The organism is Buttiauxella izardii (genome assembly GCF_003601925.1).
Lineage (GTDB): Bacteria > Pseudomonadota > Gammaproteobacteria > Enterobacterales > Enterobacteriaceae > Buttiauxella > Buttiauxella izardii.
Genome location: NZ_QZWH01000022.1, coordinates 1 through 57,671, shown reverse-complemented (window position 1 = coordinate 57,671; position 57,671 = coordinate 1). Strand labels below are relative to the sequence as shown.

Here is a 57,671-nt window from a genome sequence, read left to right as displayed (position 1 = left end):
TTTTCTTCGCGGCCGACTAGCTCGCGGGCTTCGCTGCCGCCGAGTTCACGCAGGCGAGCCAGAACGTTTTGCACCAGAATATCTGGCGCTGACGCCCCTGCTGTCACACCCACACATTCGGCACCGGTTACCCACTCTTCCTGGATATCCGCCGCATCATCAATCAGATATGCGGATTTGCCCATGCGCTGGGCAAGCTCTGCCAGGCGGTTGGAGTTAGACGAGTTTTTCGAGCCAACGACCAACACCACATCCGCTTCGTCAGCCAGTGCTCGCACCGCTTCCTGACGGTTGGTGGTGGCGTAGCAAATGTCGTCTTTACGCGGGCCGATGATTTTCGGGAAACGTTTACGCAGCGCGTCAATCACGTCAGAGGTGTCATCAACCGAGAGCGTGGTTTGCGTCATAAACGAAAGTTTGCCTTCGTTTTTGACGTCCAACTTGCTGACATCTTCCGGTGATTCAACCAGATACATGCCACCTTTCGGGTTGCTGTACTGGCCCATGGTGCCTTCCACTTCCGGGTGGCCTGCGTGGCCAATCAGAATGGATTCTTCACCACGGCGGCTGGCACGAGCCACTTCCATATGCACTTTGGTAACCAGCGGGCACGTTGCATCAAACACCGTTAAATCACGGCCTTTGGCTTCGTTACGCACCGCCTGGGAAACCCCGTGTGCGGAGAAAATCAGGATTGCGCCGTCTGGCACTTCGCTGATTTGCTCGATGAAAATCGCCCCGCGTTCGCGCAGGCTATCGACCACGTAGCGGTTATGCACCACTTCGTGACGGACGTAAATCGGTGCGCCGTAAATCGCCAGCGCGTTTTCAACAATGCTGATAGCGCGGTCGACCCCGGCACAAAAGCCGCGTGGGTTAGCCAACAGGATCTGCATTCAACGCCTCCAGTACCGGGTCAATTTCCAGTACTTCGATATCAAAATGAATGGTTTGCCCGGCGAGTGGGTGGTTAAAGTCAACGGTGATGGAATCGCCGTTAACTTCACGCACAACACCTGGCATCTCGCTGCCATCCATTGCAGTGAACAGCATAATGGCACCCGGAACCGGTTCGCCCGCGTCGATAAATTCACGGCGCGAGAAATACTGGATCATGTCCGGGCTTGGAATACCAAACGCGGATTCCGGTGCCAGAGAGAACGCTTTTTTGTCCCCTGCTTTTAAGCCGACTAGCTGGTCTTCCATGCCTGGCGACAGTGTTTCGTCGCCCAGCGTGAAGAGTGCCGGTTTGCCGTTATTGCGGGTCGACTCGGCGGTGGAGCCATCTTCAAGTTTCAGCGTGAAATGCACCAAAACTCTGCTATTGGCTTGGATAGACTCAGCCATGGGTTACCCTTTTTCTTTTGCGGGCTTGTCGGAGGAGACAAAGAATCCCTCCAGCACAATCAGCGCCGCACCGATACAGATTGCCGTATCGGCCAGGTTAAACGTGGCGAAGTGCCAGTCGCCGACATAGAAATCAATCATGTCGACCACGAAGCCGTGCCATAAACGGTCGAACAGGTTGCCGAGCGCGCCGCCAATGATTAAAGCATAGGCGATGTTATGCAGCTTCTGCGTGGCTTTAGCGCGGTACATCAGCACCGCCAGAATCACACAGATACCGATGGCGATACCCGCGAAGAACCAGCGCTGCCAGCCGCCTTTATCCGCCAGGAAACTGAACGCGGCACCATAGTTACGGGCGTAGTGCAGATTCAGCGACGGGAACAGGGATACGGTGTCCCCCAGCATGAAATGCTGGAGGATCAGGTATTTGCTGCCCAAGTCGACAATCAGAACCACCACTACAAGCCACAGCCAGCGCAGGCCGGTCGAACTTATCGATTTACTCATCAGGCAAATTTACGCTTTTCGCCGTCACCGGCTACGTTGGTGACACAGCGGCCGCAGATTTCTGCGTGTTCCGCTACCTGACCGACGTCGGTGGTGTAATGCCAGCAACGCGGGCACTTCTCACCGTCGGCTTTACGCAAGGCGACTTTCAATCCTTTCAGGATTTCGCTCTGTTGAGCGTCTTCGCCAGCCTGCGCATAATCGGCAACTTCAGCACCGGAGGTCAACAGGACAAATCGTAATTCCTCGCCCAGGCTGTTGAGCTTAGAAGCCAGATCGCTGTCGGCGTACAGAGTGACTGCCGCTTCCAGTGAACCGCCCACACGCTTGTCAGCACGCGCTTGTTCGATGACTTTGTTCACTTCGCCACGCACGGTTAACAGGGTGTCCCAGTAATCGTTGTTCATGGTTTCGCTGTCAGCCAGGCCGAACAGACCTTCGTACCACTCGCCAGTAAACACGTACTTCTCGCGGTCACCTGGCAGGTAAGCCCAGATTTCGTCAGCGGTGAAGGACATGATTGGTGCCATCCAGCGAACCAGCGCTTCTGCGATGTGGAACAGCGCGGTCTGGCAGCTACGACGCGCAATGCCATCGGACTTCGCGGTGTACTGACGGTCTTTGATGATGTCGAGATAGAACGAGCCCATTTCGATGGAGCAGAAACGCATCAGGCGTTGCACCACTTCGTGGAAATCGTAGTTCTCATACGCTGCAAGGATATCGGCCTGTGCTTCTTGCGCACAGCCAACTGCCCAACGGTCCAGTTTCACCATCTCTTCCGGGCTGACCATATCGGTTTCTGGGTTGAAGCCGTTCAGGTTCGCCAGCAGGAAGCGCGCGGTGTTACGGATACGACGATAAGCATCAGCAGCACGTTTCAGGATTTCGTCAGAAACTGCCATTTCGCCGGTGTAATCGGTCGATGCCACCCACAGACGCAGGATGTCCGCACCCAGTTTGTTCATCACGTCTTGCGGAGAAACGGTGTTACCGATGGATTTGGACATTTTGCGGCCCTGACCATCAACGGTGAAGCCGTGAGTCAGTACCTGGCGGTAAGGCGCTTTGCCTTTCATCGCCGTCGAAATCATCAGTGAAGACATGAACCAGCCGCGGTGCTGATCCGAACCTTCCAGATACATGTCTGCCGCGTGGCCGCTGAATTCAGGGCGCACATCAACAACAGAAGAGTGCGTTGAACCTGAGTCAAACCACACGTCTAAAGTGTCTGGCACTTTGGTGTAGTTGTCAGCGTCGTCGCCCATGATGTCGCGCGGGTCGAGATCCCACCACGCCTGAATACCATCTTGCTCAACGCGTTTAGCAACTTCTTCCATCAGCTCCAGCGTGCGCGGGTGCAGCTCTTCAGTGTCTTTGTGCACGAACATGGACATTGGCACGCCCCATGTACGCTGACGCGAGATACACCAGTCCGGACGGTTCGCTACCATCGATTCGATACGCGCCTGGCCCCAGTCAGGGATCCACTGCACGCCTTTGATCTCTTTCAGAGACTGCGCGCGCAGTCCTTTTTGATCCATGCTGATGAACCACTGCGGAGTAGCACGGAAGATGATTGGCGTTTTGTGACGCCAGCAGTGCGGGTAGCTGTGCAGCAGTTTTTCAACGTGCAGCAGAACGCCTTTATCACGCAGAATGTTAACGATGAGATCGTTCGCTTTGAATACCTGAACGCCGTCCAGACCTTCGTAAGTCCCAGGCAGGTAGCAACCGTCCGGGCCAACGGGGTTGGCGATTTCAAGATTGTATTTCTGGCTGATGACGTAGTCGTCAGGGCCGTGGCCGCCTGCGGTGTGAACCGCACCGGTACCGGCTTCCAGCGTAACGTGGTCGCCAAGAATAGCTGGCACGTCGAAATCTAAGAATGGGTGCTTGTAGCGAGTCAACTCAAGGTCAGCACCTTTGGCTTCGCCAAGCACTGTCCACTCGGTGATGCCCGCGCTCTTCATTACGCCTTCGAGCAAGTCTTTAGCCACGATCAGCGCCTGGCCATCAACCTGAACCAACACGTATTCGAATTCGGCATTCAGAGAAACGGCGCGGTTTGCTGGCAAAGTCCACGGCGTGGTGGTCCAGATAACCATGGAAACTGGGCCGTTAACTTGTGTTGCGCCAAACTTCGCTTTGACCACGTCAGCATCAACGGCTTTAAAGTTCACGAAGATGGATGGTGACGTTTTGTCGTAGTACTCAACTTCTGCTTCAGCCAGTGCTGAACGGCAGTCCACGCACCAGTGCACAGGCTTAGCGCCTTTATGCAGGTGGCCATTACCGACAATTTTACCCAGCGCGCGGATGATGTTCGCTTCGGTTTTGAAATCCATGGTCAGGTACGGACGTGACCAGTCGCCCAACACACCCAGACGGATGAAGTCTTCACGCTGCCCGTCAACCTGCTCTGCCGCATATTTACGGCAAGCTGCACGGAATTCTGCCGCAGACACTTTCTCACCCGGCTTGCCGATGAGTTGCTCTACTTTCAGCTCGATTGGCAGACCGTGGCAGTCCCAACCTGGAACATACGGTGAGTCAAAACCGCTCAGCCCTTTGGACTTCACGATAATGTCTTTCAGAATCTTGTTTACTGAGTGACCAATGTGAATGCTGCCGTTCGCGTATGGAGGGCCATCATGCAGAATGAAGGATTTTTTGCCTTTCTTTGCATTACGGATGATGCCGTACAGGTCATCATCATTCCAGCGAGCCAGCATGCCCGGTTCACGTTTAGCGAGATCGCCACGCATCGGGAACCCTGTTTCCGGTAAGTTCAGGGTAGATTTAAAGTCACTCATTAGATTCTCGGTTCCGTATTTCGGTTTTGAGGAAAGCCAGCTCAGGTATTAGACCCAAAAAATTCGCGGGCGGTTACCACATCTTTGGCGATTTGCGCTTTCAATTCATCAAGCGAAGCAAACCGTTGTTCATTTCGTATTTTCTTGCGCAGCACCACATCTATATGGTGCCCATATAAGTCCATTGCAACGTCCAGCAGATGGACTTCTAACTGTTGGCGAATCCCCGCAACAGTAGGACGCGTGCCAATGTTGGCAACGCCTGGCAGGGGTTTGTCACCCAGGCCTGCGACTTCTACCGCAAACACCCCTTTTACCGGGGAAACCTGGCGACGCAGCGGTAAATTCGCCGTTGGGAAACCAATGGTTCTCCCAAGTTCATCACCGTGGACAACGCGCCCGGAGATGATAAACGGATGGCCCAGTAAACTTTCGGCCAGCGCTAAGTCGTCATCAGCCAAAGCCTGACGCACCGCAGTGCTGCTAATGCGCACGCCGCCTTCGCAGAAAGTTTGCGTACTGGTGACGTCAAAGCCATATTCCAGACCCGCCTTCTGTAATAACAAGAAATCCCCCTGGCGACCAGCACCAAAGCGGAAATCATCACCCACCGCGAGGAATTTTACCCCGAGGCGGTCAACCAGCAGATCGCTGACGAAGTTCTGCGCCGTGAGCGCAGCAAAACGGCGATCAAATCGCACGCACAATACGTAGTCCACTCCACACTCGGCCAGATAACGCAGCTTTTCGCGCAGACGTGTCAGACGCGCTGGGGCTTTATCACCCGCAAACAGCTCAAGCGGTTGTGGCTCGAAAATCATGACCATCACCGGCAGATTGCGCGCACGTCCTTCTGCACACAGCCCTTTCAACAGGGACTTGTGGCCTCGATGAACACCGTCGAAATTACCAATGGTGAGAACACAACCGTGGTGGTTCTGGCGTAAATTATGTATGCCGCGTATCAGCTTCATGGCTGGCTCAAGACAGTGGAAATCGGCGGATTATATCAATTACCACGGTGAAGGTTAACCAGCGATTGCCCCCTTTGACATAAAGCGTTAAGGATTTCATCGCGCTGGGGTCAGGATTCTATGCAGATGCGCATCACTGGACGATTTTTGTTGCTAAAGGCTGTATTCATGGCGGTGAAGCTGGTAGAATCCGCGCCATCACAACGTAAGAGGCACCGGAAATTTAACGGCGCTTATTTGCACAAATCCATTGACAAAAGAAGGCTAAGAGGGCATATTCCTCGGCCTTTGAATTGTCCACATAGATCATATTTGGGAGTTGGACCTTGGCTAATATCAAATCAGCTAAGAAACGTGCTGTACAGTCTGAAAAGGCTCGTAAGCACAACGCAAGCCGTCGCTCTATGATGCGTACTTTCATCAAGAAAGTATACGCAGCGATTGAAACTGGCGACAAAGCTGCTGCACAGAAAGCATTTAACGAAATGCAACCAATCGTGGATCGTCAGGCTAGCAAAGGTCTGATCCACAAAAACAAAGCTGCGCGTCATAAGGCTAACCTTGTAGCGCAAATCAACAAACTGGCTTAATCGCCAACTTGTTGTTAGCTTGAAAAAAAACCGGCTTCTGCCGGTTTTTTTATATCTAAAATTTGAGCTTCTGAATCAGGCTTCTTTGAACAGAGCCGAATAGTCACGGTTACACACGCGCTGCACCGCCGGATGCTGAATCATACGTTCGGCAAATATCGCGTGATACTCTTCCATCACGTTCTCAATGCGCCCGATTTCAACAATATTCTCATCGTTGTAAGTGTCTTCGCCATAAAGCGTCGGTGCGACGAATATCGCATTATGTGCCGCGCCAAAAGCTTTCATCAGTGCCGCATCATCAAACTCACCGAGAATCTCAACGTTCAGCCCCTGTCCATGAATCCAGTTAAGGATTTTGCGCCCTAACATTGAACGACGACCTGGAATCAGTAAGCGTCGGGTTTCCAGACAGGCCGGGAATGGCAAATCAGGCACCGGATTCTGGCTCCAGAAGCTAATCCCGCATTCGCCGATTTTCACCGAGAACAGCCCTTCTTGCTGAGTCGAATCAATCGGGCAATCAGAGATAATCATATCCAGCTTATGTTGGCTCAATTGTTCGAGCAGCATTTCGTGTGTCGATTCAAAGCAGCGCAGATGGATTTGCTCATCTTCAACAACGGCTGCATCGAGCACACCGCTGACCAGACGTTTTGATAACGCATCCGCAATTCCGACATCAAACAGCAGGCTCGATTCTTTGCGGTAGTTGACGATATCCAGCATCTCCTGGCTTAACGTGAACATGCGGTCCGCATAACGAAATACCAGTTGGCCCAGCTCAGAAGGCACCAGACCACGCCCCTGGCGACGGAAGAGTTTCCCTTGCAGGCGCTCTTCTAATGCTTTGATTTGGCCGGTAATAGTTTGCGGTGTCAGATACAGAGCTTCTGCGGCACCGACCACCGAACCTTCTTTGCAGACGTGCCAGAAATAGTAGAGATGGTTGTAATTGATGTGTGACATGTGTTGTTCTCTCCCTGATAAACAATCCATTGATTAACGGCTCCAGAGGAGCCGTTAATGGAATATTAATGATGCTTTAACTGTGGGCTGAAACGGCTTCTCAGCATGCAATAACCCACCACCGCAGAAAGCAGTGACCCCAACAGTATACCCAGTTTCGCCCAGGTAATAAGTGCCGGGTCCGCGCCGTCAAACGCCAGAGAAGCGATGAAAATCGACATCGTAAAGCCGATGCCACACAGCACGCCCACCGCCATAATTTCCTTGCACGTTGTCCCTTCAGGCAAGGTTGCTAGTTTAAATTTCAAGGCAGCCCAGCAGAACAGGCTAATACCCAGTGGCTTACCGATAAACAGGCCCGCCATAATCCCCATCGGCAACAGCGAAGTTAAACCAGCAAACGTCACGCCGCTTAACGACACGCCCGCATTGGCAAAAGCGAACAATGGCAGAATCAGGAACGCGACCCAAGGGTGAAGCACATGCTCCAGTTCTTTTGCCGGGGAACGACCGTCTTTCTCTTTAAGCGGGATCAGGAAACCGATGATCACGCCAGCAAGCGTGGCGTGGACACCCGATTTCAGTACCGCAGTCCACAACACGACCCCCACCAGAATATACAACCCGGTGCGGCGAACGTTGCAGATATTCAGTAATGCCAGAACAGCGATGGCACCCGCCGCAACAGCCAGCGACAGAATGGAAAGGTCACTGGTGTAGAACAAGGCGATGATCACAATCGCGCCCAGGTCATCAATAATCGCCAGCGCCATCAGGAACACTTTCAGCGCGACCGGAACCCGGTTGCCCAACAAGGCCAGAATACCCAGTGCGAAAGCGATATCCGTCGCCGCTGGAATCGCCCAACCTTCACGGGTAATTGGGTCCTGGAAGTTAAACAGCAAATAGATTGCCGCCGGTACAACCATGCCGCCCAACGCTGCAATCACAGGGAACGAGGCCTGACGCATGCTGGCAAGCGAGCCGCTCACCATTTCACGTTTTACTTCCAGGCCAATCATCAGGAAGAAGATGGCCATCAGTGCATCGTTCACCCACAACAGCAGGTTTTTACTGATATCCAGAGAACCGATACGCACTTCGACCGGCGTGTTCAAAAACGATTGATACAACTCACTGGTGGAACCCAGGTTAGCAAGAACCATTGCCAGCACAGCGGCAAGGATTAAAAAGATGCCGCTTGAGGCATCGCTATGGAAAAAGTGTTTTAGTTTTTTTGTCATTCTGTCATCCCGGTTTTTCGACTGCCTTAAATCATTTAGGGCATTAATATGTATTAAGCATAGCCTGTCTAACACATCGAGAAAAGTAGATTATATAGCATCAAACAATCGGAAATAACGAAACGTATCACTTGCAGAATTAATACGTTTTTAGGGAATAAAAAAGCCTGAATCAAAAACAAACGATTCAGGCTTTTGTACTGCTAAAGGGAAATTGCGTTTAGCGAGTCAAATCATCAAAGAACTTTTTTACGCCGTCAAAGAAACTCTTTGAACGCGGACTGTTCTTTTCACCGCTTGGCCCACCAAAGCTTTCAGCCAAATCACGCAGCAGCTGCTTCTGCTTTTCGTTCAGGCTGACTGGCGTTTCCACCACCACACGGCATAGCAGGTCGCCCTGAGCACCACCACGTACGGATTTCACCCCTCTGCCACGCATTCTGAACAATTTGCCCGTTTGCGTTTCGCCAGGCACTTTCAGGTTCACACGACCATCAAGCGTTGGGACTTCAATTTCACCGCCGAGCGCTGCCATCGCGAAGTTAATTGGCACTTCGCAATACAGGTTGTTGCCTTCACGCTCGAAGATCGGGTGCTGTTTAACCTGAACCTGAACGTACAAATCACCTGATGGTGCGCCATGCTCGCCCGCTTCGCCTTCGCCTGCAAGACGAATACGGTCGCCGGTATCAACGCCTGCCGGGATTTTTACCGACAACGTTTTAGTTTTCTCTACACGGCCATGGCCATGACAGGTGTTGCACGGATCTTTAATAATCGAACCGCGACCCTGGCAGTGTGGACAGCTTTGCTGCACCGTGAAGAAGCCCTGACGCATTTGCACCTGGCCTTGTCCATGACAAGTCGGGCAAGTTTGTGGCTTGGAGCCTGCTTTCGCGCCGCTACCGTGACAAACGCCACACTCTTCAAGCGTTGGGATACGGATCTCTTTGGTGACGCCACGAACCGCTTCTTCCAGCGTTAAGTCCATGTTGTAACGCAAATCGGACCCGCGGGAAGCACGCTGACGGCGGCCACCACCGAAGATGTCACCGAATACGTCGCCAAAGATATCGCCAAAGTCAGCACCGCCACCGCCAAATCCGCCGTGACCGCCACCGCCCATCCCGCCTTGCTCAAACGCGGCATGACCATATTGGTCGTATGCGGCACGTTTTTGGTCGTCGGTCAGGATTTCGTAGGCTTCTTTGATTTCTTTAAATTTGCCTTCGGCTTCTTTGTCACCCTGATTACGATCCGGGTGGAACTTCATTGCCAGGCGTTTATAGGCTTTCTTGATTTCACGCTCTTCCGCGTTTTTCGGAACGCCTAAAACCTCGTAATAGTCTCTCTTCGCCATCTTTTTTGTCTGCCCCTAACATGCGGGCACGGGCGCAGAGGAAAACCTCGACGCCCGTGCCAGTTACCAACCGCTCAAAGGGCGATTATTTTTTGTCTTTAACTTCTTCGAACTCAGCGTCAACAACATCGTCGTCTTTGCCAGCAGATTTGCCAGCATCAGTCGCGTTGCCAGCTTGCTGTTCAGCATGCTGTGCCTGAGCCAGTTCCATCAGTTTCTGAGAAACTTGCGCCAGCTCCTGCATTTTCGCTTCGATGTCAGCTTTGTCTTCGCCTTTCAGAGAAGTTTCCAGCGCTGTCAGCGCAGACTCGATTGCAGTTTTGTCATCAGCTGGCAGTTTGTCGCCTGCTTCTTCAACCTGCTTGCGAGTGCTGTGCATCAAATGGTCGCCCTGGTTGCGAGTCTGAACCAGTTCTTCGAACTTACGGTCAGCTTCGGCGTTAGCTTCTGCATCGCGAACCATTTTCTGGATCTCTTCTTCGTTCAGACCAGAAGAAGCCTTGATGGTGATCTTCTGCTCTTTACCGCTGTTTTTGTCTTTCGCGGAAACGTGCAAGATACCATCAGCATCGATATCGAAGGTGACTTCAACTTGCGGCATGCCGCGCGGTGCTGGGCTGATACCATCCAGGTTGAACTGACCCAGAGATTTGTTATCAGCTGCACGTTTACGCTCACCCTGGATAACATGGATAGTTACCGCAGACTGGTTATCTTCAGCAGTTGAGAACACCTGGCTATGTTTAGTCGGGATAGTGGTGTTTTTGTTAATCAGTGAAGTCATCACACCGCCCATGGTTTCGATACCCAGAGACAGCGGGGTAACGTCCAGCAGCAGTACGTCAGTCACATCACCAGCAAGCACACCACCCTGAACAGCAGCACCGATTGCAACCGCTTCGTCCGGGTTCACGTCTTTACGTGGTTCTTTACCGAAGAACTCAGTCACTTTCTTCTGAACCATTGGCATACGAGTCTGACCACCAACCAGGATAACGTCCTGGATATCAGATACAGACAGGCCAGCATCTTGCAGTGCAACTTTCAGCGGCTCGATAGAACGGTTGACCAGGTCTTCGACCAGGGATTCCAGTTTTGCACGAGTCACTTTGATGTTCATGTGTTTTGGACCGGTCGCGTCTGCTGTAATGTACGGCAGGTTCACGTCGGTCTGCTGAGCAGAAGACAGCTCAATTTTCGCTTTTTCAGCAGCTTCTTTCAGACGCTGCATAGCCAGTGGATCGTTACGTAGATCGATACCTTGATCTTTCTTGAACTCTTCCACTAAGTAGTTGATCAGACGGCTATCGAAGTCTTCACCACCGAGGTGGGTATCACCGTTGGTTGCCAGAACTTCGAAGGTTTTTTCGCCATCAACTTCGTCGATTTCGATAATAGAGATATCGAAAGTACCACCACCCAAGTCGTAAACCGCGATAGTACGGTTGCCAACTTCTTTATCCAGACCGTAGGCCAGAGCCGCTGCGGTTGGTTCGTTGATGATACGTTTTACTTCCAGACCTGCGATACGGCCAGCATCTTTAGTTGCCTGACGCTGTGCATCGTTGAAGTATGCAGGAACGGTGATAACAGCTTCAGTTACTGGTTCGCCCAGGTAATCTTCAGCGGTTTTCTTCATTTTCTTCAACACTTCAGCAGAGATCTGCGGAGGTGCCATTTTCTGACCTTTAACGTCAATCCACGCATCGCCGTTGTCGGCTGCAATGATTTTGTACGGCATGATAGCTTCATCACGCTGCACTTCTTCGTCCTGGAAGCGACGGCCAATCAGGCGTTTGATCGCGAACAATGTGTTCTGCGGGTTAGTCACTGCCTGACGTTTAGCCGGCTGACCAACCAGAATCTCACCATCCTGCGTATAAGCAATGATTGAAGGAGTGGTGCGATCACCCTCGGCGTTTTCAAGAACGCGAGCGGTAGTACCATCCATAATTGCTATACAAGAGTTGGTTGTACCCAAGTCGATGCCAATAATTTTACCCATCTAAACGTCTCCACTTAAAATTTGTTCGTCATATGGTCGTGAACCTGTTATGCGGGCAAACAAGAGTCTTTCAACTGCCCAAACACGATTTTTTACAGGCTCAACAACTGCGGTTGCATACAAGATGGGGTCGCTCGGCTCGTCATCAAGGGGCAAGGCAAAAAAAATTTTCATCTTCACACCTGTTTAGATCATAGACTCGAACCCCTCACCTGATTATGATGCCGCGCCCCGCTGCCCTTTCGCAGTTGTGTGGCGACTACATATATTCATTTTCAGACGAATTTTAGAGGAACTATGGGCAACACTAAGTTGGCTAATCCAGCTCCCCTGGGCTTGATGGGCTTCGGCATGACCACCATTCTGCTCAACTTGCATAACACCGGCATCTTCCCTTTTGATGTCAACATCCTTGCAATGGGCATTTTCTACGGTGGTATCGCACAAATTTTTGCCGGCCTGTTGGAATTTAAGAAAGGTAATACTTTCGGCCTGACAGCATTCACTTCTTATGGCTCTTTCTGGCTGACTCTTGTCGCCATTCTGATCATGCCTAAGATGGGTCTTGCAGATGCAGCAAACGCACACTTCCTCGGCGCGTATCTCGGTCTGTGGGGCGTCTTCACACTGTTCATGTTCTTCGGCACCCTGGCTTCTGCGCCACGTATGCTGCAGTTCGTGTTTGCAAGCCTGACCGTACTGTTTGCCCTGCTGGCTATCGGCCACCTGGCTGACAACGAAGGCATCGTTCGCATCGCGGGCTGGATTGGTCTGGTTTGTGGCGCAAGCGCCATTTACCTGGCAATGGGCGAAGTGATCAACGAGCAGTTTGGCCGTACCGTGCTGCCGATTGGTGAAAAACACTAATTCCCGCAGTCACTGTAGATAGAAACAAAAACGCGGAGCCTGGCTCCGCGTTTTTTTATGAGTGTTGCAACGGCCTTTCAACCATTTTACTTTCCGGCGTTAAGTCGTTTCGCAACCAAATCCCCAGCCCTAAACCCACCATCGCTAACGCCAGCACATACCACGCCGGCCCCATCGGTGATATTGCCGATAACATCGTCACAAATATCGGCGTCAGGCCACCGAAAATAGCGTACGACATATTGTAAGAGAACGAGATGCCGGTAAACCGCACTTCCGCCGGGAACGCTCTGACCATCACATACGGCACCGCGCCCACCACGCCAACGCTTAAACCGACCAGACCATATAAGAAGAACAGATATTCAGGATGGCTGGCCGTCAGGTGATAGAACATCCAGCTACAGACCGCCAGCATCAAGCTGCCGACAATAAAGGTTTTACTGGCACCAATACGGTCGATGACCAACCCCGCCACAATACAGCCAATGCACAGCATAACGATGGCGATACTGTTTGCCTGAAGCGTCAAAGCTGGCGCGAAGCCCAACTGTTTTTGCAGCCAGGTTGGTGCCATCAAAATCACCACCACAATTCCCGCCGACAGCAACCACGTCAGCAGCATGGAAACCACCACGGCTTTTTTATGGTTCACGACCACAGATTTCAACGGCATCTCTTCGGCGAGTGCTTTGCGTTGCTGCATCTCAATAAAAATTGGCGTCTCTTGCAGCCAACGGCGCAGATACATCGCCACCAGGCCGAAAATACCGCCGAGGAAGAACGGAATACGCCAGCCGCCGTTGTGAATCGCTTCTTGCGTCATTGAAGTATTGATAATGGTGGCGACCACGGAACCCAGCAAAATACCCGCGGTTAAGCCCGCCGTTAACGTGCCGCACGCGATGCCAATACGTTTATAAGGAACATGTTCCGCCACGAACACCCACGCGCCGGGCACTTCCCCACCGATTGCCGCGCCCTGAAGCACGCGCATCAAAAGGAGTAATACGGGGGCTGCGATACCCAACGTTTCGTAAGTCGGCAACATACCAATTGCCAGCGTCGGCAACGCCATTAGCAAAATGCTCAGGGTGAACATTTTCTTGCGCCCAACCAAATCGCCGAAGTGCGCCATGATAATGCCGCCCAGCGGACGCGCCAGATAACCCGCCGCAAAGATGCCGAAGGTTTGTAGCTGGCGTAGCCATTCGGGAATATCCGCAGGGAAAAAGAGTGCGCCGACGACGGTGGCGAAGAACACGAAGATGATGAAGTCGTAAAATTCGAGCGCGCCACCCAGAGCGGCGAGGGTCAGGGTTTTGTAATCCTGACGATTCAGAGGTCTTGTGCGTTGTGTAGAATTTAATTGTTGTGACATAAGAACCTGCGTATTCAATAGAGTGTGGTTTTTAGTTTCCATTTTGCTGTAAAGCAAAACTTACTATAACCAACCCTCATTCACATACCAGAGTCACTACATCTTATGTCACAAACAATCTATCTTTAGGCGTTTATATCGCGAATCGCACTCTTGGGGCGAAAAGCTGCTACTACAGTGCTATCAGTTTCGATATAAGGGCCATCAAGCAACTGTATACAATACGGTACACTTGCAAAAATACCTGGCACCACCACTTTGCCATCCGCATCTTTCACGCCTTCAAGCGTTTCCTGAATGGATTTCGGCTGCCCCGGCAAATTCAGGATTAGCGCCTGCTTGCGGATAACGCCCACCTGGCGGGAAAGAATCGCCGTCGGCACAAACTGCAGGCTTATCTGGCGCATTTGCTCGCCAAAACCAGGCATTACGCGATCGGCAATCGCCAGTGTTGCATCAGGTGTCACATCACGTCGCGCCGGGCCAGTGCCGCCGGTAGTCAAAACCAGATGACACGCCATTTCATCCACCAGCTCGCACAGCGCTTGTTCAATCAGCGGCTGCTCGTCAGGGATTAAGCGCGTTTCAATCTGAAAAGGAGTGGTTAAGGTTTTCTCCAGCCAGTCAACCAGCGCCGGAATGCCTTTATCTTGATAGACACCGCTTGAAGCGCGGTCAGAGATGGAAACTAAGCCAATGCGTAAGGTATTCATATCATTCCTGGACAGTCAAAACTTTACGGAATGATACACGGCGAAAGGCGTTGCAGACAGGGTGAAACACTAAAAAGCGCGACCGGAAAGCTCCGGCCACGCTAATAAATGATTACAGCAGGTCGCCGATCATTTTTTCCAGTTTTTCCTGGTCGATTGCAAACTTACGGATGCCATCCGCCAGTTTATCAACGGCCATTGGATCCTGGTTGTGGCTCCACAGGAACTGGGATTCAGTCATACGCTCTGGACGCGCTTTCACTTCGCCGGTGTAAGACAGTTTACGCTCAACAGCGCCTTCGCTTTCTGCCAGCTCTTTGAGCAGCGCAGGAGCGATAGTCAGACGGTCACAACCAGCCAGTTCGATGATTTCGCCCAGGTTACGGAAGCTTGCGCCCATCACCACGGTTTCATAGCCGTGTTGCTTGTAGTACTGGTAGATTTCAGAAACAGAAACCACACCTGGATCTTCCTGCGGTGCGTACTCTTTCTTATCAGTATTGGCTTTGTACCAGTCGAGGATACGGCCTACGAATGGAGAAATCAGGAACACGCCCGCTTCTGCACAAGCACGAGCCTGAGCGAAGGAGAACAGCAGAGTCAGGTTACAGTTGATGCCTTCTTGCTCTAACTGCTCAGCAGCACGAATGCCCTGCCAGGTAGAAGCCAGTTTGATCAGGATACGGTCATTGCTGATGCCCGCATCGTTATACATTTTGATCAGACGTTTTGCTTTAGTGATGCTGGCATCGGTGTCATAAGACAGACGCGCATCCACTTCAGTAGAGATACGACCTGGGATCAGTTTCAGGATTTCCAGACCAATATTCACCGCCAACTTGTCAGTCGCATCCACAACTTGTTGTGCATGGTCGCTGCTCTGCTCACGCGCCCAGGCAATCGCATCATCAATCAGTTTGCGGTATTCAGGAATTTGCGCAGCGTTCAGAATCAGAGATGGGTTGGTGGTCGCATCTTGCGGTTGATACAGCTTCATTGCCGCAATATCCCCGGTGTCCGCAACAACTGTGGTTAGCTGACGCAGGGAGGTCAATTTATCCGTCATGATAGTTTCTCGTTTGGTAGAACTTGTTAGGGGGATGTAACCGGTCTGGCTTGATGATATCACGACGCAATTCAGGTGCAACCGCAGTGATACATCGGTAATAACTGAACGCGAAACTGATATATTCTATGTATTATTCGCCTGCAATCTAAAGGAGCATGCGCGCAAGCTGCGCATTAGCTGTGCACGTACTGCATGCAAACGAGGGATGTTAATGGCAGATTTTTTTCTGTTTATCAATGAGATACTTTGGGGCTCCGTCCTCATTTATTTATTAGTCGGCGCGGGCCTGTGGTTCACCTGGCGCTGCGGCTTTGTGCAATTCCGCTACCTGACCCAAATTCGCAGCATCATTTTGTCGAACAAAAGCGGCGATTCTTCCGGACTTTCCTCATTTCAGGCGCTGTGTACTAGCCTTGCCGCTCGTGTCGGCAGCGGTAATCTTTCCGGCGTCGCACTCGCCCTGACACTCGGCGGCCCCGGCGCGATTTTTTGGATGTGGGTCGTGGCGATGCTTGGCATGGCGACATCCTTTGCCGAATGCACCCTCGCCCAGCTTTATAAAACGCGCGACGATGAAGGTAATTATCGCGGCGGCCCGGCCTGGTACATGGAGCGCGGGCTGGGAATGCGCTGGATGGGCGTGATGTTCTCCATTTTCCTGATGATCGCTTTCGGTTTGATTTTCAACGCAGTACAGGCCAATTCTATCGCCAACGCGGTAAACCATGCTTTTGGCATCCCTAAAACCTGGATTGGCATCGGGCTAGTCGTTTTAACGGCGGGCGTTATCTGGGGCGGCATGCGCGGCACCGCGCGTATTGCGCAATGGCTGGTGCCATTTATGGCGTTTATCTGGGTGTTGATGAGCCTGGTGGTGATGGCAATGAACATCGAGCGATTGCCAGAAGTGGTTTCGCTGGTGTTCAAAAGTGCATTTGGCTGGCAAGAAGCGGCATCAGGCGCAATAGGGTTCACCATCAGCCAGGCGATTACCACCGGTTTTCAGCGCGGCATGTTCTCCAACGAAGCGGGTATGGGATCTTCACCGAACGCGGCGGCGGCTGCAGCGGCATGGCCTCCACACCCTGCGTCGCAAGGGTTGGTGCAGATGTTCGGCGTACTGATCGACACCATTATTATTTGCACTGCCACCGCTGGCATCATTCTGTTTTCTGGGATTCTCGATACCGCCAATCCCAGCATGAATGGCATTACGCTGGTACAGCAAGCGCTGAGCAGCATGGTTGGCTCGTGGGGAACCGGCTTTATCGCGTTTATCGTGATGCTTTTTGCCTTCACGTCGATTGTCGCCAACTATGCGTATGCGGAAAATAATCTTTTCTTTTTGCAGCAAAAAAGCCCCTTTGCGACGGTTTTATTCCGCTGCCTGGCGCTGATGATGGTGATGTTTGGCACCCTTTCGCCGCTGACGCTGGTCTGGCAAATGGCGGACACGGCGATGGCGTTTATGGCGGTGACGAATCTCACGGCGATTCTGCTGCTTTCGCCGATTGCACGCGATCTCAGTAAGGATTACCTGCGCCAGCTGAAGCTGGGCGAGACGCCAGTATTCGACCCAAACCGTTTTCCCGAGATTAAAAGCCAGCTGGCACCGGGTATTTGGGACAATCCCAAGCCGCCTGAAACCAAACGCTAATCGCAGCCATTGGCAGATACTTTCGGTAAATTTGTTAAAGTAGGCGGTAAAAGTGAGCAAGGAACAAATATGCTAATTCTAATTTCACCTGCAAAAACCCTGGATTATCAAAGCGATTTGCCGACCGATCGTTACACGCAACCGGAGCTGCTGGATTATTCACAGCAGCTGATTGCTGTCGCACGCAAACTCAGCGCCCCGCAAATTTCGTCGCTGATGCATATCAGCGACAAACTGGCGTCGCTCAACGAAACCCGTTTTCATGAATGGCAGCCGGATTTCACGCCACAAAATGCGCGTCAGGCGATTCTGGCATTCAAAGGCGATGTGTATACCGGTTTGCAGGCCGAAGAGTTTAGCGATGCGGATTTCGATTTCGCGCAGCAGCATTTACGTATGCTTTCTGGCTTGTATGGCGTGTTACGTCCGCTGGATTTGATGCAGCCGTATCGTCTGGAAATGGGCATTAAACTTGAGAACCCGAAGGGCAAAGATCTGTATCAGTTCTGGGGTGACACCATCACCGAGAAACTGAACCAGGCCCTGGCGGCTCAGGGCGACAACATCGTGGTGAATCTGGCTTCCGATGAATATTACAAATCGGTCAAACCGAAAAAACTTAATGCTGAGATCATTAAGCCCGTTTTCCTCGACGAGAAGAACGGCAAGTTTAAAGTCATCAGCTTCTACGCCAAGAAAGCGCGTGGGCTGATGAGCCGTTACATCATTGAAAATCGCCTGACTAAAGCTGAGCAACTGACCGGTTTTAATACCGACGGCTACTTTTTCGATGAAGCCGCATCCGGCAAACATGAACTGGTGTTCAAGCGCCACGAACAGTAAAACAAAACGCCAGCGCAATGCTGGCGTTTTCGTTTAGTGATGTTTGTTTTGGCCGTAGTGATTGCCATTATCGTGATGGTCTTTGTCTTTGCCCTTGCCTTTATCATGGTGATCATCATGATGATCGTGCGGATGCCATCTGTTATCGCGCCATTCGTAGTGATCATTCCACCAGCCATGGTCGCGCCAGTTACCGCCATCCCAATAGTTGCCGTGATTATCCTGATCGCCAATCTGCAATTTCACTGCCGGAACGAGCGTAATTTCTGAAGCTTGCGCAGCTAACGGAGCGATGACCAGCATCGATAACGCGAGAATAATTGGTTTCAACATAAGTAACTCCTTACTGCATTCATGCCCCAAATGGGTCGTTGAAGAGAGAATAGGCCGAATGACACAAGGTTGTTATTCTCCGCAATCCTAATCTCTAAGCGCCCGCATTTAATGGGAATTCCTACATTTTCCCTCCTTGTTTCCTGCACATTTCCTCCATGATTCAGTGATAAAAAAACCACTCCGAAGAGTGGTTTCTTAAAGTGTAGCAACGATTACGCTTTCGCCATCATCAATGCACGCAGCGCCGCGAAATCGGCTGGCAGATTGTGAGAAAGCAGCGGCAAATCAGCGCGTTCCGCAAGCTCAGCAGGAAGCGGCAGCGTTTCGCCGAGGATCTCTTCCACGCTTTCTTTAAACTTCGCCGGATGCGCCGTTCCGAGGAACAAGCCGTATTCGCCCGGTTGGAGCTGGTCACGCAGCGCGCGGTAAGCAATCGCCGCGTGAGGTTCAGAAACGTAGCCCACCGCTTTCAACTCTTTCATGGTCGCTTTAGTGGTTTCGTCCGTCACGGTCGCGTAACCGAGATCGGTCAAGCGCCAGATCTTACGGCGGAACAACTCTTCCACGCGCGGCCAGTTGTTTGGCTGGCTGACATCCATCGCGTTAGACAGCGTCGCCACGGTGGTTTTCGGTGCCCACTCGCCGTTGGTCAGGAAACGTGGAACGGTGTCGTTGGCGTTGGTCGCGGCGATAAAACGCTTAATCGGTAAGCCAAGAGATTTTGCCAGCAGACCGGCAGTCAAATCGCCAAAGTTGCCGCTTGGCACCGAGACCACCAACTGATTGCGCGCTTCTTGTGGCAGTTGTGCCACCGCTTCAAAGTAGTAGCAAATCTGCGCCAGCAAACGGCTAATGTTGATGGAGTTGGCGGAGTTTAAGCCCAGCGCCACTTTCAGCTCTTCGTCATCAAACGCTTGTTTCACCAGCGCCTGACAGGCATCGAAATCGCCGTCGATTGCCACAGTTTCAATGTTGCCGCCGAGTGTGCAGAACAGTTTTTCCTGCAGCGGGCTGATTTTGCCGCGCGGGTACAGAATCACCACGCGCACGTTTTTCAGTCCGTAGAACGCGTGGGCTACCGCCGCACCGGTGTCACCGGATGTCGCAGTCAGAATCGTTACCGGTTTGTCGCCACTGATATGCGTCAGCATCTGCGCCATAAAACGACCGCCGAAATCTTTAAACGCCAGCGTCGGGCCGTGGAACAGCTCAAGGCAGCCGATATCTGGTTCAACATTTTTCACTGGCGCGGGGAAAGCAAACGCCGCGCGCACGCGCTCTTCCAGTAATTCTTGCGGGATCTCATCACCGATAAACGCAGACAAAATCTTGCTGCTGCGGGAAACGAAATCCATCTTCAACATTTCGTCGATTTCGGTCAGTTCAAATTCCGGCAAATCGTGTGGAAAAAACAGCCCCTGCTGTTTACCCAACCCCTGCACAATCGCCTGGGCAAAAGTGACCTGCTCGTTATGATCTTTAAGGTTATACAGTTTCATGCGTTATCCCAGAACTCGTGCGCCCGCCGTGTCCAGACGGCAAATATGTACAAAACCTTCCTGGTTCTGCAAATAGTGTTGGCTGAGCCAGTCAGCCACGCGATGTGCGGTATCAGTGTTATCGCACAGTGCAAAAAGAGTGGGGCCGGAGCCCGAAATACCACTCGCCACCGCACCAATATCCGCTGCGGCCTGGCGTGCTTCGTTAAAGCGCGGCAGCAGTTTTGCGCGGTAAGGCTCGGCAATCACATCACGCATCAGTTTTGCCGCAAGCTGTGGCTGGCGGGTGTGGCACGCGTGAATAAAGCCCGCCAGATGGCGACCGTGGCTGATGCAATCCTGGCGACGATATTGCGCCGGGAGAATTGCGCGGGCTTCGGCGGTCGAGACTTTAATTCCCGGATACGCCAGCACCCAAAGCCATTCATCAAAGCCCGGTACAGACTGGCTGATGATGCCATTTTCTTCAATCATCAATTGCATACCGCCAAGGAAGCACGGCGCAACGTTGTCATAGTGAACGCTGCCCGAAATGCGCCCTTCCAGCTCACCCATCAGGCTCAGCAAGCGGGTATCGCTAAGTGGTTTGCCGCAATATTCGTTCATCGCCATTAAGCCTGCGACCACTGAACACGCGCTGGAACCCAGACCAGAACCAATCGGCATGCTTTTTTCCAGCGTCATCGCTACCGGAATGTTTTTGCCGATTTCCTGGCAGAAACGCTCCCAGCACTGGTACACGATATTTTCACGCGGCTCGTCAGGTAACTTGCTGGCGAAGCGTCCAATGTTTTTTAAACTGAATGTGTCTGCCGCTTCGACAGTCACGTAATCGCCAAGCAGCGAACCATCAATCGGCGAAACTGCCGCGCCCAGCACATCAAACCCGACGCTCATATTGGCGCTGGAAGCCGGGGCATATACTTTAACCATCTTAAACTCCTAACTTCCATGACAAAGTGCGCAATAAGTCGGCGAAAACACCGGCGGCAGTGACATCGTTTCCTGCACCATAACCGCGAAGTACCAGCGGCAGCGGCTGATAATAATGGCTGTAAAACGCCAGGGCGTTCTCGCCGTTTTTAACTTTATACAACGGGTCGTTGCCATCGACGGCATCAATTTTAACTTTGCAGCTACCGTCTGCTTCAATCACGCCAACATAACGCAACACTTTGCCTTCGTCGCGGGCTTGAGCCACGCGCGCTGAAAACTCGTCATCAAGCTGTGGGATACGCGCCATAAATGACTCGACATCGCCGGTGGAATCAAATGATTCGGGCAAGACGGGCTCGATAACAATATCGGAAAGCTCAAGATTGCTGCCGGTTTCACGGGCGAGGATCAACAGCTTGCGTGCCACATCCATGCCGGAAAGGTCATCACGCGGATCGGGTTCGGTATAACCCATTTCACGCGCCACTTTGGTGGCTTCTGACAGGCTCATGCCTTCATCCAGTTTGCCAAAGATAAACGACAGCGAACCAGAAAGAATGCCGGAGAAACGTTGTAATTCGTCACCCGCATTCAGCAGGTTTTGCAGGTTTTCGATAACGGGCAAACCCGCGCCCACGTTGGTGTCGTAAAGGAATTTACGGCGTGATTTCGCCGCCGCATTACGCATCTGATGGTAGTAATTCATGGTGGAGGTATTCGCCTTTTTGTTCGGCGTCACCACGTGGAAACCTTCGCCGAGGAAATCGGCATACTGATCGGCCACCGCCTGGCTGGAAGTACAGTCAACGATAACCGGGTTGAGCAGGTGGTACTCTTTCACCAGGCGAATCAACCGCCCAAGGTTGAAAGGCTCTTTCGCCGCCGCCAGTTCTGCCTGCCAGTTATTCAAATCCAGACCGTGAATATTGGTCAGCAAGGCTTTCGAGTTCGCGATACCGCAGACGCGCAAATCGATATGTTTTTGCTTGAGCCACGCTTGCTGGCGTTTCACTTGCTCAACCAATGCCGCACCGACGCCGCCCACGCCAATCAGGAACACTTCGATAACCTGATCGGTATTGAACAGCATCTGGTGAGTCACACGCACGCCCGTTGTCGCATCGTCATTACTGACGACGACCGAGATGGAACGCTCGGAAGAACCCTGCGCGATGGCGACGATATTGATATTGGCGCGAGCCAGAGCGGCGAAGAACTTGGCCGAAATACCGCGCAGTGTGCGCATACCGTCACCGACAACCGAGATAATCGCCAGATGCTCCATGATGGCCAACGGTTCGAGCAGGCCTTCTTTCAGCTCCAGATAAAACTCTTCTTCCATCGCACGACGCGCACGGGCGCAATCCGCCTGCGGCACGCAGTAGCTGATGCTGTATTCAGACGACGACTGAGTAATCAGCACAACCGAAATCCCGGCACCGGACATCGCGGCAAACACACGCGCAGCCATGCCGACCATTCCCTTCATGCCTGGGCCTGAGACGTTAAACATCGCCATATTATTCAGGTTGGTGATGCCTTTCACCGGCAGAGAGTCTTCGTCACTTTCCGCGCCAATCAGCGTTCCCGGCGCTTGTGGGTTTCCGGTGTTTTTAATCAGGCAAGGGATTTGGAACTGAGCGATAGGAGAAATGGTACGTGGATGCAGAACTTTAGCGCCGAAGTAAGAAAGCTCCATCGCTTCCTGATACGACATCGATTTCAGCAACCTGGCGTCCGGGACCTGGCGCGGGTCGCAGGTATAAACGCCGTCAACGTCAGTCCAGATTTCACAACAGTCAGCACGTAAACAGGCGGCTAATACGGCGGCGGAATAGTCAGAACCGTTACGCCCTAACACCACCAACTCGCCTTTGTCGTTGCCGGCAGTAAAGCCCGCCATCAAAATCATATGGTCAGCCGGGATGCGGCTGGCGGCAATGCGGCGTGAGGATTCAGCGATATCGACAGTGGACTCAAGGTAATGCCCGACGGCGAGGAGTTTCTCGACCGGATTGATCACCGTTACGTTGTGCCCACGCGCTTTGAGCAATTCAGCCATGATCGCGATTGAGAGCTTTTCACCCCGGCAGATGATGGCGGCGTTGATGCTATCCGGGCATTGCCCCAACAGACTGATACCATGCAGAACATGCTTTAACTGAGCAAATTCCTGGTCAACAAAAGCTTTGAGTTGCGCATGAGGAAAACCGGGCTGGGCTTCTGCCAGGCCATTGAGAAGTTCGCTAAAGATGCGTTCTGCGTCACTGATATTCGGTAGGGCATCCTGGCCGCCAATGGTTTTTTCAATCATGGCAACGAGGTGATTGGTAATTTTTGCCGGGGCAGACAGCACGGTTGCGACCTGCCCCTGTTTGGCATTGCTTTCCAGGATATCGGCAACACGGAGGAAACGCTCCGCATTTGCCACTGAAGTACCACCGAATTTCAACACTCGCATTTGTTATTACCCTTGTATTTTTAGTCCAAAAAAAAACCCGCACTGGTTAGGTGCGGGCTTTTTTCGTTTTCCTGGTATGCGTCAGCCCGCACCGTTACCTGTTGTAATGGTGGTTGTAATAATTGTGGTCATTGGGCTGATGCGAATCATGGATGTTGTGTGCTCGTAATATGATTTACCTATATTGACTAAAGTATCCGGCAAGCTAAGTCAATTTATTTTTAATTTTACCACTGTCTGTGACATGACGATTGCACGCTGATAAATCATCACAAAATGCCCTTATTCCGCTGAAAAAGAGGAGGGAACGCACCCCATCTTCACTGCTATTAATTCAGTTTCCAGCATTTTTCTCTGGCAGTTTTTTTTCAATATCGTGGAGCAAACGGTGCAACATTGCCGTATCGCGTTGCGCTAACATGCCCAGTCGCTGTTGTAACCAGTCGACCATTTTTTGGTCATCGCTGGCATCCACGCGTTCTAGCAAATCGGAGATACGCGTGCGCAAAGCAACTAATTGTTTCGCATCAACTACATCATGTTCAGCGGCAGGTTGTTGCATCAGCGCGGAAAGTTGGTAGCAATAAACCATCACGGCCTGCCCAAGATTAAGCGAAGGATAATCCGCCACCATCGGCACACCGGTTAACACATCCGCCAGTTCCAGCTCTTCGTTGGTCAGCCCGGAATCTTCGCGACCAAAGACTAACGCCGCCGTCCCTACCCATTGCCGCTTTTCTTCAAGCAACGGCACCAGTTGCTGTGGCGTGGCGTAGTAATGGAATTTCGCACGGCTGCGGGCGGTGGTGGCAATCGTGAAATCCACATCATGCAACGCCTCTTCCAGAGTGTTGAAATGCTGCGCGTTATCCAGCACATCACCAGATCCATGCGCGACCCAGCGGGCTTCCGGCTGACGGTCAGCTTCACTGTCAACAATACGCAATTCGGCAAAGCCCATGGTCTTCATGGCGCGGGCTGCGGCACCGACATTTTCAGCTCTGGCGGGAGCGACCAAAATAATTAAAAAACGCATTCAAACTCTCTTTAAAAAATTTGTCTTTTTTCGGACATTCACAAAATACAAATGATAATACGCATCAAAAATTTACATTAAGGTAACATTGATATATAAAATGCATGAATGCGAATCATAAGTACCACAAATGCTTTTCGGTGGTTTGACCAGCGCTAACACAGACCACAAAGAATACTATCTATTTGTTTTATATAACAAAAAAGCCATAAAAGTGCCATCGGCAATCTGATTTACATTCTTTACTAATCAATTCGCGTAACTATCTATATTATTAAAATATTGTGACGAAAGGTGGCAAAACGCTACGATGATTTCATCAAACTGTTAACGTGCTACAATTGAATTTGATATATGTCAACGAAGCGTAGTTTTATCAGATGTCTAAAGCGGTCCTGCCTGTTATGTTGCTGTTAAAATGGTATAGGATAACAACCGTTTTTGACACCGTCGGGTCCAGAGGGAAAAGTGCCCACGACCAAGCTAATGATGTTGTTGACGTTGATGGAAAGTGCATCAAGAACGCAATTACGTACTTTAGTCATGTTACGCCCAGCATGTTAATTTATGGCATGTAATAGGCAGGTCAGGGACTTTTGTACTTCCTGTTTTGATTTAGTTGGCAATTTTAGGTAGCAAACATGCAGACCCCGCACATTCTTATCGTCGAAGACGAATTAGTAACACGCAACACGTTAAAGAGCATTTTTGAAGCTGAAGGTTATGATGTTTCTGAAGCGACTGATGGCGCTGAAATGCATCAGATCCTTTCCGATAATGACATCAATCTGGTCATTATGGATATCAACCTGCCTGGTAAAAACGGCCTATTGCTGGCGCGTGAATTGCGTGAGCAAGCCAATGTGGCATTGATGTTCCTGACCGGTCGCGACAACGAAGTCGATAAAATTCTTGGCCTTGAAATCGGCGCAGATGATTACATCACTAAGCCATTCAATCCACGTGAATTGACTATCCGTGCACGCAACTTGTTGTCGCGCACTATGAACCTGGGTGCTATCAGCGAAGAACGTCGTTCTGTTGAAAGCTACAAGTTCAATGGTTGGGAACTGGATATCAACAGCCGTTCACTGGTCAGCCCTAATGGCGAGCAGTACAAGTTGCCGCGTAGCGAATTCCGCGCGATGCTGCACTTCTGCGAAAACCCAGGGAAAATTCAGTCTCGCGCTGAATTGCTGAAGAAAATGACAGGCCGTGAGCTTAAGCCACACGACCGTACCGTTGACGTCACAATTCGTCGTATTCGTAAGCATTTCGAATCGACTCCAGATACACCTGAAATCATCGCCACTATCCATGGTGAAGGTTATCGCTTCTGCGGCGATTTACAGGAATAAACCTGTAATCAACTTGAACATGAAAGGGCGGATTTTTAATCCGCCCTTTTCTTTTGCTCTGATTAAGCCCTTATTTCCACAAGCGGAACCGTTCAGGATCTTTCTCTACGTCAGTCGTTTCCTGCGTCTGCACCTTTTTACTCATGCCGTACCAGTCAGTGTGGCGCGTTAGCAGCATAATCGCCGAAAGTGCCGCAAACAGGACTCCCGTGCCAAGCAATAAAGCGCTGTCCTCAGACTGAAGCAGCAACCAGAGCACGGCATCGAGCACCAGCAACCCAGTCGTAAACATCAAACTTGTTTTCCAGCTATTCAGAACCGCTTTAAGATAGAAGCCGTTAATCCCCGCACAAATCAGGCTCGCCAGTAGCCACGCGCTATCGAAACCAATATGTTCCGAAACCGCCAGTAGAACGAGATAGAACATCACCAGCGACAGTCCAACCAGCAAATATTGCATCGGGTGAACGCGTAAACCCGTCAGCGTTTCCAGCAAGAAGAAACTCATAAACGTCAGACCAATCAGCAAGATGGCATATTTCACGGCGCGGTCAGTGAGTTGATATTGATCAACCGGATTTGCCACCGTCACACTAAATGCCGGCAAGCGAGCAACATCCATAATCTGCCCGTCATAGAAACTGGTGTTCAGGTTGTTGGCAAACCAGGTGCTCTGCCAATTCGCGGTAAAACCACTTTCCGTAACCGTGCGCTGTTGCGGAAGGAAATCGCCAATAAAGCTCGGATGCGGCCAATTGCTGGTTAAGCTGAACTGGCTATTCCGCCCAAGCGGCACCACGGCAAGCTGTTTGGTGCCCATTAAATCCAGGTTAAAACGCAGCGTAAGCTTTTCATCCTTAAGGCGTTCCACTGGAAGAATGGCGTGCAGCCCCTGTTCAACACCAGGCAGATTGGTGCCGGGTTCAATCGGATAAGATTTCCCGTTGATATCCAGCTCGCCCACTTTACCGATACCGCGAGAATCTCCCACCGCCATCACCACATACGGTGTGCCAATTTGAGCATCACCGCTGGTGTCGCTATCGAGCTGTTGGCGGTTAAACGTGGCATCCAGCGTGACGGATGTGCGCCAGATTTGTCCTTCGTAAATGCCGATATGACGCGGCTCAACGGTCTGCTTTCCCACAATATTGAGGTTTTCTGGTAAATAGTAGCGAATGAAACGACGCTCTTTTTTAACCTCTTTATTATCTTCCAGAACGGTCGTCAGCTCGGTAATAGGAATGGCAATGAGCGGGCCGATAATGGTTTGTGGGCCGCTGGTGCTTTGGCGCAGCGACTGCTCAACATCATCGCGATAACTGCTGCGCTCATCAATTAACGAACTCAACATACTCAGCGGAATGAGCAACAACAGCATGCAACCGAGCAAGGTCATCACTTTCCAGAACAACGCAGATTTCAACATAATCCCCTCCATTTTTTGATGTGGTGAGGATAGCGAGCGTATGTGGGGGCTAAATGAAGTTATGTGAAGAGACGGTGAAGTGGTGAAATTATTTTCCGGGCAGTGTCAGCGTGGCTTGCGCCCCACCCTGTAGGCGATTTTCCAGCGTTATGGTTCCGCGATGCAGCCGCGCCACTTCGCGTACAAAAGCCAGCCCTAACCCACTGCTCTTTTGCCCGTTGCGGCGGGGTAGTGAATAGAAACGTTCAAACACACGGTCTTGGGCGTATTCAGGAATACCGCTGCCGGTATCAGTCACCAGGATGGCGATCTCCCCTTCTGAATGCTCAACGCTTAGTGAAACCTCCCCGCCTGGTGGAGTGAAATCGAGCGCGTTATCCAGCAGATTCCCGATAGCCTGCTCAAGCAACGCAGCGTCGCCTTCTGCCGTGCCGCCCTTCACGCTGTTTTCATCAATGCGTAATGAAATCTGCTTGTTATGCGCAACCACTTCGCGGTTATCACATAACGCGGAAAAGAGTGCAGCCAGGTTAATCGGCTGCGGCGTGATTTCTGCTCGGCTTTCCAGTTTTGCCTGGCGCAAGAGGTTATCCACCAGCTGCTGCATGCGCAGATTTTGCTGGAGAATATTCACCGAGAATTTCTCCACCACTTCCGGCGGCGGCCCTTCACGCAGAATTTCTGCCGCTCCGCGAATCGCGGCCAGCGGGCTTTTCAGCTCATGCGTCAACGCATGAACGTATTGTTCGATATAAGTTTTGCCTTCAAGTTTCAGACGCATACTTTCGAGCGCTAACGCCAGTTTGCGCAATTCGCTGCTGCCCGGTTTTGGCAACGGTAAAGGATGTTCTTCGGTGACTGAATCGGCGTAACGCACAAGCGCGCCAATCGAGCGGTTAATCCATAACACCACCCCGAAGCCAATCATCAGTGCGATACCCAGCAGAGCAACGCCCGCCCACAAAATACGGCGCTCGCTGCGGCGAATCACAGGTTCCAACGCGCTATTGGGTTTCCCTACGCTCAGGACGCCAATGATATTGGCCCCGTCACGCACCGGAGCAGCCACATACATCACCGTGCTTTCCGGGTTATTGGCATTGACTGGCGTACTACGCGCTCCGTATTTCCCCTGTAGCGTCAGCCACACATCATTCCAGCGCGAGTAATCCTGGCCTATTGCTTTGCCGCCGGAATCGAATAAAACCATGCCTTTCGCATCCGTGAGATAGACACGATATTCGTTTCTGGATTTGGTAATGCCGCCGATGTTGGCCTGGAAGTTATGCTGATTCAGGCGGGAGAATGCCTGCGCCAGTTGCCCGTTTTGCGCATTTCCAGCCAGCATATCCTCACGCGCAAACTCGGCGAGCAGCGTTGCGGTATCAATGAGCGTCCCTTCGGTTGCACGCCGAACGCCAGGCTTCACTTCCTGTAAAAAAATCGACAGCACAAACCAGGCGGCAATCGCCACAATGAGAAAATAACCCAGCAACAAGCGCATGCCGATGCGCATTAGCTCACTCCCAGGCTGTAACCGAGGCCACGATGGGTATTGATCGGCGAGAGTTCTGGGTTAATGGCGCGAAGTTTGGCGCGCAGGGTTTTAATGTGAGTATCAACGGTGCGGTCAAAACTTTCTTCCGCCGTGCTCCAGACCAGTTCCATCAGCTGCTGGCGCGAAAACACACGCCCCGGCCACTGCAAAAACGTCTTGAGCATCAGGAATTCATAGCGAGTCAGCAGCAAAGGCTGATGGCACCAGTTTATCTGCGCCGCCATTTCGTTAAGTTCAAACAAACCAATACGTTGAATGCTGGCACCAGGGTTTTTCTGCTGTTTTTGTAAACGGCGCAACACGGTGCGCACCCGCGCACATACCTCACGCGGAGAGAAAGGCTTGGCGATATAGTCATCTGCGCCAATTTCGAGGCCAATCAGGCGATCGACCTCTTCACTACGCGCCGTCAGAAACAGCAACGGCAACTCCGGGTAGTCCGCCAGCAGACGGCGGCATAACTCAAAGCCATTAATATCCGGCAGGCCAACATCCAGAATAGCGAGATCCGGACGCGCTTCACGCGCCGCCTCCAGTACCGGCAATCCGCGATCAAACCCGCGCACCACAAAGCCTTCCTGCTGCAAGGTGTAGATGAGCGTATCGGCGATACTGGCTTCATCTTCGACTAACCAGATAGTGGCCTGACTCATAATCCGTTCCTTATTTACTCCAGGGCATAATCGGCACGGCACTCAAGGCATTTTTCGGTGAGCCGTCGACCACTTTATCGGAGTAAGCCAGGTAGGCCAGCGTGTTACGTTTCGCATCATAGAAGCGCACTACTTGCAGCTTTTTAAACACCAGCGAGGTTCGTTTCTGGAACACTACATCACCCTGAGTTTTACCGGCTTTTATTTTCTCGCTCAGTTCAACCGGCCCGACCTGCTGGCAAGAAATCGCCGCATCAGAAGTGTCTTCAGCCAGGCCTAAACCGCCTTTAATGCCGCCCGTTTTTGCACGACTGATGTAGCAAGTCACGTTTTTAACATCCGGGTCATCAAAGGCCTCAACGACGATTTTATGGTCAGGGCCAAAAATCTTGAAAACCGTATCAACGGAGCCGATTTGTTCGGCCTTTGCACCCAGTGAAATGAACAGCAAAGAACCCAGTGCGACTAAAACTTTATATTTCATATTGTTACCATTGGTTAAGATTACCTAAAGGGACTATTAACACTTTTGGCCAAAAACTCGTTTAATATCACGTTATTAATAAAATTGTCGGAATGAGTAACTGATTTTGGCACGAGTTGTTAAAAAAAAACTCTGAATGTCATAACAACAAAAAGTGCTATCATCGCCCACATTAACGGCACTCACCGTGTCAGGATGAGGATATTATATGGATCAGGCAGGGATCATTCGCGATCTATTAACCTGGCTAGAAGGCCATCTGGATCAGCCTCTGTCACTGGATAATGTGGCGGCAAAGGCAGGTTATTCCAAGTGGCATCTACAACGGATGTTCAAAGATGTTACGGGTCATGCCATTGGCGCATACATTCGTGCACGTCGTTTATCTAAATCTGCCGTTGCGTTGCGGTTAACCGCGCGTCCCATTCTTGATATTGCCTTGCAGTATCGTTTTGATTCGCAACAAACTTTTACTCGCGCCTTCAAAAAGCAGTTTACCCAAACGCCAGCATTATACCGCCGTTCCCCAGACTGGAGCGCTTTCGGTATGCGTCCGCCGCTGCGTTTAGATGAGTACCCTCTGCCGCAGGCGCAGTTTGTCACGCTTCCAGAAACGCATCTGGTAGGTGTCACGCAAAGCTATAGCTGCACGCTCGAACAAATCTCTGATTTCCGTAACGAAATGCGCATTCAGTTCTGGACGCAGTTCCTTGGGAACTCTCCAACATTGCCACGCGTGCTTTACGGTTTGCATGAGCCACGCCCAAGCATTGAGCGCGATGACGAACAGGAAGTGTTTTATACCACGGCACTGGCGCCAGAAATGGCGAACGGGTTCTTGCCAGATTCGCATCCGGTCAGGCTGGAAGGCGGCGAATACGTGCAGTTTGACTACGAAGGTCCAGGCACCGGTTTGCAGGAGTTTATCCTGACGATTTACGGCACCTGTATGCCATCGCTGAATCTGACTCGTCGTAAAGGTCAGGATATCGAACGCTTCTTCCCGCAGGAAGAAGCGCGTGTTCAGGACCGACCAATGCAGATCAGATGTGAATATCTGATTCCAGTACGTCGTTAATTAACGCTGTAATTCGTCCAACGCAGGGGCGTCCAGATGTGAGATATCCCCTGCCGTTTCAACCACCCAGCCAGAAGCCAACCACGGACTTTGTTGGTGATCAACGCGGGAAATCGAACAGTTTCTTAAACGCAGGCGGCGTTCAGCCCAGGCCGGTAAGCCCAGAATCGTACTCACCAGGCAGCCCAGTGCCATACCGTGGCTCACCAGCAACGGACGACTCCCTTCAGGCAAATCCAGGCAAGCATTGAGAGCGGAGTGCATACGTTCGCTCATCTCTAACATGCTTTCGCCGTCTGGAATTCGACCATCAGCCGTGCCATTCACCAGTTGACGACGCCAGCCCTCTTCTTCTTCGTTCAGCGTATCCAGATTACGACGTTCCAGAACGCCCATATCCAGCTCGCGTAAACGCGCATCCAGCGTGACATCCACACCGCACGCGGTTGCGATAATCTCAGCGGTGCGGCGAGTACGCCCCAAATCACTGGCGATCACGTGCGTAATACCCAACGTTTTGACACGCTCAGCCACCTGCTCGGCCTGGCGTTCCCCTTTTTCAGTCAGCGCACTGTCTGACTGGCCCTGAATGCGGCGCTGCGCATTCCACTGCGTTTCGCCGTGGCGAACAAGGTATACCTGTAACATGCGTTTTTTCCGTTATACTGCGGCAACAATTTCTTGAGAGTTTCACTGATTATGTACCATGTCGTCTGCGCAACAACCAATCCTGCCAAAATTCAGGCAATTCTCCAGGCATTCGACGATATCTATGGTGAGGGATGCTGCCATATTGACCCCGTTGCCGTCGATAGTGGCGTGCCTGAACAGCCATTCGGAAACCATGAAACGCGAACTGGCGCACGATGCCGGATCATGAATGCTCGCCAGGTTCGCCCGGAAGCTGATTTTTGGGTGGCGGTAGAAGCAGGAATTGATGATGACAGCACGTTTAGCTGGGTCGTTATTGAAGATCAGAAGCAGCGCGGTGAAGCCCGCTCGGCAACGCTTCCGTTGCCTGCCACGATTCTTGAAAAAGTTCGCGCAGGTGAAGCGTTAGGGCCGGTGATGTCGGCCTATACCGGGATTGATAAGATTGGTAATAAAGAAGGGGCAATTGGTGTGTTTACCGCCGGGAAGCTGACGCGCAGTAGCGTTTATCATCAGGCCGTTATTCTGGCCTTAAGCCCGTTCCATAACGAAGTCTATCGCTAGTTTTTAGCGGATAATAATTCCTGCTCCAGCCAGGCGCGTAGCTCAGGTGGAGCAGATTTCAGGCTATTGGAGCCACGCGTAATCGTCGCAATCCCCGCACCAAGCTCGTTTTTAAGCTCTCGCTGGCTCATCTCACCACGCAATAACTCTTCAATAATTCTGACCCGCGTCCCCAGCGCAGTGCGCTCGTCTGGCGTCAACAGCAACATAAGCAACGGCATATGCAGTTGCTTATCGAATGATTGCTGGAGCAACTCCACAAAGCGGAGCCACTCTTGATTGCTTTGTTCGGCGTGCTCGGCCGAGTATTGAGAGTGCTGAGTCATGTTATGTCACCATACTATTCAACTAGTACGAAAGCATAACATAGCCCCCTCAAAATCAATAACGGCGTTGCCATTCGCCATCGGTCAGCAACGGCTTAGATTTGCCCATGAAATAGCTGTAGTAGGCATCGTAAGCCAGCACGTTCTTCACATATCCGCGCGTTTCTGAGAAAGGAATACTCTCAACAAACGCCACTGCGTCAATGCGCCCGGCGCTGTTACCCAGCCAGGTTCTGACGCGCCCCGGCCCTGCGTTATACGCCGCGGATGCGAAAATACGGTTATTTTCAAACTGTTGGGAAACGTACTGCAAATAGCTGGTGCCGATGTTGATATTCGTTTCCGGGTCCAACAATTGGTTCGTACTGGAGTAACCTGGAATATTAAACATCTTCACGGTGTGCGTCGCCGTGCCCGGCATGATTTGCATTAAGCCGCTCGCACCAACCGGTGAACGCACTTTCGGGTTCCAGGCACTTTCCTGGCGGGCAATCGCCATCGCGTAGCTTTGCGAGATATCTTTACCATTCACATAGCGAGCGAAAATATCTTTATACGCCAGCGGGAAACGCTCTTCGAGATGATCCCAAAGCTTCCCGGCGATCGTCGCCTGTACGCTAAGATCCCACCAGTTTTGATCAAACGCATAACGCGCTAACCCTTCCTGCTCCGGTTTGCTACGGCTGCTTATCAAGTTTGCCCATTCGCTGCGCGCAGTATTATCGAGATTCCAGTACATCAACTCGCGAACACGCGCCATTTCTGGCCCGGATACCAACGCTGGATTAACCGCCACCGCTTTGTCGACGCGCAACGGATATTCTTCGTCTAAACGCTGCGCCGCAATCATCGGGTAGAATCCGCGCTGCTGCATGAGGGAATGGAGGATTTCTTTAGCCTCTATTTCGCGGCCACGTTCCATCAGCAAATCCGCCTGCCAGTAGCGCCATTCGTCTTTCTCTTTGGCTTCCATTGGCAAACGCGCAAGCCAGGTATTCAGCCCATCACGGTCGCCCGTTCCCAGCGCCATGCGCACGCGGCGTTCCACCAACGTCGTCGACTCAGAACGCATAATGGCATCATCGCGCCAGGCGGCTTGTTCAGCGGTAATATCATTACCCATCAAACGCCAGGCCACGGTGTCTCTTAGCTCTTGCGCCTGTGAATCGTTAAGTTGCTGCGCTTGAATTAATGCCGGAATCAACAAGCGCGCATTTTCGACGTCGTCACGCGCCACACGGGCAAACGCCACGGCTGCGGCCTGACGGGTGAAGTCGGTTGCCCCCACGGTTTGGGCAAATGTCAGCACGGAATTAGGATTGTTTTGCAGGCTAATCAGCGCGCTGGAGATGGTCTGGTACTCGGCTGGCATTTGGCTCGCCAAGTTATTAACCAGCGAAGTATTACCCTCTTTCATCGCCAGGCGAATACGTTCCAGATAGGCCAGCGGATCTTGCGTGCCGGATGAACGCCAGGCCGAGAATAAACGGTCACAGCTCGACGGCTGGTTTTTGCCTGTCAGCCACAAGTCTTTAGCGCCCGCCCACGCAGCATCTGCCTGGCCGGTATTAAATTTGGCGTAGTAATAATTGCACTTCGCTTCGGTCGTGCCCGGTTGTTCTGGGCTGAATGCCAGCAAACCGCGCCAGTCTTCACGACGCGCCAGTTCATTCACAAAGCGGTTTTTCAGCACCCGTGCAGGTGGAAGTGTTGGGTTCGCTTCAATAAAGCGGCTGACGACGAGCGTTGGCTCGTTCATTAAGTCATCGGTAATCTGGCGATATTCAAGATAGGGATAAAGCGGGTAATCCTGCAACGTGGGCATAATTCGCGCCACCACGTCCATTTGCTTGCTGTCCCACGCTTGTTTGATTTGTGCATATCGGCTGCGCTGCTCGTCGAGCGAATCGGCGCGAACTGCATGAGTTAATGCCGCAAGGCCTACAATCGCCACCAGCAATTGTCCCACGGCTTGTTTGGCTTTCCCCACAAGTTCTCCTCACATATTCACAGGCAGCATCATGCCGCCATTAGTTACTTCATGCTAACTCTCGAACCGCGGTTTCGCCACGTGAGAGGGCGTTATTTTACCTATATAGACATTCAGGCTGTTTCCGGTAACACATCCCACTTCCCCTGCTGGGATTACCCACTGAAAACGGCTACACTTCGCCTTTGATACGAACCATCTTAAATCACGAAAAAGAGGCGAAGTCGCACTGTGGCTCAATTCGTTTATACCATGCATCGTGTCGGCAAAGTTGTTCCGCCGAAACGCCATATTCTGAAAAACATTTCGCTGAGTTTCTTCCCTGGCGCCAAAATTGGTGTTCTGGGTCTGAACGGTTCCGGTAAATCCACGCTGCTGCGCATTATGGCCGGCATTGATACCGACATCGAAGGCGAAGCCCGTCCACAACCTGGTCTGAAAATCGGCTACCTGCCGCAGGAACCACAGCTCAATCTTGAGCACACGGTTCGCGAGTCCGTTGAAGAAGCCGTAGCCGAAGTAGTTAATGCTCTGAAAGGTCTCGACGAAGTCTATGCCAAATATGCTGAACCAGATGCTGACTTCGACAAACTGGCAGCCCAACAGGGTAAGTTTGAAGAAATCATTCAGGCGCATGACGGTCATAATCTGAACGTGCAACTGGAGCGTGCTGCTGATGCACTGCGTCTGCCAGACTGGGATGCGAAAATTGCTAACCTGTCTGGTGGTGAGCGCCGCCGCGTGGCACTTTGCCGCCTGCTGCTCGAAAAGCCAGACATGCTGCTGCTCGACGAACCAACGAACCACCTGGATGCGGAATCCGTGGCATGGCTCGAGCGCTTCCTGCACGACTTCGAAGGCACCGTTGTGGCGATTACCCACGACCGTTACTTCCTCGATAACGTTGCAGGCTGGATTCTGGAACTGGACCGCGGCGAAGGTATTCCGTGGGAAGGTAACTACTCTTCCTGGCTTGAGCAAAAAGACGCTCGTCTGGCTCAGGAAGCCTCAACGGAAGCGGCTCGCCGTAAATCCATTGAGAAGGAACTGGAGTGGGTTCGTCAGGGCGCTAAAGGCCGCCAGTCTAAAGGCAAGGCACGTCTGGCTCGCTTTGAAGAACTGAACAGCACCGAATACCAGAAACGTAACGAAACCAACGAACTGTTTATTCCACCAGGCGCACGTCTGGGCGATAAAGTCGTTGAGGTTACCAACCTGCGTAAATCCTACGGCGACCGCCTGCTGATTGAAGACCTGAGCTTCTCCGTACCGAAAGGCGCGATTGTGGGTATCATCGGCCCGAACGGCGCGGGTAAATCAACGCTGTTCCGTATGATGTCTGGTCAGGAACAACCTGACAGTGGCAGCATCGAGCTGGGCGAAACCGTGAAGCTGGCTTCTGTCGATCAGTTCCGTGACGCGATGGACAACAGCAAAACCGTGTGGGAAGAAGTTTCCGGCGGCCAGGACATCATGCGTGTCGGTAACACCGAGATGCCAAGCCGTGCGTACGTTGGCCGCTTTAACTTTAAAGGCGTTGACCAGGGTAAACGTGTTGGCGAGTTGTCCGGTGGTGAGCGTGGCCGTCTGCATCTGGCGAAACTGCTGCAAGTTGGCGGTAACGTATTGCTGCTCGATGAACCAACCAACGACCTGGATATCGAAACCCTGCGCGCGTTAGAAAACGCCCTGTTGGAATTCCCAGGCTGTGCCATGGTTATCTCGCACGACCGTTGGTTCCTTGACCGTATCGCCACGCACATTCTGGATTACCAGGATGAAGGCAAAGTGGAGTTCTTTGAAGGTAACTTTACTGAGTACGAAGAGTACAAGAAACGCACCCTGGGTGCGGATGCGCTGGAACCTAAGCGTATTAAGTACAAGCGCGTTACTAAGTAGCTTTAAATTGCCCTCACCCTAACCCTCTCCCCCAGGAGAGGGGATTAACGACTTTCTCCCTTTCATCAGGCGAGGGAATTGACGGTTTTCTCCCTTTCCATCAGGCGAGAGAATTGACGGTTTTCTCCCTTTCCATCAGGCGAGGGAATTGACGGTTTTCTCCCTCTCCCTGAGGGAGAGGGCCGGGGTGAGGGTTCTTATCCCCGCTCGCCAATCATATTCTTCACCAATTCCACACAGCGCAAGAAACGCGAATCGTAATCCGACTCTTCAACGTGTACATAACTGATGTTGTTCTCGTTCAGCATCGACACCAACAAATTCTGGAAAGACTTCCGGTCGGTATCGCTGCCTAAACTGCGCAAGCCGTCTGCCACCCATGGCGTGTTGTTCTCAAGCAAAATCACCAGATCGAACCGGTACTCGTCGATCAACGCCTGCACAAACGGATGCTCACGCCCTTCATACTTTTTGCAGAATGCCTGCGTAGTGACAAAATCGGTGTCGATAAACGCCACTTTATTGGCGTATTTCACCGCAAAATCAACATACTGTGCGTGACCAATCGCAATTTTATCGTAGTCAGAATATTGCAGCGCCATCTCATCGCCGCCGAGGTGGGAAAAGACGTAATCCCGCCCGTATTCCCACGCACTTGTGGTGTTGAAAATGTTGGCGAGCTTATTCACCATCCACGACTTACCGCTCGATTCGCCGCCGAGAATAGCGACGGTGCGGACAAAGAACGGTTTAACTTCGGTCGGAATGTATTCCCAGTAGTGGAACGGGTTTTCGCGAATCTGCCCACCGCTGATATTCATGAATGTACGTTTCGGATCGATAAGCACCGTTTCAATGCCGAGCTGTTCATTAAACCGTGGCGCATCGCCCTCTTCCGAGGTGTAAATGCAGTCAGGATTGATGCCTTTGCTTTCCATAAAGGCTTTGATGCCGCGACTCCAGACATCCCAACCGTGCGGATAAGGCTCCATCCCTTCTTCGTTAAACGAATGAATGCGGATGTTTTTCTGATACTTGAATGTCTGTAACAGCCAGCGCAGTCGGTCGCCCGTCGTCGGTTGCTGCGACATGGCGCTGTCTTCAAACAACAAACGGTCGCGGGTTTCGTCATAACCCATAATGATGTGGAGTTCATCAACCTGGCTTGCCGCGCGCTGAATCAAATAGATATGGCCGGTATGTAGCGGGTAAAACTTACCGAAAACTACCCCGACTTTTTTCTCGCGGCGCGGGAATTCCAGGCCTAAAAAACGATGCAATGCTTCCAGTTTCTGCGCGCTTGGGCTTTTGATTTTGGCGTTCAGTAACTGGCTAAGATAGCCTTTGGTCATGCCGCAGGATTCTGCAACCTGTTGCAGCGTCACGCTCTGCTGGCGAATAGCGGTCTTCAGGTACTCGAAAGACGACATGCTGCCTCCTGCAAAATTGGGCGAATATTCAATTATAAGTCTTGTAAGTCGTCAAACACCGACAGCGCATCGGCCAGTTTTTTCACACCGAACACCTGCATCCCTTCCGGTAGTTTTTTTGGCACGTTCGCCTGCGGAACAATGGCGCGTTTAAAGCCGTGTTTTGCCGCTTCTGAAATACGCTCCTGGCCGCTTGGCACCGGGCGAATCTCGCCAGCCAGCCCCACTTCACCAAACACCACTAAATCCTGCGGCAAAGCGCGATTTCGCAGGCTGGAAACCATCGCCAGTAACAATGCTAAATCGGCACTGGTTTCGCTGACTTTCACGCCGCCGACCACGTTAACAAACACATCCTGATCCGCCATTTGCAAACCGCCGTGACGGTGTAAAACAGCGAGCAAAATAGCGAGACGATTTTGCTCAAGGCCCACCGCAACCCGGCGCGGATTCGACATCATGGATTGATCCACCAGCGCCTGAATCTCTACCAGTAACGGACGCGTGCCTTCCCAAACTACCATCACCGAACTGCCGGGCGTCACTTCATCACCACGGCTCAGGAAGATGGCGGAAGGGTTACTCACTTCGCGCAAACCTTGTTCCGTCATGGCGAATACGCCCAGCTCATTCACCGCACCAAAACGGTTTTTATGGCTGCGCAAGGTGCGGAAGCGGGAATCGGCATCGCCGTCGAGCATCACCGAGCAGTCGATACAGTGTTCGAGCACTTTTGGCCCGGCAAGCGAACCGTCTTTGGTGACGTGCCCAACCATGATAATCGCCACGCCGCGCGTTTTAGCAAAGCGCGTCAGGTAAGCGGCTGACTCACGCACCTGCGCCACGCTGCCCGGCGATGACTGAACATCCGCCATGTGCATCACCTGTATGGAGTCGATAACCATCAGCTTCGGCGCTTCTTCTTCAGCAATCATGCAAATTTGCTCGATGCCGGTTTCCGAAAGCATGTTCAGGTTATTGGTCGGCAAACCCAAACGGTGGGCGCGCATCGCCACTTGTTGAAGGGATTCCTCACCCGTGACGTACAGCGTTTTCATCTGTTCGCTGAGTTTGCACAACGTTTGCAGCAGCAATGTAGATTTACCCGCGCCCGGGTTACCGCCAATCAGAATCGCGCTACCCGGCACCACGCCGCCGCCTAACACGCGGTCAAACTCTTTGAAACCAGTGGAAAAACGCGGCAGTTCTTCAAGGCTGATATCGGAAAGTTTTTGGACTTTACTGACGCCAGCACTGCCAGCATAACCGGACAAACGCTCGTTACGCGCAACGGTCGGAGACGCGGCAATGCGCACCTCGGTGATCGTGTTCCAGGCGTGACAGGCGCTGCATTGCCCCTGCCAGCGAGGATAATCTGCACCGCATTCATTACAGACAAATGCGCGTTTCGGAGCTTTCGCCATTAGCGTTCTTCCTGGATAAGACTGCCTGAAAGAATACAGAATACGCCCATCAGGTCAGCGTGACGGATGGTGATTTCTGTTTTCTCATTTACTTTAGGTTTTGCGTGATAAGCGATGCCCAGGCCAGCCGACTGAATCATCGGTAAATCATTGGCTCCGTCACCGATGGCAACAGTTTGCGCCGTAGGAATTTCATATTTATCCGCCAGACGCTGGAGCGTCACGGCTTTGAACTGCGCATCGACAATTTGACCAATCACTTCACCGGTCAGCTTGCCATCGCAAATTTCCAGCTCGTTCGCCACCACCGCATCCAGATGCAGTTTGTCACGCAGATATTCGGCAAAGAAGGTGAAACCGCCGGACGCAATCGCGACTTTCCAGCCCAGTGATTGCAGCTTCAGCACCAGCGAAGGCAGCCCAGGCATCAACGGCAATTCATCACGCACCTGGCGCAGAATCGAAGCATTCGCTCCTTTGAGGGTTCCCACGCGTTGTTTCAGGCTGGCGGCAAAATCCAACTCGCCACGCATCGCACGTTCGGTAACTTCGGCTACCATTTCGCCGGTTCCCGCCAGTTTAGCAATCTCATCGATACATTCGATTTGGATGGCGGTGGAGTCCATATCCATCACCAACAGGCCTGGCGTGCGCAGATGTGGGATTTTACCCAGCGGCGCGACGTCCAGCCCGGCTTCGTGGGCCAGTTTGGTGGCTCGAGGTGTTAATGAACCCGCCAGGCGGATAACCTGATAGTCTTCAACACACCACGCGGTCACAATCACCATCGCCGCGCCCAGCTTACGTTGGTAGCGATTCAGGCACTGTTTATCCAGATTCCGACCATACAGAAGCCAGCCGCTACGGCCAGCACGGTAATCGAGTGGCATAACTTCATCACCACTTAACGATAGTGGCAACCCAGGCCAGAGAGAGACATCGGTCGGCAGGTCGCACCAAGTCAGACTATTTGGCATCACAGCTCCAGAAAAAAGATAAAGGCCAGAGTAAAAGATCGCATGAGGCTACCTTGTCAGTGCGGCTTCTGGCAACATTAAAGTGCGCAGTAAAACCGGCAATTTTTCTAAGGTGCATTATGGCTCGGGCAAAAATGAAATTCAGGCTGCATCGTGCAGTGATTGTGCTTATCTGCCTCGCACTTTTAGTCGCGCTGATGCAGGGAGCATCGTGGTTTAGCCAGGGGCATCAGCAAGCGCGTAATGTGCAGCTTGAAGAGCTGGCAAGAACGCTGGCGCGCCAGGTGAGTTATAACCTGACGCCGCTGATGAAATCTGAAAACCCGGATGAAAAAAAGATCTCCGCCGTTCTGACGTTACTCACTCAGGACAGCCGCATTCTGGACGCGGGAGTTTATGACGATGACGGCGACCAAATCGCCCGTGCCGGTGAAGGAATCGGCGTGCGCGACAGACTAGCGCTGGATGGTAAAAAAGCGGGCAGCTATTTCAATCAGCAAATCGTGCAACCCATTGAAGATAAAGATGGCCCGGTTGGCTATCTGCGTATCACGCTCGATACGCACACTCTCGCGACCGAAGCCAAGCAGGTGGATAACACCACCAATATTTTGCGTCTGATGATGCTGCTGGCGCTGGCAATTGGCATCGTGCTGACGCGTACACTTTTGCAAGGCAAACGCACTCGCTGGCAGCAGTCGCCTTTCCTTCTTACGGCGAATGCCGAAGTGAAAGAAGATGAAGAAGAACAGAGTGCCAACAAACCCTGAGAAAGGAATTCTGCGATGAACACGTTACGGCTACTGATTTCCGACTCCTACGATCCGTGGTTCAACCTCGCCGTGGAAGAGTGTATTTTCCGCCAGATGCCCGCCACGCAGCGCGTCCTTTTTTTGTGGCGCAATGCAGATACGGTGGTCATAGGCCGGGCGCAAAACCCATGGAAAGAGTGCAACACTCGCCGTATGGAAGAGGACAACGTGCGGTTGGCGAGGCGCAGCAGCGGTGGTGGCGCGGTGTTCCACGATCTGGGCAACACCTGTTTCACGTTTATGGCTGGCAAACCCGAGTACGACAAAAGCGTTTCCACGGCGATTGTGGTGAATGCGCTTAACTCTCTGGGCATCAATGCGACAGCTTCCGGGCGCAACGATTTGGAAGTGGCGACGCCTGAAGGCGCGCGTAAAGTTTCTGGTTCGGCTTATAAAGAAACCATGGATCGCGGTTTCCACCACGGCACTTTGCTGCTCAATGCAGATTTAAGCCGCCTGGCAAATTACCTGAATCCCGATGAGAAAAAGCTACAAGCCAAAGGAATTACTTCAGTTCGTGGGCGTGTGACTAACCTGAGCGACATCTTGCCAGGCCTGACTCATGAACAAATTTGTGATGCGGTGCGCGAATCCTTCTTTGATTACTACGGCGAACGCGTGGAAGCGGAACACATCTCACCAGACGCCCTGCCCGACTTACCGGGTTTTGCCGAAACCTTTGCCCGCCAAAGCAGTTGGGAATGGAACTTCGGCCAGGCTCCTGCGTTTAGTCATCTGTTAGATCAACGCTTTACCTGGGGCGATGTTGAACTGCATTTCGATGTCGAAAAAGGCCATATCACCCGCACGCAGATTTTCACCGACAGCCTGAATCCAGCGCCCCTGGAAGCACTGGCTGCCCGTTTGCAGGGTTGTGTGTATCGAAGCGACATGCTGCAACAACAGTGCGAAACGCTGATTGCCGATTTCCCCGAGCAAGAAATGGAACTGCGTGAATTAAGTGCGTGGATTGCGCAGACGGTGCGTTAAGCAAGGCGCTTGACGCTGGCTTCAACCGCATCCAGTTCAGATGCCATCGCACAACTCAGTTCGCGGAAACTTTCGCTTATTCCCTGATTCTGGCTTGCCTCAAGCCAGAATCGGCGCGCCAACGGCAGCATCTCCAACCAAACTTCTTGTGGGACAATCGGATCAATTTGTGGTGCTATCGGCTCCCTGCGCATGCTCCCGGCACTGTTCGGCGCAAAAGCCATAGGCAGCATGTCGTAGACCGGCGCTAATTTCAGCGGCATATCGGAAAGATAGAAAGACAGATTCCCTGCGTGCATATCGCTGTTCGCAATCAGCCGCCCAAACGCCCAGATACACTGAGTCAGACGCAATGTCGCAGGCTCAACAGCTTTCTGAGAAAGCAACTCCGCCATCACTGTCGGCCAGTTCTGTGGCCCGCTAGCATATTCACTTTGCACCGCTTCCAGAGAAACAATTCCCTTGCGGCCTTGCGCGCCTACGCAGTCAAAACGAACCACTTCAAGGAACGTTTGCCGGGTTTCAGCGACGAGTGTTCTGGCTTTGGATGCGGGGAACTGGGCCTCGCTAAGAATGTTGAGCGCAATGGCTTCCGCTTGCAGTAAATCAGCCCATCGCTGGCTGTTTTCATTATTCAGCGGCGGGGTAAATTTGACGATGACGTGCGCCGGGCCATCAGCAGTTTGTGCGTAGCAGGTAAATTTTGGCTGCTCTCCACCCGCTGACGATCCCACAATGTCACCCGCCAGCGCGCTACTCGCCAGTTCACTATAAACGGATAATTTATCCGCCTCAGTAATGGCCTGTAGCAATGGCGTATCAAACCAGCGGCGATAACTCTCCTCGCCCACTAACCAACCGCCAAGATTTTCTGATGGCTGCTGCGACAAAGCCAGCAGGACATCTTCTTCTTGCCATAGGCGAATATCTTCAGGAAGACCGGCTTGCTGCGCCAGCCGCCTTCCCCACGCCCGGCCCAGAAAGCCCTGTGGGCGAAGGTCGGTTAAATACCACGGAACACCGTCAAACCACTGCGCGGTGCCATTATTCAGGATCACCAGGCAACTGCCCTGCGGCCAAATGGGATACAACTCACCAAAGCGCCATGCTTTCCCTGAGTCATCAATTTGCCATAACGGAAAATGCCGAATCTGACGCACAGGCCTGAGCAAAGCATAACGTGTCGCTCTGGCAGCCCCAGCTTTAATCACATGACTTTCCGCATTCACAAGACGTGAAAAAGTCGCCTGGCTGACACCCAAACGTTGCCGCAATGCGTTTGCAGTTTGTGGCCCGTGCAGGAGTAAATCAGTCAACGCGCTCATATGAATAGATTCGTGAATAGATACTTGAATAGATTTATAGCGCTATATATTTGAAAGGTAAAGCGGATAAAAATAAAGTGGGGGGAAAGGTGAATAGATACTTTGAAGGATAAAGGGTGCCGAAGCACCCTTTTAAATTCTTACTCTTTGTCGCCCAGTAACACAGATTCAAGAGCAATCTTGATCATGTCGTTAAAGGTGGTCTGGCGCTCTTCAGCCGTGGTCTGCTCGTGAGTACGGATATGGTCAGACACGGTGCAAATGGTCAGTGCTTTCGCGCCGAATTCTGCTGCCACGCCGTAGATACCCGCTGCTTCCATTTCCACACCCAGGATGCCGTATTTTTCCATGACATCGAACATGGTTGGGTCTGGGGTGTAGAACAGATCTGCGGAGAAGATGTTGCCTACGCGAGCGTCAACGCCCAGCGCTTTTGCCGCATCAACCGCGTTGCGAACCATGTCGAAGTCAGCGATAGCCGCGAAGTCGTGGTCTTTGAAACGCAGACGGTTCACTTTGGAGTCGGTGCAAGCGCCCATGCCGATAACGACGTCACGCAGTTTCACATCAGCACGTACCGCGCCACATGAACCCACACGAATGATTTTCTTCACGCCAAAGTCAGTGATCAGCTCTTTGGTGTAGATGGAGCAGGATGGGATGCCCATGCCGTGACCCATGACGGAAATTTTGCGGCCTTTATAAGTACCGGTGAAGCCCAACATGCCGCGCACGTTGTTTACTTCACGTACGTCTTCGAGGAAAGTTTCTGCAATGTGCTTTGCACGCAGTGGGTCCCCTGGCATCAGTACGACGTCAGCGAAATCACCCATCTCAGCGTTAATATGAGGCGTTGCCATCTTTTTATTCCTTATTTTAAGAGGTTCAGCGCGGGCGGTGATTCCACCGCCCGACGAAATCACAGCATGTTTTTGCCGTAGTCCATATCAGAAACACCAAAGTGTTTCGCAACTGTCTGGCCGATATCCGCGAAGGTTTCACGGTGGCCCAGCGAGCCGGCTTTCACTTTCGGGCCGTAGACCAGCACCGGAATGTGTTCGCGAGTATGGTCAGTGCCTTGCCAGGTTGGGTCGCAACCGTGGTCAGCGGTGAGGATCAGAATGTCATCCCCGCTCAGCAATTCCATCAGTTCTGGCAGACGACGGTCAAACAGTTCCAGCGCGGCAGCGTAACCCGCTACATCACGACGGTGGCCGTATGATGAGTCGAAATCAACGAAGTTGGTGAACACGATGGTGTCGTCGCCCGCTTCTTTCATTTCTTTAATGGTGGCATCGAACAGCGCGTCCAGACCTGTCGCTTTCACTTTTTTGGTGATACCCACTTCTGCGTAGATATCCGCAATTTTACCGACGGAAACTACCTGGCCATTTTTCTCATCAACCAGTTTTTTCAACACGGTTGGCGCTGGCGGTTCAACGGCCAGGTCGTGGCGGTTGCCGGTACGCTGGAAGTTACCGGCTTTGTCGCCCACAAACGGACGCGCGATAACACGGCCAATGTTGTAGCCGCCTTCGGTCAGCTCTTCACGTGCGATTTCGCACAGTTCGTAGAGTTTATCCAGGCCGTAGGTTTCTTCGTGGCAAGCAATCTGGAACACGGAGTCAGCAGAGGTATAGAAAATCGGCTTACCGGTTTTCATGTGCTCTTCGCCCAGCTCATCCAGAATCACGGTACCGGAAGAGTGGCAGTTACCGAGATAACCCGGCAGATTCGCGCGCTCAACCAGTTTGTCCAACAGCTCCTGCGGGAAGCTATTTTGGGTATCAGAGAAGTAACCCCAGTCGAACAGCACAGGCACACCGGCGATTTCCCAGTGACCAGACGGAGTATCTTTACCTGATGACAGTTCATGCGCCCAGCCGTATGCGCCGATAACTTCTGCGTTACCGTCCATACCTGCCGGGATTTTACCGGTAGAACCTTCGGCGGCTTTCACCAGACCCAAACGGGTCAGGTTCGGCAAATGCAGTGGCCCTTTACGGCCTTTGTCTGCTTCGCCTTTTGCACAAGCCTCTGCAATATGGCCGAAGGTATCAGAGCCAACATCGCCAAATTTCTCTGCATCTTCTGTTGCGCCGATACCGAAAGAGTCCAGCACCATAATAAATGCACGTTTCATAATTTCTCCTGCGTCGTTGCGCCTGAAACGCCCGGAGGCATTTCAAAAAGTGATCAGATCAGTATGCCAGCATTTAACTAATACGGCGATACACGACAGGCGTTTCTGCGGCCTTCGTATCGTTAACTTTGATTGCCGCTTTCACCGCGCGAGCGGCTTCCTGCCATTGGGTTTCATTTGCTGCATGAATAATGGCTAACGGACGGGAGGTATCTACGCTGTCGCCCAGGCGAGCCATATCGGTAAAGCCCACGCTGTAATCGATGGTGTCAGAAGCCTGACGACGACCGCCGCCCATGGAAACCACCGCCATGCCTAACGCACGGGTGTCCATTTCACTAACAAAACCAGCACGATCGGCGTAAACCGCTTTACTCATCACCGCTGTTGGCAGGTACTTCGCGTAGTTTTCGACGAAGTCAGCCGGGCCTTTTTGTGCCGCGACCATGCGTCCGAAGACTTCTGCCGCTTTGCCGTTATCCAGCACCGCTTGCAGTTTCTGGCGGGCTTCGGCGTCATCTTTCGCCAGATTGCCGGAAAGTAACATTTCCACGCACAGTGCCATGGTGACTTCATGCAGACGCGGGTTAACGTATTCACCGGTCAGGAACTGCACCGCTTCACGCACTTCAACCGCGTTACCGGCGCTGGAAGCCAGCACCTGGTTCATGTCAGTCAGCAGCGCAGTGGTTTTCACGCCCGCGCCGTTCGCCACGCCAACAATCGCTTCGGCGAGTAATTCAGAAAGTTCATACGTTGGCATAAATGCGCCGCTGCCGACTTTCACGTCCATCACCAGCGCATCCAGGCCTTCGGCGAGTTTCTTCGCCAGAATTGACGCTGTGATCAGCGGAATGGAATCTACGGTCGCGGTAATGTCACGCGTGGCGTAGAAACGTTTGTCAGCAGGAGCCAACGAGTTTGTCTGGCCGATAATCGCCACGCCGACATTTTTGATGATGTCGCGGAAACGGTTATCGTCCGGGAAAATATCGAAACCAGGGATCGCTTCGAGTTTATCGAGCGTACCGCCGGTATGGCCTAAACCACGGCCAGAGATCATTGGGATGTAACCGCCACATGCCGCCACCATTGGGCCGAGCATTAAGGACGTCACATCACCCACACCGCCCGTTGAGTGTTTATCAACGATTGGGCCGTTCAGATTAAGGCTCTTCCAGTCCAGCACGGTTCCTGAATCTCGCATCGCCATGGTCAGTGATACGCGTTCTGGCATAGTCATGTCGTGGAAGAAAATGGTCATTGCCAGTGCGGCAATCTGCCCTTCGGAGATGGTGTTATCGCGAATACCATTAATGAAGAAACGAATTTCCTCATCGCTGAGAGCATGACCATCACGTTTTTTACGAATAATTTCTTGAGCGAGGAACAAGGTAACCCCCTGATTTCATCAGGTTAAATGCGGCGGGGAACCCGCCGCGAATAAATATTACTCAAAATAATTCGAGTGGCAGGCAGGCGGCAAGGGAATGAATCCCCAGGAGCTTACACGAGTAAGTGACTGGGGTGAGAGAGCGCAGCCAACGCACCTGCAGCTTGAAGTATGACGAGTAATTAGTAAGCGCTTGCGCTTTTGCCGTCACCATGACCGAGCGCTTTTAACAGGCTCGCGAGCAGGCTGGATGCGCCAAAACGGTAGTGACGGGAATCAGCCCAGTCAGCACCAAACAGTTCGTCTGCAATTGACAGGAACAGCGCGGCATCTTCAGCAGTACGCACGCCGCCCGCAGGTTTGAAACCAACGGTTTTCTCAACACCCATATCACGAATCACTTCCATCATGATGCGAGCGCTTTCTGGCGTAGCGTTAACCGGCACTTTACCGGTAGAAGTTTTGATGAAATCGGCACCGGCTTTGATAGAGATTTCAGACGCTTTACGAATCAACGCTTCTTCTTTCAGCTCGCCGGTTTCGATGATCACTTTCAGCAGAACGTTTGCCGCCGCACAGGCTTCTTTACAGGCTTTCACCAGCTCAAAACCCACTTGCTCGTTACCGGCGATCAGCGCACGGTACGGGAACACCACGTCAACTTCGTCGGCACCGTAAGCAATAGCTGCACGGGTTTCTGCCAGCGCGATGTCGATATCGTCATTGCCATGCGGGAAGTTAGTCACGGTCGCAATGCGCACATCTGGCGTGCCTTGCGCGTTAAGGGTTTTACGCGCAACAGGAATGAAGCGCGGATAAATACAAATCGCCGCAGTATTACCCACCGCTGTTTTGGCCTGATGGCAAAGTGCGATGACTTTTTCATTAGTGTCATCGTCGTTCAGGGTGGTCAGGTCCATCAGTTTCAGGGCGCGCAAGCTGCTTGCAGTTAAATCGGTCATAACACTCTCCAACAAAAGATAGTGAATCAGTTGCGATGTTATAATTATAACATTCACAATGATGATGGTTTTGTGTATAGCATCACAAAAGCCAAAGGTGAAATTACAGTCTTTGTACAGTATATGTGATTTAACAACGTTGGATAACGTAAAAATGCGCTTCAAAAATAAAAAATGGCCGGCGCAGGCGCCAGCCATTGATTTCACAGGGATGTTATAATTTTAACATCACCTTATTACATTGACAGGAAGACACCGGCAATAGTTGCACTCATCAGGTTCGATAACGTACCTGCGGCTACGGCCTTCAGGCCAAGCTGTGCAATGTCATGGCGACGGTTTGGCGCCATGCTTCCCAGGCCACCAATCAGGATGGCGATAGAAGAAAGGTTAGCAAAACCACACAGGGCGAAGGAGATAATTGCTTTGGTGTGATCTGACAGAACTTGCAGGCCAGCCGCCGCAACGGTGGCATCATCTTTCAGGTATTCGCCGAAGTTCAGATACGCAACAAATTCGTTGATGATCAGTTTCTGGCCGATGAAGGAACCCGCGACATTCGCTTCGCTCCATGGCACACCGATAACCCACGCAAGAGGCGAGAACACCCAGCCCAGAATCAGTTCCATAGACAGTTGCGGGTAGTTAAACCAACCGCCGATGCCAGACAGCATACCGTTCAGCAAGGCAATCAACGCCACAAACGCCAGCAGCATTGCGCCTACGTTCAGAGCCAGTTGCATACCAGACGCTGCACCAGATGCCGCTGCATCCAACACGTTTGCCGGGCGGTCTGGATCGTTTTTCATTGATTCCAGTTCAGGCGCATCGTTGGGAGTTTCAGTTTCCGGCAGGATGATTTTGGCGAACAGTAAGCCGCCAGGTGCTGCCATGAAGGAAGCGGCAATCAGGTATTCCAGTGGTACGCCCATTTGCGCGTAACCCGCCAGAACAGAACCCGCCACAGATGCCAGGCCACCGCACATTACCGCGAACAATTCTGAACGCGTCATGGTTGCGATATAAGGACGAACCACCAGCGGAGCTTCGGTCTGGCCAACGAAGATATTCGCTGTTGCCGACAGAGATTCGGTACGCGAAGTTTTCAGAATCTTACGCAGACCACCGCCGAGAATACGAATCACAAACTGCATGATGCCGAGGTAATACAGCACCGCAATCAGTGAGGAGAAGAAGACGATAATTGGCAGAACGCGCAGTGCGAAAACAAAACCACCGCCGCCAAAGACTTCGAACATTTTGTCCGAAACCAGGCCACCGAACAGGAAGGAAATACCCGCGTTACCGTAACCGATAACATTCGCGACCCCTTCAGACATCGCCAGCAGAACTTTACGGCCGACCGGGACATACAGAATTAACGCCCCGATACCAACTTGAATGATCCAGGCGCCAATAACCGTGCGCAGATTAATCGCTTTGCGATTACTGGAAAGCAAAACCGCGATCAGCAATAGAACGATCATGCCGATCAAACCCATGAGTAGTTGCATACAGAATCCCTGTGTATTGTTTGAAAAGAGACAACCAAGCTAAAAATCTACAACGGGCGGGATTATAACGTCACCCCGCCTGCCAAATGCTATGGCAATCACGTATTTCTACAAATCCAGAGAAACGTTTATCTTATATAGTGAGCTAAGTCACATTTTGTTACTGACTATTTCAGTTGGAATAATTCATGACAATTATGAATGAAAGCATTTGCCAGAATATCTGAAGGTTCCGAACGTAGAGTACAAAGCGTTTGAAAAATGTCTGCGATACGTTCCGGGCGATTGGGTTGCCCCTGCCAGCCATTAATTGGCATATCGGGAGCATCAGTTTCCAGCACCAAAGCGCTCAGTGGCAAACGCGCCATCACGTCACGCGTTTTGCTGGCACGCGGGTACGTTATCGTTCCACCCACACCAATTTTGTAACCCAGCGCCACAAACCGTTCGGCCTGTTGCAGGCTGCCTGCAAAGCCATGCACCACGCCCGTGCGCGGCAAATCATGGCGTTTGAGATGAGCGGCAAGTTTATCGTGGGTACGGCGTGAATGGAGGATCACCGGCAAGTCGTAACGTTTTGCCAGTTTTAGCTGCGCATCCAGCATAGCTTCTTGTTTATCAAACAGCGGATTTTCCATATACAGGTCGAGGCCAATTTCACCGATGGCGACCAGTTTTTTTGGGCGCTGCTGTAAGTGGTGTTCAAGCAAAGCCAGAGACAAATCATTATGCTGATGAATAACTATCGGGTGTAAACCCAGCGCGGCGTACAGCGCAGGGTAGTTTTCTGCCAGCGCAAGAACAGTGTTAAACCGGTCTGCTTCAATGGCGGGAACAATGATCTTTTCAACACCAGCATGGGCAGCAAGCGCCAGGCTGTTGGCTTCATCGTCGCTAAACGGCGGGAAATCGAAGTGACAATGGGTGTCGTAAAAAGTCATCGTCACGCCGTATCCTCATTATTAAACGTTGAATCGTTAGCTTCAGGTGTTTCAATCACCGCTTTAGACAACGGCTCTTGCGTGATAATCGCAGATGGAACCACCAGCGGGCCAGGCACCACAATGCGCGGGCGATGGCGTTTTATCGGCGGTTTATCCGTGAGCAGTTTGCCAACGGTGGCGAGGAAATAACGCCCGCATAAACGCCCCGTTTTATAGTCGGTGTTCAGCGCCGGTAAGCGACTCCCTAACGCTGAGCTCATCAGCGCTTTCGGCGGGTAAATTTCGAAGATGCGCAGCTTACCCGGCGGCTTTTCAATAAAGCTCTGAATCTCGCGGTAGCTGGCTTCATGATGATTCACCAGATTGAGCAGCGGTTGCAGGCTGCTGTCGCCAAGCCAGCGCTCCATGCGTTTAAACCATTCAGGCGTGTAATACATTTGCGACGGTACGGTGCGGATCACCACCAGCGTGTCGGCTCCCAAACGTACCGCTTCACGCACCGGAATCGCATCGCTGATGCCGCCATCCTGGTAGCCAATGCCTTCAATTTCGACGCCGGTGCGGTAAAAACCAGGGATAGCGCTTGAAGCTTTGAGGATATTTAGCCAGCTGGTGTTATTGGGCGAAAAGTAGCCCGGCGAGTAGTCATCACTGCGGCAGGCGCACATGTAAAACGCTTTGCCCGATTCAAACAGTTTTTCCGCCGTGCCCATTGAAAGGGGAATTTTTGCCGATGTCGATTCCACTAGCCAGTCAAGATCGATGAGATGCCCGCCGCGCACAAAGCGCAGAGGATCGAAAAATTCACGTGTAGTGGTAAATCGGGTAATGACTCTTCTGGCGTAACCCGGCTGGTTGCAGACATAAGCTGAAAGGTTTTGCGCACCGGCTGAGGTGCCTAAGAAGAGATCGAAGGGGTTGAAATTAGCGCGCATAAACTCGTCCAGCACGCCGGCTGTAAAGATCCCACGTTGCCCGCCGCCTTCACAAACAATGGCGAGTTTACCGGGACGAAACGCTTTTAACGCCAGCGGCGAAATGTTGCCGAGCGTTACGGGTATTCGCTGTCCCACCCTGCTCTTCCTTAATCTAAAGAATATTTGTTATTTATTATTGGTCGATCAAATACGCGAGAGCCAGTCTAAATTAGACTGGCTCTCTGGTCTGTCTCTAATGGTTATAGCACGTAAAAATCGCTATGGGCGCTTTCGACCCATAAACAGGCTAACCAGGAACAGAATAATACCTACCACGAAGACAATTTTTGCTGCACCTGCCGCAGTACCCGCGAGAGTACCAAAACCCAGTGCTGCTGCAATCAACGCAATGACCAGAAAAATAATGCCCCAACGAAACATAAGCTTCTCCTTAACCATAATGAACCCGAATCGCTTCTGGATGAGTGCCAGATGCGCACTCATTGGCGATATTTGAGTAACGGTGCTGCTGACCTACTCCCCCGGCGCCGCCGGAGGAGAAAGTTTCGATATTACTGTTACTTCACTTTCAGGTCGTTTTTGACGCTTTTCACGCCATCAACTGCTTTAGCGATACTTTCAGCTCGTGCAGACTGTGCATTCGATTCCACAGTACCGGACAGTTGCACAACACCTTCAGTGGTTTCCACTTTCACATTTCGTGAAGGAACGATGTCATCTGCTAAAAGTTTAGCTTTAATTTCGCTAGTGGTTGCAGTATCGCCTGCATAACCGCTTACGGATTTGTCAGTCCCGTTACGGACATGAAGTTTGTCGCTCACGGAAGAAACCCCTTCCACGCCTTTAGCGACAGTTACCGCCTGCTCAGCCTGAGCCTGGCTTTCGACAAATCCACTTAACGTCACCACTTTTTTGTCGGTTTTCACTGAGATATCGGTGCTTTTGATATTGTCGTGATCGACCAGCGCGGCTTTCACTTTCGCAGTGATAGAGCTGTCATCCATGAAATTACCGACGTCTTTTACAGAACTATCAATTTTTTGGCCTGCTGTGTCCGCTGTGGATTCTGTCTTGTTAAGCATAGTGTCTTCAGCAAAAGCGCTTCCGCTTGCCAGAACTGAGCCAAGAACAACAGCTAACAGAGTTTTAGAAATCTTAGTCGTAGTCATAGTCATCGATTAATTCCTATAGTTTTGCTCACAATTTGAGCACAAGCCTTTACGTAACGGCTTTCCTTAAACATCAGGCCAAGTGATACGGCCTAAAAATTTTCCGTTCAGTTTTTAATAACGCCAATTAAAATCATTGTGAAAGAAGTTGCCAGAAACCTTCGTTACCCCGGCATATTCGACCACCTAATTTGTCACTGGTTTGTTAAATATAGACAACAATCACGGAATTGCATGGCGGAATGGGATGAACATGAGGGAAAAGCAGGAAATTAAGAACAATCCGTAAGGGATTAATAAGATGGGAAAAGTAGCAGGACGCGACGGCTGCCGCGCCCTGAGAGACGATTAGTGCTCGCGAGTTTTACGGAAGGTCACTTCCGGGTAACGATCTTGCGTCAGGTTCAGGTTGACCATGGTTGGAGCGATATAAGCGAGGTTGTCGCCGCCATCGAGAGCCAACTGCATTTCGTTTTTCCGTTTGAATTCTTCAAACTTCTTCACGTCGGTGCTTTCAACCCAGCGCGCCGTGGATACGTTGACGGATTCGTAAATCGCTTCCACGTTGTATTCGCTTTTCAGACGCGCCACAACCACATCAAACTGCAGCACACCGACCGCGCCAACAATCAGATCGTTGTTAGCGATTGGACGGAACACCTGCACCGCGCCTTCTTCAGAAAGCTGCACCAGACCTTTGAGCAACTGCTTCTGTTTGAGCGGATCACGCAGACGAATACGGCGGAACAGTTCCGGTGCGAAGTTCGGAATACCGGTGAACTTCATCATCTCGCCTTGCGTGAAGGTATCACCAATCTGGATGGTGCCGTGGTTGTGCAAGCCGATGATGTCGCCCGGATACGCTTCTTCAACGTGAGAACGATCACCCGCCATAAAGGTCAACGCGTCAGAAATCACCACATCTTTACCGGTACGAACCTGGCGCAGCTTCATGCCTTTTTCGTATTTACCGGAAACCACACGCATAAATGCCACGCGGTCACGGTGTTTCGGGTCCATGTTGGCCTGAATCTTAAATACGAAGCCGGTAAACTTATCTTCTTCCGCTTTCACTTCGCGGGAATCCGTTTTACGCGGCATTGGTGCTGGCGCCCAATCAACCAGGCCATCGAGCATATGGTCAACACCAAAGTTGCCCAATGCTGTACCGAAGAATACCGGCGTCAGCTCGCCTTCAAGGAACAATTCACGGTCAAATTCGTGGGAAGCACCCTGAACCAGTTCCAGTTCGTCACGCAATTGCGCGGCCAGATCTTCACCGACAGCGGCATCTAAATCAGGGTTGTTTAACCCTTTAACAATGCGCACGTCCTGAATGGTGTGACCTTTACCGGTCTGGTAGAGATAGGTTTCGTCTTTATAAAGGTGATAAACGCCTTTGAACAATTTGCCGCAGCCGATTGGCCAGGTGATTGGCGAACAGGCGATTTTTAGCTCACGTTCAACTTCGTCCATCACTTCCATCGGATCGCGGATATCGCGGTCGAGTTTGTTCATAAAGGTGAGGATTGGCGTATCGCGCAGACGGGTAACTTCCATCAGCTTACGGGTACGATCTTCTACACCTTTCGCGGCGTCGATAACCATCAAACAGCAGTCGACGGCGGTCAGAGTACGATAGGTATCTTCGGAGAAGTCCTCGTGCCCTGGGGTATCGAGCAGGTTAACCAGGCAATCGTGATACGGGAATTGCATGACCGATGTGGTAATCGAAATACCACGCTGCTTTTCCATTTCCATCCAGTCAGATTTAGCATGCTGGCTGGAGCCACGGCCTTTTACCGTACCTGCGGTTTGGATGGCGTGTCCGAACAGCAACACTTTTTCAGTGATGGTCGTTTTACCGGCATCCGGGTGAGAAATGATCGCAAAAGTGCGGCGTTTCCCCACTTCTTGCAAAAAAGGAGACAAAGTCATAATGAAATCTTCTGTGAATTGCGCACAGAGGTTGCTGTGCGGCAAATGAACATTACCTGGCGGCTATTTTACCCATCAGGTCAGGTTTAACAATCGGTGTCGATAATCATGAATTACACAACAATCGCTCCAGTTCATTGAGTGAGGCCACTTCCCAGGTTGGCATAATGCCTTCCGGCAAGCTTCTTGCGTGAGCATTGAGCCAACAGGTGGCGATTCCTGCATTCATGCCGCCCAAAATATCGGACTCGGCGGTATCGCCAACCATCAATACGCGGTCACGCGGTGGATGGCCCATTTGCTCAAAGGTATAGTCAAAAATTTTACTATCAGGTTTCGCGACACCGACTTGCTCGGAAATCACCAGCAAATCGAAGTAGTCGCGCAGGCCGGTGCGCTCGAGGCGAATTTGCTGCAACGCCGTAAAGCCATTGGTGATAATGCCGATTTTGACTTTATCTTTTAGAGCATTAAGCAACGACACCGCGCCCGGCAATGGCACACAAATCTCCGCCATGGCGTTAAGAAACGCGGCATTTAAATCGCCCGCAGGCACTGCCAGTCTTTCTGACCAACCCTGAAAACGCTGATGCTGTAAGTGAAGAGCGCTTATGGCACCGTTCTGATAATCGACCCACAAAGGTTTGTTAACAGCCTGGTAATCCTGGAAATCTTCAGCGGTAAACGTCACGCTATAATCAAGAAACATCCGCTGCAAGCCGCCGAACGCGTCAAAAGTAAACAACGTTTCGTCAGCATCAAATAAAATCCAGTCCCAGTTCATCAACACACCTTTTTCAAATTAGCCTAACGGTAATGCCATGATGATGGCATCTTCGCGACCCTCTTTTGTGGGGTAATAGTTGCGGCGAATCGTCGCCTCGTTAAAGCCCAGGCTTTCATAAAGTGCAATCGCAGCCGTATTTGACGCGCGCACTTCAAGCCACAGGGTAAACACATCACGCTTTTCCAGTTCGCTGATTAAATGCTCCAGCAACTGACGGCCCAAACCCTGACGTTGAAAATCAGGATCGACCGCAATATTAAATAATGTCGCTTCATCCAACACGACTTGTGTCACCGCAAACGCCGCCATTTTGCCGTCTACGTCGAGACGAAAATTCAAATAGCGTTCACCTTCGTTACTGGCGAAGGTTTTTTCACTCCATGGGAAAGCATGGCTGCGAAGTTCAATGGCGTAAGCCGAGCTCAAGTCACTGGTGGTGAGGGAAGAAATCGTTTTCATGTTCGCAAATTTGCTGCCACAGCGCTTGTCGTGCCGCGCCATTTTCATAAAGCTCGTTTAATTCGGGAGTCGCCAACTGTGCACCGGGAATGGGGAGTTGTTCACTCACACCCAATCGCCAGCTATTACAGCGGCTGTCAGTTGGCAGCATCGCGGCTCGTTCAGGCGTCAGTTGCATCACTTGCTGTGCGCTCAGATTCAGACTGCGCAAAACATCGTTAACCAACGGATCGCTTAAGTCTGGAAGGTCTTCGGCAACCATCAATAATTTGACGTTTTCATGCAGTGAGACAGCAATTTCGCCCTTTAACGCGGCCGGGCGTCGCAGCTCCCATTGGGTAATGCCCAGTTGTTGTAACAACCAGTCACGTCGCAAAGGTATTTGAGGCATAGCGAAACCTGTTGAGAGTGCCAATTGGGGCGCAAATATAGCAAATTCATCGAATATGCGCCATTAAAGCTCGATTACACGAATTAATCGGAGTGGCAGCAAGGCAACAAACGAAGTCATCCCGATGAGCTTACTTGAGTAAGTGATTCGGGTGAATGAGTGCAGTGAACGCCGCTGCAACTTCGAGTAAGAAGTGTATAATCCCGGTTCTGATTTCCCAGGAGTAATTTGATGACTGCGTTAACCCCGGCAAGTGAAGTGCTGCTGCGCCATAGCGATGATTTTACCGAGAGCCGCGTGCTGTTTGCCGGTGATTTACAAGACGACCTGCCAGCCCGTTTCGAAACGGCTGTCAGTCGCGTTCACACACAACAATATCACCACTGGCAGGTTTTGAGCGCACAGATGGGCGAAGACGCGCAATATGGCCTGGTGGCTGATGCCAGCACCTTGGGCGATTGCGATACCCTGATTTACTACTGGCCGAAGAACAAGCCAGAAGCTCAGTTCCAGTTGATGAACATTCTGTCGTTGATGCCGATTGGCTCCGATATTTTTGTGGTCGGTGAAAACCGTAGCGGTGTACGTAGCGCTGAGCAAATGCTCGCCGAATTCTGCCCGCTCAATAAAATCGACAGCGCGCGTCGTTGCGGCTTCTATCATGGTCAACTGGAAAAACAACCGCAGTTTGATGAGCATTCCTGGTGGGATGAGTATCAGCACAACGATATGACCATCAAAACTCTGCCGGGCGTGTTTAGCCGTGATGGCCTGGACACCGGCAGTAAATTGCTGCTTTCCACGCTCACTCCGCATACCAAAGGCAAAGTGCTGGATGTCGGTTGTGGCGCAGGTGTGCTGGCAGTGACGCTGGCGAAACATTCTCCGAAAGTCCGTCTGACTCTGTGTGATGTTTCGGCCCCTGCCGTTGCAGCAAGCCGCGCAACGCTTGCCGCCAATGAAATCGAAGGCGAAGTCATCGCCAGCAACGTCTATTCCGAAGTGAATGGCCGTTTCGACATGATTATCTCCAACCCGCCGTTCCATGATGGCCTGCAAACCAGCCTGGATGCCGCGCATCAGCTGATTCGTGGTGCGGTTCGTCATCTGAATATGGGTGGTGAATTGCGTATCGTGGCAAACGCCTTCCTGGCGTATCCGGACGTGTTGGATGAAACCTTCGGCAACCACGAAGTTATCGCGCAAACAGGCCGTTTCAAAGTTTACCGCTCTGTTGTAATGCGTGGAGTGAAGAAGCGCTAACCTCGCTGCTTTCTTCGCATAGTGCCGCTTTTTACAGCGATTAGAAAAGCGGCACCAAATTAACTGTTGACGACGCGCAGAAAACATCTAGAATGCGCCTCCGTGGTTACAATACTTCGGTGTTGTGGGTATGCGAAGGTGGCGGAATTGGTAGACGCGCTAGCTTCAGGTGTTAGTGTTCTTACGGACGTGAGGGTTCAAGTCCCTCT

General features: G+C 51.8%; 54 protein-coding genes, 1 pseudogene and 1 other annotated feature (1 of these 56 running past the window's edge). Of the genes and pseudogenes, 11 read left to right on the top strand and 44 right to left on the bottom strand.

Annotated elements, in window-relative coordinates; genetic code table 11:
* The 5 genes in view from ispH to ribF are tightly spaced (at most 41 nt apart) and all read right to left on the bottom strand, a layout consistent with a single transcriptional unit that may run on beyond the window.
* Nucleotides 1-896: the 5' portion of a 4-hydroxy-3-methylbut-2-enyl diphosphate reductase gene (ispH, locus tag D6029_RS11030; protein WP_120064800.1), read on the bottom strand. Its footprint begins 55 nt before the window's first position; the window shows 896 of its 951 coding nt (coding positions 1-896); its start codon is at nt 894-896; its stop codon lies off the left edge, out of view.
* On the bottom strand, nt 877-1,347 hold the full coding sequence (gene fkpB, locus D6029_RS11025) for an FKBP-type peptidyl-prolyl cis-trans isomerase (protein WP_034459386.1): 471 nt from the start codon (nt 1,345-1,347) through the stop codon (nt 877-879). The genes ispH and fkpB overlap by 20 nt, the downstream gene beginning before the upstream one ends.
* Nucleotides 1,348-1,350: 3 nt before the next feature.
* Nucleotides 1,351-1,857: a signal peptidase II gene (lspA, locus tag D6029_RS11020; protein ID WP_120064799.1), complete on the bottom strand. Its 507-nt coding sequence runs from the start codon at nt 1,855-1,857 to the stop codon at nt 1,351-1,353.
* Nucleotides 1,857-4,673: an isoleucine--tRNA ligase gene (gene ileS / locus D6029_RS11015; protein WP_120064798.1), complete on the bottom strand. Its 2,817-nt coding sequence runs from the start codon at nt 4,671-4,673 to the stop codon at nt 1,857-1,859. The genes lspA and ileS overlap by 1 nt, the downstream gene beginning before the upstream one ends.
* A 41-nt stretch (nt 4,674-4,714) precedes the next feature.
* The gene (gene ribF, locus D6029_RS11010; RefSeq protein ID WP_120064797.1) at nt 4,715-5,647 is read right to left on the bottom strand and encodes a bifunctional riboflavin kinase/FAD synthetase; all 933 of its coding nucleotides are present in this window, start codon (nt 5,645-5,647) and stop codon (nt 4,715-4,717) included.
* Nucleotides 5,648-5,973: 326 nt separating this feature from the next.
* On the opposite strand from ribF, the gene rpsT reads away from it, so the two are divergent.
* Nucleotides 5,974-6,237, top strand: coding sequence for a 30S ribosomal protein S20 (gene rpsT, locus D6029_RS11005; protein ID WP_034459390.1), 264 nt, complete (start codon nt 5,974-5,976; stop codon nt 6,235-6,237).
* Between the two features lie 75 nt (nt 6,238-6,312).
* Here the strand turns inward: rpsT and nhaR are convergent, their stop codons facing one another.
* From nhaR to D6029_RS22515, 5 genes are all read right to left on the bottom strand, one after another.
* A complete protein-coding gene (nhaR, locus tag D6029_RS11000) occupies nt 6,313-7,206 on the bottom strand; it encodes a transcriptional activator NhaR (protein WP_120064796.1) in 894 nt (297 codons plus the stop codon).
* A 65-nt stretch (nt 7,207-7,271) separates the two neighbouring features.
* A complete protein-coding gene (gene nhaA, locus D6029_RS10995; RefSeq protein WP_120064795.1) occupies nt 7,272-8,450 on the bottom strand; it encodes a Na+/H+ antiporter NhaA in 1,179 nt (392 codons plus the stop codon).
* A 220-nt stretch (nt 8,451-8,670) separates the two neighbouring features.
* Nucleotides 8,671-9,810 (bottom strand): molecular chaperone DnaJ, encoded by a 1,140-nt coding sequence (gene dnaJ / locus D6029_RS10990; RefSeq protein WP_120064794.1) that lies wholly within the window; start codon nt 9,808-9,810, stop codon nt 8,671-8,673.
* Nucleotides 9,811-9,895: 85 nt separating this feature from the next.
* Nucleotides 9,896-11,815: a molecular chaperone DnaK gene (dnaK, locus tag D6029_RS10985; protein ID WP_120064793.1), complete on the bottom strand. Its 1,920-nt coding sequence runs from the start codon at nt 11,813-11,815 to the stop codon at nt 9,896-9,898.
* A complete protein-coding gene (locus tag D6029_RS22515; protein WP_167455993.1) occupies nt 11,816-11,989 on the bottom strand; it encodes a hypothetical protein in 174 nt (57 codons plus the stop codon).
* 123 nt (nt 11,990-12,112) lie between these two features.
* On the opposite strand from D6029_RS22515, the gene satP reads away from it, so the two are divergent.
* Nucleotides 12,113-12,682 (top strand): acetate uptake transporter, encoded by a 570-nt coding sequence (gene satP, locus D6029_RS10980; RefSeq protein WP_120064792.1) that lies wholly within the window; start codon nt 12,113-12,115, stop codon nt 12,680-12,682.
* 55 nt (nt 12,683-12,737) lie between these two features.
* On the opposite strand, the gene D6029_RS10975 is transcribed toward satP, so the two are convergent.
* The 3 genes from D6029_RS10975 to tal all read right to left on the bottom strand — a co-directional run bounded on the left by D6029_RS10975 (nt 12,738) and on the right by tal (nt 15,842).
* Nucleotides 12,738-14,063 carry an MFS transporter gene (locus D6029_RS10975; protein WP_120064791.1) on the bottom strand — a complete coding sequence of 442 codons (1,326 nt, stop codon included), beginning with the start codon at nt 14,061-14,063 and terminating at the stop codon, nt 12,738-12,740.
* A gap of 125 nt (nt 14,064-14,188) precedes the next feature.
* Entirely contained in the window at nt 14,189-14,776 is a 588-nt protein-coding gene (gene mog / locus D6029_RS10970; RefSeq protein WP_120064790.1) for a molybdopterin adenylyltransferase, read from the bottom strand.
* Nucleotides 14,777-14,888: 112 nt separating this feature from the next.
* Nucleotides 14,889-15,842 (bottom strand): transaldolase, encoded by a 954-nt coding sequence (gene tal, locus D6029_RS10965; RefSeq protein WP_120064789.1) that lies wholly within the window; start codon nt 15,840-15,842, stop codon nt 14,889-14,891.
* 214 nt (nt 15,843-16,056) lie between these two features.
* Between tal and D6029_RS10960 the strand changes: the two genes are divergently transcribed.
* The gene (locus D6029_RS10960; protein ID WP_120064788.1) at nt 16,057-17,502 is read left to right on the top strand and encodes an alanine/glycine:cation symporter family protein; all 1,446 of its coding nucleotides are present in this window, start codon (nt 16,057-16,059) and stop codon (nt 17,500-17,502) included.
* 69 nt (nt 17,503-17,571) lie between these two features.
* A complete protein-coding gene (gene yaaA, locus D6029_RS10955; RefSeq protein WP_120064787.1) occupies nt 17,572-18,345 on the top strand; it encodes a peroxide stress protein YaaA in 774 nt (257 codons plus the stop codon).
* A gap of 33 nt (nt 18,346-18,378) precedes the next feature.
* Here the strand turns inward: yaaA and D6029_RS10950 are convergent, their stop codons facing one another.
* From D6029_RS10950 to yjjY, 7 genes and pseudogenes are all read right to left on the bottom strand, one after another.
* Nucleotides 18,379-18,678 (bottom strand): DUF2502 domain-containing protein, encoded by a 300-nt coding sequence (locus D6029_RS10950; RefSeq protein WP_120064786.1) that lies wholly within the window; start codon nt 18,676-18,678, stop codon nt 18,379-18,381.
* A gap of 215 nt (nt 18,679-18,893) precedes the next feature.
* On the bottom strand, nt 18,894-20,180 hold the full coding sequence (gene thrC / locus D6029_RS10945) for a threonine synthase (protein WP_120064785.1): 1,287 nt from the start codon (nt 20,178-20,180) through the stop codon (nt 18,894-18,896).
* A gap of 3 nt (nt 20,181-20,183) precedes the next feature.
* Nucleotides 20,184-21,113 (bottom strand): homoserine kinase, encoded by a 930-nt coding sequence (gene thrB, locus D6029_RS10940; RefSeq protein ID WP_120064784.1) that lies wholly within the window; start codon nt 21,111-21,113, stop codon nt 20,184-20,186.
* A gap of 1 nt (nt 21,114) precedes the next feature.
* Nucleotides 21,115-23,577 (bottom strand): bifunctional aspartate kinase/homoserine dehydrogenase I, encoded by a 2,463-nt coding sequence (thrA, locus tag D6029_RS10935; RefSeq protein ID WP_120064783.1) that lies wholly within the window; start codon nt 23,575-23,577, stop codon nt 21,115-21,117.
* A 26-nt stretch (nt 23,578-23,603) separates the two neighbouring features.
* Nucleotides 23,604-23,720, bottom strand: a sequence feature (Thr leader region).
* Nucleotides 23,659-23,727: a thr operon leader peptide gene (gene thrL / locus D6029_RS10930; protein ID WP_072009468.1), complete on the bottom strand. Its 69-nt coding sequence runs from the start codon at nt 23,725-23,727 to the stop codon at nt 23,659-23,661. Its footprint overlaps the feature before it by 62 nt.
* A gap of 184 nt (nt 23,728-23,911) precedes the next feature.
* Nucleotides 23,912-24,613 carry a tRNA/rRNA methyltransferase gene (locus D6029_RS10925; RefSeq protein WP_120064782.1) on the bottom strand — a complete coding sequence of 234 codons (702 nt, stop codon included), beginning with the start codon at nt 24,611-24,613 and terminating at the stop codon, nt 23,912-23,914.
* Between the two features lie 402 nt (nt 24,614-25,015).
* A pseudogene (yjjY, locus tag D6029_RS10920) lies at nt 25,016-25,158 on the bottom strand (YjjY family protein).
* 96 nt (nt 25,159-25,254) lie between these two features.
* Here yjjY and arcA point away from each other — a divergent pair.
* Nucleotides 25,255-25,971: a two-component system response regulator ArcA gene (gene arcA, locus D6029_RS10915; protein WP_120064781.1), complete on the top strand. Its 717-nt coding sequence runs from the start codon at nt 25,255-25,257 to the stop codon at nt 25,969-25,971.
* A gap of 70 nt (nt 25,972-26,041) precedes the next feature.
* Here the strand turns inward: arcA and creD are convergent, their stop codons facing one another.
* The 4 genes from creD to creA form a co-directional block, all read right to left on the bottom strand.
* A complete protein-coding gene (gene creD / locus D6029_RS10910; RefSeq protein WP_120064780.1) occupies nt 26,042-27,400 on the bottom strand; it encodes a cell envelope integrity protein CreD in 1,359 nt (452 codons plus the stop codon).
* An 88-nt stretch (nt 27,401-27,488) separates the two neighbouring features.
* Nucleotides 27,489-28,916 (bottom strand): two-component system sensor histidine kinase CreC, encoded by a 1,428-nt coding sequence (creC, locus tag D6029_RS10905; protein WP_120064779.1) that lies wholly within the window; start codon nt 28,914-28,916, stop codon nt 27,489-27,491.
* Nucleotides 28,916-29,611, bottom strand: a complete 696-nt coding sequence (gene creB, locus D6029_RS10900) for a two-component system response regulator CreB (protein WP_120064778.1) — start codon at nt 29,609-29,611, stop codon at nt 28,916-28,918. Before creB ends, creC begins: the two co-directional genes overlap by 1 nt.
* Before the next feature lie 10 nt (nt 29,612-29,621).
* A complete protein-coding gene (creA, locus tag D6029_RS10895; RefSeq protein ID WP_120064777.1) occupies nt 29,622-30,095 on the bottom strand; it encodes a protein CreA in 474 nt (157 codons plus the stop codon).
* Nucleotides 30,096-30,303: 208 nt separating this feature from the next.
* On the opposite strand from creA, the gene robA reads away from it, so the two are divergent.
* Nucleotides 30,304-31,173 carry an MDR efflux pump AcrAB transcriptional activator RobA gene (gene robA, locus D6029_RS10890; RefSeq protein WP_120064776.1) on the top strand — a complete coding sequence of 290 codons (870 nt, stop codon included), beginning with the start codon at nt 30,304-30,306 and terminating at the stop codon, nt 31,171-31,173.
* Here the strand turns inward: robA and gpmB are convergent, their stop codons facing one another.
* Nucleotides 31,174-31,821 carry a 2,3-diphosphoglycerate-dependent phosphoglycerate mutase GpmB gene (gpmB, locus tag D6029_RS10885; RefSeq protein ID WP_120064775.1) on the bottom strand — a complete coding sequence of 216 codons (648 nt, stop codon included), beginning with the start codon at nt 31,819-31,821 and terminating at the stop codon, nt 31,174-31,176. It lies immediately after the preceding gene.
* A gap of 51 nt (nt 31,822-31,872) precedes the next feature.
* Here gpmB and yjjX point away from each other — a divergent pair, with 51 nt between their 5' ends.
* The gene (yjjX, locus tag D6029_RS10880; protein ID WP_120064774.1) at nt 31,873-32,388 is read left to right on the top strand and encodes an inosine/xanthosine triphosphatase; all 516 of its coding nucleotides are present in this window, start codon (nt 31,873-31,875) and stop codon (nt 32,386-32,388) included.
* On the opposite strand, the gene trpR is transcribed toward yjjX, so the two are convergent.
* On the bottom strand, nt 32,385-32,714 hold the full coding sequence (trpR, locus tag D6029_RS10875) for a trp operon repressor (RefSeq protein ID WP_120064773.1): 330 nt from the start codon (nt 32,712-32,714) through the stop codon (nt 32,385-32,387). The two genes, yjjX and trpR, sit on opposite strands and share 4 nt — an antisense overlap.
* Nucleotides 32,715-32,769: 55 nt before the next feature.
* Entirely contained in the window at nt 32,770-34,704 is a 1,935-nt protein-coding gene (sltY, locus tag D6029_RS10870) for a murein transglycosylase (RefSeq protein WP_120064772.1), read from the bottom strand.
* Between the two features lie 231 nt (nt 34,705-34,935).
* On the opposite strand from sltY, the gene ettA reads away from it, so the two are divergent.
* On the top strand, nt 34,936-36,603 hold the full coding sequence (ettA, locus tag D6029_RS10865) for an energy-dependent translational throttle protein EttA (protein ID WP_120064771.1): 1,668 nt from the start codon (nt 34,936-34,938) through the stop codon (nt 36,601-36,603).
* Between the two features lie 197 nt (nt 36,604-36,800).
* Here ettA and nadR read toward each other — a convergent pair whose 3' ends face one another.
* The 3 genes from nadR to serB are packed head-to-tail and all read right to left on the bottom strand — an operon-like array spanning nt 36,801 to nt 40,434.
* Nucleotides 36,801-38,033: a multifunctional transcriptional regulator/nicotinamide-nucleotide adenylyltransferase/ribosylnicotinamide kinase NadR gene (nadR, locus tag D6029_RS10860; RefSeq protein ID WP_120064770.1), complete on the bottom strand. Its 1,233-nt coding sequence runs from the start codon at nt 38,031-38,033 to the stop codon at nt 36,801-36,803.
* A gap of 32 nt (nt 38,034-38,065) precedes the next feature.
* Nucleotides 38,066-39,457, bottom strand: coding sequence for a DNA repair protein RadA (gene radA / locus D6029_RS10855; protein ID WP_120064769.1), 1,392 nt, complete (start codon nt 39,455-39,457; stop codon nt 38,066-38,068).
* Nucleotides 39,457-40,434, bottom strand: a complete 978-nt coding sequence (serB, locus tag D6029_RS10850; RefSeq protein ID WP_120064768.1) for a phosphoserine phosphatase — start codon at nt 40,432-40,434, stop codon at nt 39,457-39,459. Before serB ends, radA begins: the two co-directional genes overlap by 1 nt.
* A 119-nt stretch (nt 40,435-40,553) precedes the next feature.
* On the opposite strand from serB, the gene D6029_RS10845 reads away from it, so the two are divergent.
* On the top strand, nt 40,554-41,204 hold the full coding sequence (locus D6029_RS10845) for a YtjB family periplasmic protein (protein ID WP_120064767.1): 651 nt from the start codon (nt 40,554-40,556) through the stop codon (nt 41,202-41,204).
* A gap of 15 nt (nt 41,205-41,219) precedes the next feature.
* Nucleotides 41,220-42,236 (top strand): lipoate--protein ligase LplA, encoded by a 1,017-nt coding sequence (gene lplA, locus D6029_RS10840; protein WP_120064766.1) that lies wholly within the window; start codon nt 41,220-41,222, stop codon nt 42,234-42,236.
* Here lplA and yjjJ read toward each other — a convergent pair.
* The 14 genes from yjjJ to D6029_RS10770 all read right to left on the bottom strand — a co-directional run bounded on the left by yjjJ (nt 42,233) and on the right by D6029_RS10770 (nt 56,199).
* A complete protein-coding gene (gene yjjJ / locus D6029_RS10835; protein ID WP_120064765.1) occupies nt 42,233-43,561 on the bottom strand; it encodes a type II toxin-antitoxin system HipA family toxin YjjJ in 1,329 nt (442 codons plus the stop codon). The two genes, lplA and yjjJ, sit on opposite strands and share 4 nt — an antisense overlap.
* Before the next feature lie 140 nt (nt 43,562-43,701).
* The gene (gene deoD, locus D6029_RS10830; protein ID WP_034459469.1) at nt 43,702-44,421 is read right to left on the bottom strand and encodes a purine-nucleoside phosphorylase; all 720 of its coding nucleotides are present in this window, start codon (nt 44,419-44,421) and stop codon (nt 43,702-43,704) included.
* A gap of 59 nt (nt 44,422-44,480) precedes the next feature.
* Complete coding sequence (deoB, locus tag D6029_RS10825) at nt 44,481-45,704, bottom strand: phosphopentomutase (protein ID WP_120064764.1); 1,224 nt, start codon at nt 45,702-45,704, stop codon at nt 44,481-44,483.
* Nucleotides 45,705-45,777: 73 nt separating this feature from the next.
* Nucleotides 45,778-47,097, bottom strand: coding sequence for a thymidine phosphorylase (gene deoA / locus D6029_RS10820; protein WP_120064763.1), 1,320 nt, complete (start codon nt 47,095-47,097; stop codon nt 45,778-45,780).
* Between the two features lie 182 nt (nt 47,098-47,279).
* Nucleotides 47,280-48,059, bottom strand: coding sequence for a deoxyribose-phosphate aldolase (deoC, locus tag D6029_RS10815; RefSeq protein WP_120064934.1), 780 nt, complete (start codon nt 48,057-48,059; stop codon nt 47,280-47,282).
* Nucleotides 48,060-48,295: 236 nt separating this feature from the next.
* The gene (locus D6029_RS10810; protein WP_120064762.1) at nt 48,296-49,573 is read right to left on the bottom strand and encodes a NupC/NupG family nucleoside CNT transporter; all 1,278 of its coding nucleotides are present in this window, start codon (nt 49,571-49,573) and stop codon (nt 48,296-48,298) included.
* Between the two features lie 167 nt (nt 49,574-49,740).
* Nucleotides 49,741-50,520, bottom strand: a complete 780-nt coding sequence (locus tag D6029_RS10805) for a TatD family hydrolase (RefSeq protein WP_120064761.1) — start codon at nt 50,518-50,520, stop codon at nt 49,741-49,743.
* Nucleotides 50,517-51,590, bottom strand: coding sequence for a patatin-like phospholipase family protein (locus tag D6029_RS10800; protein ID WP_120064760.1), 1,074 nt, complete (start codon nt 51,588-51,590; stop codon nt 50,517-50,519). Before D6029_RS10800 ends, D6029_RS10805 begins: the two co-directional genes overlap by 4 nt.
* Nucleotides 51,591-51,713: 123 nt before the next feature.
* Nucleotides 51,714-51,875: a DUF1328 domain-containing protein gene (locus D6029_RS10795; protein WP_064513877.1), complete on the bottom strand. Its 162-nt coding sequence runs from the start codon at nt 51,873-51,875 to the stop codon at nt 51,714-51,716.
* A 137-nt stretch (nt 51,876-52,012) separates the two neighbouring features.
* Entirely contained in the window at nt 52,013-52,630 is a 618-nt protein-coding gene (gene osmY / locus D6029_RS10790) for a molecular chaperone OsmY (RefSeq protein WP_120064759.1), read from the bottom strand.
* A gap of 342 nt (nt 52,631-52,972) precedes the next feature.
* A complete protein-coding gene (gene prfC, locus D6029_RS10785) occupies nt 52,973-54,562 on the bottom strand; it encodes a peptide chain release factor 3 (protein WP_120064758.1) in 1,590 nt (529 codons plus the stop codon).
* Nucleotides 54,563-54,668: 106 nt separating this feature from the next.
* Complete coding sequence (yjjG, locus tag D6029_RS10780) at nt 54,669-55,346, bottom strand: pyrimidine 5'-nucleotidase (RefSeq protein ID WP_120064757.1); 678 nt, start codon at nt 55,344-55,346, stop codon at nt 54,669-54,671.
* Nucleotides 55,347-55,364: 18 nt separating this feature from the next.
* Nucleotides 55,365-55,808 carry a ribosomal protein S18-alanine N-acetyltransferase gene (rimI, locus tag D6029_RS10775; RefSeq protein ID WP_120064756.1) on the bottom strand — a complete coding sequence of 148 codons (444 nt, stop codon included), beginning with the start codon at nt 55,806-55,808 and terminating at the stop codon, nt 55,365-55,367.
* Nucleotides 55,777-56,199, bottom strand: coding sequence for a DNA polymerase III subunit psi (locus D6029_RS10770; RefSeq protein ID WP_418230258.1), 423 nt, complete (start codon nt 56,197-56,199; stop codon nt 55,777-55,779). The genes rimI and D6029_RS10770 overlap by 32 nt, the downstream gene beginning before the upstream one ends.
* A 231-nt stretch (nt 56,200-56,430) precedes the next feature.
* On the opposite strand from D6029_RS10770, the gene rsmC reads away from it, so the two are divergent.
* The gene (gene rsmC, locus D6029_RS10765) at nt 56,431-57,462 is read left to right on the top strand and encodes a 16S rRNA (guanine(1207)-N(2))-methyltransferase RsmC (protein ID WP_120064755.1); all 1,032 of its coding nucleotides are present in this window, start codon (nt 56,431-56,433) and stop codon (nt 57,460-57,462) included.
* The last annotated feature ends 209 nt before the right edge of the window (nt 57,463-57,671 follow it).

Bases quoted from the DNA above. Each gene is read 5' to 3' on its own strand.
- fkpB (WP_034459386.1), bottom strand. From the start codon at position 1,347: ATGGCTGAGTCTATCCAAGCCAATAGCAGAGTTTTGGTGCATTTCACG.
- lspA (WP_120064799.1), bottom strand. From the start codon at position 1,857: ATGAGTAAATCGATAAGTTCGACCGGCCTGCGCTGGCTGTGGCTTGTA.
- ileS (WP_120064798.1), bottom strand. From the start codon at position 4,673: ATGAGTGACTTTAAATCTACCCTGAACTTACCGGAAACAGGGTTCCCG.
- ribF (WP_120064797.1), bottom strand. From the start codon at position 5,647: ATGAAGCTGATACGCGGCATACATAATTTACGCCAGAACCACCACGGT.
- nhaR (WP_120064796.1), bottom strand. From the start codon at position 7,206: ATGTCACACATCAATTACAACCATCTCTACTATTTCTGGCACGTCTGC.
- nhaA (WP_120064795.1), bottom strand. From the start codon at position 8,450: ATGACAAAAAAACTAAAACACTTTTTCCATAGCGATGCCTCAAGCGGC.
- dnaJ (WP_120064794.1), bottom strand. From the start codon at position 9,810: ATGGCGAAGAGAGACTATTACGAGGTTTTAGGCGTTCCGAAAAACGCG.
- dnaK (WP_120064793.1), bottom strand. From the start codon at position 11,815: ATGGGTAAAATTATTGGCATCGACTTGGGTACAACCAACTCTTGTATA.
- D6029_RS22515 (WP_167455993.1), bottom strand. From the start codon at position 11,989: ATGAAAATTTTTTTTGCCTTGCCCCTTGATGACGAGCCGAGCGACCCC.
- satP (WP_120064792.1), top strand. From the start codon at position 12,113: ATGGGCAACACTAAGTTGGCTAATCCAGCTCCCCTGGGCTTGATGGGC.
- D6029_RS10975 (WP_120064791.1), bottom strand. From the start codon at position 14,063: ATGTCACAACAATTAAATTCTACACAACGCACAAGACCTCTGAATCGT.
- mog (WP_120064790.1), bottom strand. From the start codon at position 14,776: ATGAATACCTTACGCATTGGCTTAGTTTCCATCTCTGACCGCGCTTCA.
- tal (WP_120064789.1), bottom strand. From the start codon at position 15,842: ATGACGGATAAATTGACCTCCCTGCGTCAGCTAACCACAGTTGTTGCG.
- D6029_RS10960 (WP_120064788.1), top strand. From the start codon at position 16,057: ATGGCAGATTTTTTTCTGTTTATCAATGAGATACTTTGGGGCTCCGTC.
- yaaA (WP_120064787.1), top strand. From the start codon at position 17,572: ATGCTAATTCTAATTTCACCTGCAAAAACCCTGGATTATCAAAGCGAT.
- D6029_RS10950 (WP_120064786.1), bottom strand. From the start codon at position 18,678: ATGTTGAAACCAATTATTCTCGCGTTATCGATGCTGGTCATCGCTCCG.
- thrC (WP_120064785.1), bottom strand. From the start codon at position 20,180: ATGAAACTGTATAACCTTAAAGATCATAACGAGCAGGTCACTTTTGCC.
- thrB (WP_120064784.1), bottom strand. From the start codon at position 21,113: ATGGTTAAAGTATATGCCCCGGCTTCCAGCGCCAATATGAGCGTCGGG.
- thrA (WP_120064783.1), bottom strand. From the start codon at position 23,577: ATGCGAGTGTTGAAATTCGGTGGTACTTCAGTGGCAAATGCGGAGCGT.
- D6029_RS10925 (WP_120064782.1), bottom strand. From the start codon at position 24,613: ATGCGTTTTTTAATTATTTTGGTCGCTCCCGCCAGAGCTGAAAATGTC.
- arcA (WP_120064781.1), top strand. From the start codon at position 25,255: ATGCAGACCCCGCACATTCTTATCGTCGAAGACGAATTAGTAACACGC.
- creD (WP_120064780.1), bottom strand. From the start codon at position 27,400: ATGTTGAAATCTGCGTTGTTCTGGAAAGTGATGACCTTGCTCGGTTGC.
- creC (WP_120064779.1), bottom strand. From the start codon at position 28,916: ATGCGCATCGGCATGCGCTTGTTGCTGGGTTATTTTCTCATTGTGGCG.
- creB (WP_120064778.1), bottom strand. From the start codon at position 29,611: ATGAGTCAGGCCACTATCTGGTTAGTCGAAGATGAAGCCAGTATCGCC.
- creA (WP_120064777.1), bottom strand. From the start codon at position 30,095: ATGAAATATAAAGTTTTAGTCGCACTGGGTTCTTTGCTGTTCATTTCA.
- robA (WP_120064776.1), top strand. From the start codon at position 30,304: ATGGATCAGGCAGGGATCATTCGCGATCTATTAACCTGGCTAGAAGGC.
- gpmB (WP_120064775.1), bottom strand. From the start codon at position 31,821: ATGTTACAGGTATACCTTGTTCGCCACGGCGAAACGCAGTGGAATGCG.
- yjjX (WP_120064774.1), top strand. From the start codon at position 31,873: ATGTACCATGTCGTCTGCGCAACAACCAATCCTGCCAAAATTCAGGCA.
- trpR (WP_120064773.1), bottom strand. From the start codon at position 32,714: ATGACTCAGCACTCTCAATACTCGGCCGAGCACGCCGAACAAAGCAAT.
- nadR (WP_120064770.1), bottom strand. From the start codon at position 38,033: ATGTCGTCTTTCGAGTACCTGAAGACCGCTATTCGCCAGCAGAGCGTG.
- radA (WP_120064769.1), bottom strand. From the start codon at position 39,457: ATGGCGAAAGCTCCGAAACGCGCATTTGTCTGTAATGAATGCGGTGCA.
- serB (WP_120064768.1), bottom strand. From the start codon at position 40,434: ATGCCAAATAGTCTGACTTGGTGCGACCTGCCGACCGATGTCTCTCTC.
- D6029_RS10845 (WP_120064767.1), top strand. From the start codon at position 40,554: ATGGCTCGGGCAAAAATGAAATTCAGGCTGCATCGTGCAGTGATTGTG.
- lplA (WP_120064766.1), top strand. From the start codon at position 41,220: ATGAACACGTTACGGCTACTGATTTCCGACTCCTACGATCCGTGGTTC.
- yjjJ (WP_120064765.1), bottom strand. From the start codon at position 43,561: ATGAGCGCGTTGACTGATTTACTCCTGCACGGGCCACAAACTGCAAAC.
- deoD (WP_034459469.1), bottom strand. From the start codon at position 44,421: ATGGCAACGCCTCATATTAACGCTGAGATGGGTGATTTCGCTGACGTC.
- deoB (WP_120064764.1), bottom strand. From the start codon at position 45,704: ATGAAACGTGCATTTATTATGGTGCTGGACTCTTTCGGTATCGGCGCA.
- deoC (WP_120064934.1), bottom strand. From the start codon at position 48,059: ATGACCGATTTAACTGCAAGCAGCTTGCGCGCCCTGAAACTGATGGAC.
- D6029_RS10810 (WP_120064762.1), bottom strand. From the start codon at position 49,573: ATGCAACTACTCATGGGTTTGATCGGCATGATCGTTCTATTGCTGATC.
- D6029_RS10795 (WP_064513877.1), bottom strand. From the start codon at position 51,875: ATGTTTCGTTGGGGCATTATTTTTCTGGTCATTGCGTTGATTGCAGCA.
- osmY (WP_120064759.1), bottom strand. From the start codon at position 52,630: ATGACTATGACTACGACTAAGATTTCTAAAACTCTGTTAGCTGTTGTT.
- prfC (WP_120064758.1), bottom strand. From the start codon at position 54,562: ATGACTTTGTCTCCTTTTTTGCAAGAAGTGGGGAAACGCCGCACTTTT.
- yjjG (WP_120064757.1), bottom strand. From the start codon at position 55,346: ATGAACTGGGACTGGATTTTATTTGATGCTGACGAAACGTTGTTTACT.
- rimI (WP_120064756.1), bottom strand. From the start codon at position 55,808: ATGAAAACGATTTCTTCCCTCACCACCAGTGACTTGAGCTCGGCTTAC.
- D6029_RS10770 (WP_418230258.1), bottom strand. From the start codon at position 56,199: ATGCCTCAAATACCTTTGCGACGTGACTGGTTGTTACAACAACTGGGC.
- rsmC (WP_120064755.1), top strand. From the start codon at position 56,431: ATGACTGCGTTAACCCCGGCAAGTGAAGTGCTGCTGCGCCATAGCGAT.